Source organism: Paenibacillus sp. FSL R7-0179, from assembly GCF_038002265.1.
GTDB lineage: Bacteria > Bacillota > Bacilli > Paenibacillales > Paenibacillaceae > Paenibacillus_AQ.
The window spans coordinates 575,794-633,464 of the sequence record NZ_JBBOCC010000001.1 but is presented as its reverse complement, the minus strand read 5'-3'; the positions used below and the strand labels follow the sequence as shown (position 1 = coordinate 633,464).

Here is a 57,671-nt window from a genome sequence, read left to right as displayed (position 1 = left end):
GTATTACGCTTCTGTTCGAGGGCTTTACGGAGGAGGAGCTGGAGCAGCAGAGCCGGTTCTATGAGCGGATGATCGGGAATCTGGAAGGGTTCTCGGAGACGCTGCTGGAGCTGGCAGGGCAGAATGCTGCCATTCCAGTTCCTGTACAGCCTGAACAGAAGCCGAGCACAGGCACGAAGAGTAATTATCTCAGCTACTGAGAAAAGAAGAGAATACGAACCCAACCTAATGATGAGGAGAGATGAGCATGGGACATTCCACAATATATCCAACAGGGGCAACTGTATATAACCCGGCCAAGGCATGGAGCGGCTACACGGTATTTCAGGCAGGCGATGAGGGCGTAGTGCTGATCGACATGAGCGGCAAGGAGGTACATCTATGGCAAGGGCTGATCGGTTTCCCGGCCAAAATCCTTCCCGGCGGCTATGTCCTGGGCAGTACCGGCCGAAGAGATCCCAAATTCGGCATTCAGGATAATGTCGATCTGGTGCAGGTGGATTGGGAAGGCAATGTGGTCTGGAGATATAACAGCTATGAGTTGATCAAGGACCCTGGGGCCGAGCCGCTCTGGTATGCCCGCCAGCACCATGATTACCAGCGAGAAGGCAATCCTGCCGGATACTATGCTCCCGGGCTTGATCCTTCGGTTAACAGCGGGACAACACTAATTCTGGCGCATAAAAATCTGTATAACCCCGGGATTTCCGACAAGGAGCTGCTGGATGACACGATTATTGAAGTGGACTGGGAAGGCAACGTCCTCTGGGAGTGGGCCGCCAGCGATCATTTCGCGGAGCTGGGCTTCGACCAGGCGGCGCGCAATGTCCTGTTCCGCGACCCCAACACCCGCTCCTTCGGCGATCTGGGCGGCGGCGTAGGCGACTGGCTGCATATTAACTCTGCGTCCTATGTGGGGCCGAACCGGTTCTATGATCAGGGTGACGAGCGCTTCCACCCGGACAACATTATATGGGATGCCCGTGAGGCAAATATAATCGCCATCACCGATAAGCGCAGCGGGGCCATCGTCTGGCGTCTGGGCCCGGACTATTCCCTGCCCGAAGTGATGCATATCGGCTGGATTATCGGCCAGCATCATGCCCACATCATTCCGAAGGGGCTGCCGGGGGAAGGCAATCTGCTTGTATTCGATAACGGCGGCTGGGGCGGCTACGGTCTGCCGAATCCGGCATCGCCGTTCGGGCAGAAGAACGCGCTGCGTGATCACTCACGCGTGCTGGAGATTAACCCGGTGACGCTTGAGATCGAGTGGCAGTATACTTCGGCGGAGGCCGGATTCTCCATTCCGACGGATTCCTATAAGTTCTACAGCCCGTATATCAGCTCGGCACAGCGGCTTGCGAACGGCAACACGCTGATTACCGAAGGCTCCAACGGACGGCTGTTCGAGGTCACAGCAGCGCATGAGCTGGTCTGGGAGTATATCTCCCCATACACCGACCGCCGCAATACGAATATGGTCTACCGTTCTTACCGGGTACCCTATGCCTGGGTGCCGCAGCTTACGAAGCCGCAGGAGAATGCGATTGCGCCGCTTGACGTGTCCAGCTTCCGGGTGCCGGGAGCCGCGCCGAAGGGATCGGATTCAGTCGTGCAGGTGGCGACGACGCTTCCTTTTACAGAGGGGGCAGCCTGTGTAGCCACTACGGATGAAGGCAGCGTCCGGCGGGCCAGGTAGAGACTCAGGCAGGCTTCATAAATTCATAGACGAAGAGGTGCGTTCTTGTGACAAAATCATGGTACAGCTCAAGCCTTCTGCTCTTATCCTTATCGCTGGCACTGGTGCTCTCGGGCTGCAGCTCCAAGGGAGATGCGGCAGCCTCTTCGGGAGAGGGCGGCGGTACACCGGAGACCCTGAAGATCAGGATTGCCGATATCAATACGAATCCGACCTTTCGGGTAGCCCTTAAGCAAGGCATTTTCAAAAGCCACGGCATCGATGCAGAGATCATCAACTTCGGGACACCGGCGGAGGGAGTGAATGCGCTGTTCATCAAGCAGGTGGATGTGGCCTTCGGGGCGGACTTTCCGGTGCTGAACGCCGTTGCCAAGGGCGACTATTCGATCATTGCTTCCGCCGGTCAGGCCACGGATCAGGCAGCGGCAGTCTGGAAGCTGTACGTCAAGGACGACATTCAGTCTGCCGCTGACTTGAAGGGCAAGAATCTGAGCTTCCTGCGCGGGACGTTCCTGCCGTATCTGTGGGATGAATACCTGAAGGAGCAGGGCATCGCGCTTAGCGATGTGAAGCTTACAGGACAGGGGGCCTTCGACGAAGCCTTCATCGCCCTGAAGCAGGGAGATGTCGATGCCGCCTGGTTCAGCGGTTCAGCACTGACCGATAAGCTGGCTGCGCTTGAGGGCGTGCATGAGCTGACCGATATGTCGAAGACTCCGGTGCGGCTGGGGATGGGAATCGTAGCCGCGGATGCTTTTGTAGAGGAGCATGGTGAAGGCATTGGTGCTTTCCTGGCAGCGGTGGATGAAGCCTCGGCATACGTGCAGGAGCATCCGGAGGACGTGGCGGAGCTGATGTACAAGGAAGTGAAGCAGCCGAAGGAAGCAACGCTGAAGGATCTGCCGGCGAATCCGTGGAAGGTGGGCTTCACCCAGGCTGCATATGACAGTCTCGCCGGACAGAAGAAGTATATGGTGGATACAGGGATTATCACGCAGGACTTTGATCTTGGCAGCAAGCTTAAGCTGGAGCCGCTGAAGCAGGCGCTGCCGGATAAAGTGACCTATCCGAAATAAATGAAATCACAGGAGGCGCCCCATGTCTTTATCTGCTAAACCAGCGGCAAGGCAGCATGCTATTCATATCGAGCAGCTGCGCAAGAGCTACAGTGAACCGGCAGCCGGAGATGTCCACTACATTATTAAGGATGTAGATCTGGTGATCAAGGGCGGAGAATTCTTCGTGTTGCTTGGCCCAAGCGGCTGCGGCAAATCCACGCTGCTCAATATGATTGCCGGGTTCGTCTCCAAGTCGGGCGGACATTTGCGGGTAGACAATATCGAGGTGGATAAGCCGGGCCGGGACCGGGCGGTGGTGTTCCAGCAAGCCGATTCGTCCCTGTTCCCCTGGCTGACGGTGCGGGAGAATGTAGAGTTCGGACTACGGATGAAGAAGGTGGCCAAGGCAGAGCGCCGAAGCTTATCGGACCGGTATATCAAGCTTGTCGGACTGAACGGTCATGAGGATAAATTCCCGAAGGCGCTGTCGGGCGGGATGAAACAGCGGGTACAGCTGGCCCGGGTGCTGGCGAATGATCCGGCGATCCTGCTGATGGATGAGCCGTTTGGTGCGCTGGATGCCATGACCCGGCGGACGATGCAGAAGGAACTGGTGCAGATCTGGCGGGAGACGCATAAGACGGTGATCTTCGTGACCCACGATATTCAGGAAGCACTGCTGCTGGGGGAGCGCATTGGCATTATGTCGGTAGGGCCCTCCTCCAATATCACAGACATCTATGACAATACGCTGCCCTTCCCGCGGGATGTGGCTTCACCTGAATTCTACGCGCTGTATGGCCGGATTCAGAGCCATTTTGAAGAATAGGACGGAGGTGAACCTGATGAGATGGCTGGAAAAGAAATGGGTATCCATATCCCTGCTGTGGCTTGCCGTACTGCTGCTCTGGCAGCTGGGCGCCTGGGTGTATGGTCCGGATGTTATTCCCGGGCCGTGGGCCACGGCCCGGGGCGGGCGGGAGCTGGTGGAGGACGGAACGCTGGTGCAATATATCGGGGTCAGCTTGTACCGCGTGCTGATCGGCTGGGTGCTTGGCAGTCTGCTGGCTATTCCGGCAGGACTGATCACCGGCAAGGTGAATGTTGTCCGCCTGTTCGCCGAGCCGTTCCTGAATTTCATCCGCTTCATTCCGCCGATTGCCTTCATTACCCTCTTCCTGGTCTGGTTCGGCATCGGTGAGCAGTCGAAGATCGCACTGATTATGTATGCCACCTTCTTCATTGTGGTGTTGAACACCCTGACCGGGGTCATGTCGGTGGAGGAGGACAAGATCCGCTCCGCACGCAGCATGGGGGCCAGTGAGTGGAAGATTCTGCTGCACGTCATTGTGCCTGCGACGATTCCGTATATTTTCACGGGTGTGCGGCTGGCGATGGGCACCTCCTATATGGCGATTATCGGCGCGGAGATGATTGCCTCGAACGAAGGGGTGGGGTACCTAATCTGGAATTCGCGGCTGTTCTTCCGTACCGACTGGATCTTCGTAGGGCTGATTAGCCTCGGCTTCATGGGCTTCTTCACAGACCGGGCCTTCGGCTGGTTCGGCCGGAAGGTGCTCTACCGCTATGGTGTGGTCAGCGCGGGTGCGCACAGACGATAAAGGAACGGATTAGATCGGATCGGATAGATGCAGCGGGATTCATGGTATAATGGGGGAATCTGCAAGCAAGCAGGATGAACAGGAAGGAGCAGTACCCCGAATGGAAGTAACCGCACAGGAAGTAGCGGAGTGGATGGTGAAGGAAATCAAGTTCACAGGGACGTTATACCAGACCGCTGCGATTGAATATGTGAAGGCAAACTTCGGTGAACAGTTTGTATTCGTGAATGAGAACGGCAACGCTTCGTTATCCAAGGAAGTGAAGAAGGCCTTCCGCAAGCTGCATGGCGGCCGGATTGCCTGGGACCGCGACGGATTCCTGTGGGCCTGGACTTAAGATAGGCCGGTACATTGTGCTGAACCGCTGTACGCATATAGCGGGGTATGGCGGATTGGCCGGAGCCCGGTGATTGGGCGGGATTAACAGAATACTGGCATGTCCCGCTGGCGGGCATCCGCCAAAGAGCACTAAAGGGAGCGCTGCAGTAATTGCAGCGCTCCCTTTATACTTGTCCAAGTGCGGACGGGTTTCAATGTAGTCGAAAAACCGACTACAATTAGCCAGATAGCGGCACGTAGGCCCAATGTGATCGAAAAACCGACTACAATTGGCCAGATGGCAGCGCGCAGGCCCAATGTGATCGAAAAACCGACTACAATTGGCCAGGTGGCAGCATGTAGGTCTAATGTGATCGAAAAACCGATTACAATTAGCCAGGTGGCGGCGCGCAGGCCCAATGTGATCGAAAAACCGACTACAATTGGCCAGGTGGCGGCACGTAGGCCCAATGTGATCGAAAAACCGACTACAATTGGCCAGATAGCGGCACGTAGGCCCAATGTGATCGAAAAACCGACTACAATTGGCCAGGTGGCAGCATGTAGGTCTAATGTGATCGAAAAACCGATTACAATTAGCCAGGTGGCAGCGCGCAGGCCGAATGTGGTCGAAAAACCGATTACATTCCGTCTACACCGGGACCTCCCGGGTGCTTGGTTCCATCGGGGAGCTGCATAGCGGGCACGGCTTCGAGGCCAGGTGCTCCTCTGCTCCGCCCGCCTTCTTACGGGTCCAGCCCGGGCAGGCTCTACCGGTGCATTTCCAGACCGCGACAGTATGTGTTCTCACGGGGGCTGAACCCGGGGCGCTGCTTCGGGTTATAGGCGTTCTGCCCGGGCGGCTGCCTCCGGCAGCCGGAGCCGGTGCCTGCGGGCGCACCGCAGAACGGAAGGCCGCAAGCATGAAGCGCGAGACCTCCGCCTTCTTGCCCCGATGCCGGGCGGGCGAGCTGATGAACAGCTCTTCCTTGGCCCGGGTAACGGCCACATAGGCGAGTCGGCGCTCCTCTTCCAATGCGGCATTGCCCGCTTCGGCTGCGGCTCTTGCGGCGGCCGGGCTGATTACCTTGACCGAGGCCTTCGCTGGCTTGCGGTCCTTCACGCGGTTCTCCTCCAGAGCGGAGCTATGCGGCAGAATGCCTTCGGAGGCTCCAATCAGGAAGACTACGGGGAACTCCAACCCCTTGGATTTGTGGATGGTCATCAGCGCCACCCGGTTGCCTTGCTCCTTCAGCCCCGGCTGCCGGTTCTGCTCATTGCGCTCTGTTACGTTGCCGATGAATTCAAGGAATAGCGGAATCGTAGCGAAGCGCTCCGCTGAGGACTCCAGCTCATCGAGCATTTCCTTCAGCGTCTCCCGGTGCAGCGTAGCCTGATGGCGCTCGCTGCCTTCGATGAAATAATCGTAGAATACCGTGCGGATCTGGCGGATCGCTTGGAGCGGTGTCAGCTCCCGCAGGCCGCGGATCAGGTCCAGCCGCTCGCGCAGCTTGCCGCCCTTGAAATCCTCCATGCCCGGCATGGACAGCAGATGTATCAGCGGGCCCTGCTTCGCCTGCACCGCCTCCATGCGCCGGATATGCTCCATCCCCTTGTCCCGGTTCATGTAGAGTGTTGGCAGAATATTCTCCATGGCGGCGAAGTCACGGCGGTTCAACGACAGGCGAAGGTGATCCAGCACCGGAGAGATCAGCCAATGCTCATACAGCAGCTGACCTTCCCCATAATCTATATAAGGAATATCGTGCAGCAGCAGCAGCTCCAGGACCGCCCGGTTGCTGCTGGTCGCGCGGTATAACAGGGCGAAATCACGGAATTCCCTGGTCCCGCTCTGGGTCTCACGCTCTATATGCTCCACAATCTGCGCGGCCTCGTCATCTGCCGTCAGCGGACGCAGATAACGGGGCGGCAGGCCGCTACTGCGGGCGGCCTGTAGCGTCTTGGCACGGCGCCGTGAATTATGGCGGATGATGCCGTTGCCCAGCCCGATGATCGCCGGGCCGGACCGGTAGTTGATATCCAGCGTAATCACCTTGGCCTGCGGATACAGCTTCTCGAACTCCAGGATGAACTCGCTGCGGGCTCCGTTGAAGGAATAGATCGTCTGGTCATCGTCACCGACCACCATCAGATTATCCTGCGGAGCAGCAACCATCTTCACCAGCTCATATTGCAGCGCATTCGTATCCTGGAACTCATCGACCATCACATATTGATACTGCTGCTGCAGCTCCCGCAATAGCGCAGGCTGTTCGCGGAGTATCTGGTAGGCGAGCAGCAGCACATCATCGAAGTCGATTTTGAAATGATCGGTCTTCCACTGCTCGTACAGAGCCAGAATAGCCTTCATCTCCTTCTCTGCTTCTGTAGTCTCCGGCAGCTGTGCGGGCAAGCCCATGTTCATCTTCCAGGCAGAAAGCAGACTGAGCAGATTCTCAGGAGGATAGGTATCCTTCGGCAGTCCTAACTCGCGCATAATCTGCTTCAGCAGAATATGCTGGCGGCGGGTCTCGCTGAAAATATCCTGCCGCAGCCCCTGCCGCCGCAGGAAATAAAGAAAGAACGAGTGGAACGTACGCGCCGTAAGGCGCGCAGCATCCCCCTCGTTCACCCCCGGCAGCAGGGCGATCCGCTCGCGCATCTCTGCTGCTGCCTTGCTGGAGAAGGTCAACAGCAGCAGGCGTCCGGGGGCGATGCCGCGCACAGACAGCAAATACCCGGTTCTGCAGATCAGCACCGAGGTTTTGCCGGAGCCGGCTCCAGCCAGTGTCAGCAGCGGCCCGAGATGATGGCGGACCGCCAAGATCTGCGGCGGATTGAGCAGAATGCCTCCAGCCTCCAGCCGCCTGAAATAAGACGCATCGCTGTCCCCCGGCTGAACCGTCTCCCGGCTCGTCCGGGCCGAGGCGACCTTCGCCTGGGGTATATTCTCACCGCTGGCTCCCAGCGGGATATTATGGAATAAGAGCTTGTTCATTATGTTCACCTTCGTTTGCTTCTGAATGCATAATCAGTCATGCGGTTTTGGCCAGTATACACTATACCATTCTGCACTCTTTTCTGCACGAGGCTATCTCGCGGATGTATTTAGCTTGGCCAGAAAAGAATTCACCTTGCGCTCATACAGCCGCGGCTGATCCTCCTTGATCTCCTCCAGCAGGAAGGACAGGCACTGACGGATTCTTGGAGGCATGCGCACAGCGATCTCAGCGTAGTCTCTGCGGAAAGTGTCGTCCTGGAGAATTCTTTGGTTTAGCACAATCGCCCAGTTACGGGCATGCTCCAGCATCTCCGGCAGCGATTCCAGCAGCTGGGTCAGATACATCTCCATCTGGACACTCTCTACAAAATGAACAAGGCTGAACATGACCTCTTCCTGCTCCGTATCATCGTCGAATACTTTGAAAATCTGGTGAATGACGGCATCTTCCGTATCACCGGCCAGACCCTCCAGCGCCTGATCAAACTGCTCGCATTCCAGCTCGGTGCGCAGCAGCCGGTTCTCATATAACCGGGCAATCCCGGGGTATAGGTGGTTCATAGAGTAATTCCTCCCAGCAGAAAATAACGCCATTTATCATAAAGTCCACTTTTTGGCAGATAATACTAATATATTGGACAAAGGACTAGCTGATTATAACAGATGGACAAATAGAAGTGAGGTAATGGAGGGATATCATGTTTATTCCGGTGCTTATGGAATTAAGCAATGCCGAACGGTTGATGCTCATTCTATATTTGGCCCTCAATCTGGGAGCCATCTCATTATGCTTCATCCGGCGCTCGGGAACCGACCGCAGGTAGCAGAGAGCAGCCTTCATTTGAAGGCTGCTTTTCTGTCCAAATATAAGAACTTATATGTTTCACACGATAACTTATCCTTCTATTTCTCGCTGAAACGGTACCGTCCTTTAAAAGGACGGCGAAGCCGTTTCTACTTGAGAAGATGCCGCAGCCCAGCCGCTACACCATTCTCCGTATGGCTTAACGTAATGAAGTCGGCGGTCTGCTTCAGCACGGGGGCGGCATTTTCCATGGCAATCTTATACCCCGCCATCTCGAACATAGGCAGATCATTGTAGCTGTCGCCCATCACCGCCACTTGCTCCGCGGGAATCCCGTAATGGGCAGCGAGCATGCTTACACCGGCGCCTTTATTCGCTTCCTCATGGTTGATCTCGATATTGTTGACATGCGATGCGGTAATAATCAGTCCGGGAATGGCGGCGAACCGCGCAGAGGCTTCCTTCAGCAGCTCACGGTTCAGCGAGAAGACCAGGGTTTTATAGATCAGATTTTCTTCCTTGCTCCAGACGTCCTCCATCTTCTCCACGTAGGTCACCGCTGCCTGCTGGAACTGCTGGTCTACCATCGCCTGAAGCAGCCAGGCCAATTCCTCGGGAACCTCAGTATCCTTATGAGCAGCCAGCTTTTCCAGCTGTACCCGCTTGTCGAGCTCTACATATACATTATCCTCAGTGTACACCTCGTAATACAATTCAGGAATTTCATTCATCCAGCGCAGTGCAGGGATAATATCCTCTTTATTCAGCGGGGTGCTTGCCGCCACGCTCCGGTCAGCCAGCGTGATTACAGCACCATTAAGACTCACCACAGGACATTCCAGATCAGCCAGCCGCAGCTGCCGCTCAGCGTCCATATAGGACCTGCCTGTAGCAATAATCACGATATGCCCCAGGCGCTGTGCTTGAAGAATAGCCTCTTTGTTCTCGTTGCTGATTTCACCCTCCGCATTGAGCAGCGTTCCGTCCATATCCAGTGCAATAAGCATGTAATTGTTCTCCTGTTCTATCTATGGCTTTGTCTGTATTTTATCATGACTGACCGGAAAATTTGAAATGAAAGTGATCATCTAGAGGATTTTCAGAAAAGAGTACTCACGTGGTACAATGTAAGGCAGACCTGTAACCTGACAGCCTGGTTTATCTTCTGCATGTGCAAGGGACGATGGCCGGGATGCTAGCGGCATGGGGTCGCTATGTAAGGGGGAAAAGATACTGATGAAATCCAGAAATTTAGCTACGATCTCACTGGCTATTATGGCCTGCGGCTTTCTGTTCACCTTGTTTCTGCCGGAGAATCTGGCAGTTATTCTGCTGAGAGGCGGCTTCGAGGCAGGTCTGGTCGGAGGCATCGCCGACTGGTTTGCCGTAACGGCGTTGTTCCGCCATCCGCTGGGCCTGAGAATTCCGCATACCTCGCTGCTATTGAAGAACCGGGATAAGCTGATCCAGTCCCTGATCTCTGCGATGGAGAATGAGCTGCTGAACAAGGAGAGCATTGAGAATAAGCTGCGCACATTCAATATAGTTTCGCTCGGAGCTACCGTGCTGACCCGGTTCTTCTCCCGAAAGAAAGCGCGGCAGGAAGTGCTGGAGCAGCTGAAGGGCTTCGTGCTGCGGCTTCCGGTAGAGCAGGCCGTTCCATATATTCAATCGGCAGCGGCAAGCTACCTGCGTGAAGCTAAGCTTGGAGCCGCAGCAGATACGATTGCCACTAGCCTGATGAATGAGGGCAAGGATATTGCAGCTCTTGATTTTGCGCTGGAGGGGATCTCCGCCTGGAGTGGACGCCCGGAGACGCGGGCTATGCTGGGTAAGATCGCCAGCGAGAAGCTGGCCGAGGTCAAGCTTGGCGGACTGAAGGGGATGGCCTTCCAGGCCTTCGTCGGGTTCGTGGATGCCGATATGCTGGGGGAAATGCTCCAGGGCATGGTGCAGTCTACGATCCGTGACTTTAAGGAAGAAGATAGCCCCTACCGGGAGGAGGTTATCCGGGAGATCCGGGTGGCTCTGTTCCAGCTGCTGAGCGATGAAGAACGGATTGCCTCGCTGAAGAATTGGGCGCTGAATGAGCTTGAAGGGGAAGCGGCCGCCGCATTTATGCTGCAGCAGCTCCAAGGGCTGCGCGGCAAGGCGGTTACACTGCTGGAAGAGGACCGGGGGCGGGGCGGGTGCAGGCTGTTCTCGCTGTATGCCGCGCTGGTCCGGCGGGTTAGCCGGGAGAAGGAATGGATTCAGACATCAGAAGAACGGATTCGCGGTACGCTGATCTCCTTCGTGGAAGCTAATCATTACCGGATCGGGCAACTGGTCAAGGAGAACCTCGATCAGATGGACGATGCCGCTCTGGTGAATATGCTGGAGGAGAAGGTCGGCAAGGATCTGCAGTGGATTCGTGTCAACGGGGCCGTCTGCGGCTTTGTGGTCGGGCTGGTGCTTACCGTCATCCAGCTGATCTGAGATTGATATATCAAAAATTCATAAAGGCAGCAAGGCAGTCCCCGGTCGTCCGTGATGGCGGAGAGCGGGGGAATGCTTTGCTGCCTCTTTCAAAATATAAGAAGGCGCGAATATAACAGGGCGAAGACGCTCTACAGCTGGTTCTTGCCGTTGCTGATGGTGAAGACCTCTTGTACCGGCAGGACAAAGATTTTGCCGTCGCCGAAGGAGCCGTGCTCACCGGTTCTGGCTGTACGCATAATAATGCTGATTACGTCATCCTTGTCATCATCCTGAATGACGATCATCAGCAGCTTCTTGGAGATTTGATTGTAATGGTTGGTTCCGACCTGAATGCCCTTTTGCTTGCCGCGTCCGAGCAGATCCATCTTGCTGATGGAGGGGAAGCCGGCCAGCAGCAATTCGGCCATCACTTCATCCGCTTTCTCAGGTCTTACTATAGCTTTGATCATTAACATAACGATGCACCCTTTCTACAGCGAATAATAGGTTGTAGGGGGTTGCCAATATCTCGGTGGATTACTGTACAATGCATTTGTTTAATGGCAACGCTTACATGTGTAGTATATGATTAACTCCCGGCTGCATCCTGCGAGAAGGATCACAAAATCCGTATGACACATTGTCGCAACCTGACTGGACTTTCATGCTGGCAACGTCTGCCCTCCAGAGGAGCATTGCAAGGTAAAGGGGGGGGCTCCTTCGTTAACCAGAAGAGCCATGAAGGAGAAAGCCTCCTCTGGTTAACGTAATCCCGTCAGCTTCAAATAAATATTCTCCAGCAGCTCTGCGGTATGCTGCCACTCATACATCTGCAGCGCGTCGCTTCTGCCCTGTAGTCCGATCCTTGCGGCAAGATCCGGATTGCGGCCGATCTGCAGCATACGGCTGGCAAAAGCAGCAGGGTTCCTGTACTGCTTCACCAGATAGCCGTTACGGCCCGAATCGATAATCTCCCGTATTCCGCCGTTGCTGGAGGCAATCACCGGCAGCCCCGAGGCCATCGCCTCCACATTCACCAGCCCGAAGGCTTCATGCTGCTGGGAGGGGCAAATGAAGCAGTCGGCAGCCTGATACATACTGTGGATGTCCTCATGGGGAATGTTGCCGAGAAAAGACACGTGTACGCCCAGCCGCCGCGCAAGGACTCTCAGCTGCCGGAGATACGGCGGCTTCCCCTTGCCCGCGATCAGCAGCCGTGCAGGCATATGCCGGTTCAGGCGGTGCATGGCCCGGAGCAGCACAGGCACTCCCTTGCGCGGGATGACCCGGCCTACGAACAGGACCGTGAAGCCGGTGCCAAGACCATGCAGTGTGCGCAGACGCGCCTTCTCCTGCGCAGACGCAGGAGTGAAGCGCGACAGGTCTGCTCCCAGAGGAACCACACGAAGCTTGCTGCGGATGCCGGGGAACCTCCGGATAAGCCGCTGCTCCAGGGAGCTGCTGTTGGCCGTGACGGCATCGGCCAGGGCCAGGCTGCGGGCGATGCCGGGCTCCTGGGGCACGAAGGTGAGAGAGTGAAGGAATATCATCACCGGAGTGCCGGGGGACTGCCGCTTCACAGCCGCTGCCAGCCGTGGCCGGTTATCAATCTGAATAAGGTCGAACGGTTCGGCAGCTTCCAGGAACATGAGAACGGAGCTGCGGTACCGGGAAGGGCTGCCTGAAGGCAGCCGGATGAACTTGACCTGCTCAAGCTCATCCGTGTCAGGAAGACCGGCGGCTCTGCGGCTTAGGATGGTTACCTTATGTCTCTTGGCCAGCCTCCGCGCGATATTCCAGATGCAAATCTCCACAGAGCCGTCCCCGGGAACCGTGAACTGCTCCGGTGCAATCATGCAGATGTGCATTGTAGCTGCTCCTCCCGCTGCATAGTAGATAGGGTTCTTAACCTAACATATGCGTTCTGGCGTGCAGAAGACACAGGAGCAAGCAGGGAACGGCGGTCTGCGGCTTAGCTGCCCGTCTGTTTAAGAGTAGCGGCAATGATTCCGGCAATTGTCTGCTCATACTCCAGGATCTTCAGCTTGCCCGCTGCGATCTGCTTGTATCCGGCGACCATAGAAGATAAGGATTGTCCGGCCAGAGCAGGATTCTGCTTGCGGATAGCCGCCTTGAAGTCGCTCCAGTCTGCCGTTAGCCGCTTGTTCAGGGCAGAGACTGCGCTTTTTTGTGATTTGATTAAGCTTTGCGGTCTGTCAATGCCGGCCAGGGTCTTGCGGGCAGCGGCCATCCGGCGCGAACGGGTATCCTTGGCGGCCTTGAGCAGCGCTTCCTTGTCGCGGATCTCCTGGCGGGCTATCTGGACCAACAGCTTCATGGCTTCTGATTGGGCCTTCAGAACGGAATTCAGCGTCTTGTCCTTCAGTCCCTTGAGCAGGGAGATCCGCTTGTTCAGCGCGCTGTATTGATCGAACAGCGGCTGATAACGCTGCTTGGCACTGCTGACGGAGGTGCTCAGCTTGGTGATGGAAGCCTGGTCCATATTCTTGATGGACTCCCGGACTGCATTCAGCGCCTCTGTATTCTGATCATGAAGCGCCCGGATCTGCACCTCCCGGCTGTCATACCCGGCAGACAGAAGGGTTAATTCGGTGAATTGGCTCTTCATCCGGGCGCGGGCAGTGCTATCCGCCTTAGCAGCAGTCAGGTCAAAGGAAGCTTGAACCGTTGAGGTAATCACTGCCGCCTCTGCCGAAGCCGGACCGGCCAGGAAGCTTAGGGCAAGGGCAATCAAGAGAGACAGCAGCAGACAACTTGGCTTATACAGATTGTTCATTAACATTCCTCCGCTTGTCTTCATGTCCCGGAACACAAACAAAGCACCCGCAGTAAAGGCCAACAGGCCTCTATTACGGGTGCTTCCGGCGTAATGAGTCACGAAGATAGTTTTATTTTTAAATATAGGGAAAACCGTATATTTTGTCAATGATTTCAATTTGAACTTTTAAAAATCAAGGACTGGGCTTCCATTTCGTTCTGTGACAGTCATAGCGTATACTGTGAAGGTAGAAATGGCAGACGAAGAACAGCAGAGGGTCTGCAGAAGCGAGCGCCAGCCCGGAATGAAGGAGGTCTTATGTAATGGATAACTTGGCCAGTAATAACAGCATTTTCGATCAAGCCTTCCGTTTATCCCCCGTGGGTATGGCGGTATTGTCTCCTGAAGGAGGCCGATGGATGAAAATTAATCCTGCCTTTTGCAATATGCTGGGCTGCACTGAAGCTGAGTTTCTCTCAGGGACTCAATCGGGGGCCGGCCGGGAACTGCAGGAGCGGTTCACCATTCAGCGAATCGTGACAGAGCTTGCACAGCAGCAAGGACAGGCTCTCCAGACGGATCAGCGGTTCTCCGGCCGTGACGGGCAGCCGTTCTGGCTCGCCCTGACCTTCATTCCGGCTCAAGAGGAGCCTTCCGGCCAGACTGTTATTGTATATGCACAGGACGTAACAGACCGCAAAATTGCAGATCAGCTGACCGTAGACAGCCGCGATCTGTACAATTTATTCATAAAAGACGATCAGAGTATGATCTCCTTCTCGCTGCCGGACGGAACGATAACATTCATATCGCCGTCCTCTTACTCCCAGATTGGATACTATCCAGAGGAGATTATCGGCAGGAACCGCGCAGAATTCTATCATCTTGACGATGTTGGGGCTATCAACAGCTCCGGCGGTCTGCTGGAGAACAATATCTCCAGCCGCCGCCTGCGTCATAAGGAGGGTCACTATCTGTGGTTTGAGACCTCCTTCCATGTGATCCGTGGCGAGAAGGGTGAAATCACACGGATAATGGGGATTGGCCGTAACGTCACCCGGCGCAAGCACAGCGAGGAGGCTCTTGCATCCGCCCAGCGGGTGGCCAGAATAGGCTCCTGGGGCTGGGATCTGCTGAAGGGCAGAGTCACGTTCTCCGATGAACTGCAGCGTATTCTGCAATACAGTGTGGAGACAGGGCATGTGAATCAGAATGCCTTTCTGGCACTGGTCCATCCGGAGGATGTTCCGATTCTGAGGGAGGCCGTCGAACGGGCCAGGGGACTGGGGGAGCCGGGGAACACGGCTTTCCGGATGATTTTGCCGGATGGGGAGGTCCTGATGGTGCATGTCCAGTGGGATGTTATTGCGGGACCGGAGGGCCGGCCGGCCCAGCTGTTCGGCATGATGCAGGATATTACCGAGCGTATGCATATGGAGGAGCAGCTGCGGGAGAGTGAACGGAACTTCCGGCTGATGTCCGAGAATTCCCTTGACCTGATCTCCCGCCATGCGATAGAGGACAGCATCTTCCTGTATTGCTCGCCGGCCAGCCGGTCGCTGCTCGGCTATGAGCCTGAGGAGATGATCGGCACCAGTGCCTACGATTACTTGCATCCTGATGATCTGGAGATGATTCTGAATCAGATGGCGGAGAGTGAGGATTCGGGATTAATTCCCCCGGCCTCCTACCGCTACCGCCACAAGAACGGTACCTATGTGTGGTTTGAGACGAACAGCCGTTATATTTTTGATGCGCAGGGCCGGAAGACAGAGATTATTGCGGTAGGACGTGACATTACTGAACGCAAGCAATTCGAATCGAAGCTGCAGGAGAGTGAGCAGCGCTACAAATCCCTGTTCGAGTATAATCCTGCGGCGGTATATTCCATGAATCTGCAGGGGGATTATCTGACGGCGAATGCCAATCTGGAGCAGCTGAGCGGCTACTCGCTGGAGGAGCTGCTGGGGAATTATTTTGGGCCGCTGGTCGCTGACAAAGATATTCAGAAGACGCTGCATCACTTCACTCTTGCCAGCCAGGGGGAGCCGCAGAGCTATGATCTGACGCTGATTCACAAAGACGGGCATCCGGTGGAGATCAATACGATTAATATTCCAATTGTTGTGGATCACCAGGTAGTAGGGGTATATGGAATCTCCCGCGATATCACAGATCATATCAGATACACGGAGCAGATTGAGAAGCTGAGCAATGATTACACCCTGATTCTCAATGCCGTATCCGAAGGAATATTCGGTCTGGACAACGAGGGGCGGGTGACCTTTATTAATCCTGCGGGAGCGAATATGCTGGGCTTCGAATGTGATGAGATTACCGGACATCCGTACCTGGACCCTATCCAGCAGACTGCGCTCGACGGCAACCATTACCGGCCGGAGGAGTCTCCGCTGATGCGGGCAGTCCGGGCAGGAGAAGCCCATCAGAGCCTGGATGCGGTGCTGTGGCGCAAGGACGGCTCCAGCTTCCTGGCCGAGTACCAGGTTACCCCTCTGTTCGACAAGGGGGAGCGTAAGGGAGCGGTTGTTGTCTTCCGTGACACTACCGGGGAGAAGGAGATCATCCGGGCCAAGGAGCTGGCGGAGAAGGCCGACCAGGCCAAATCGGAATTCCTTGCCATCATGAGTCATGAGCTGCGTACACCGATGAACGGAATTATGGGAATGACCGATCTGCTGGCTGAGACGGAATTGACGGAAGAACAGCGGGGGTATGCCCAGATTATCAGCGAGAGCAGTGCATCCCTGTTATATATTCTTAATGAAATTCTGGATTTCAGCAAAATCGAGGCCGGTAAAATGACGCTTACCCGTGAACCGGTAAGTCTGGCGGAATTGCTCGACAATATCACGGAGCTGTTCATGCCGAAGGCCCGTGAAAAGAATATTGAGCTGTCCTGCCGCATGGCTGCGGATGTGCCGGAGCTGATTATGGGAGATGCGGCCCGGCTGCGTCAGGTGCTGGTGAATCTCGTCAGCAATGCCGTGAAATTCACCGAGACGGGACAAGTCTCCATTCTGCTGAGCAGAGAATATAGCAGGGACCGCAGGAGGCTGACGCTTAAGTTCAGCGTGGCCGATACAGGCATTGGCATCCCTCCCGAGAAGCAGCCGCTGCTGTTCCAGTCCTTTTCACAGCTGCATCCGTCTATTAACCGCAAGTACGGGGGAACCGGACTGGGCCTGGCAATCTGCAAAAAGCTGGTGGAGCTGATGGGCGGGGCCATCACGGTGGAGAGTGTGGTCGGGGAAGGATCTAATTTCTATTTCATCCTGCCTGTAGATGTTGAGCTGGAACCGGAAGGAGGCAAGGAGGACATGTTGCCCGTCTCTGATCCGGCGTTAGCCTCTGAACAGACCAGTATTCCGGAAGAAGGCCAATCCGCTGCTGAATTCGGGCCTCTGCGTATACTGGTGGCGGAGGATCATCCGGTGAATCAGAAGCTGCTGGTTACGATGCTGGACAAAAGAGGCTATGCCGCCGATCTGGTCGATCATGGCGAAGCTGCGGTGCAGGCAGTGCTCCGTGAGCGGTATGATCTGGTATTCATGGATGTTCAAATGCCGGGGATGAGCGGGCTTACGGCAACGGCCAGAATCCGCGAACAGGCGCCTGCTCCGCACCAGCCGTATATTGCAGCCGTGACAGCGTATGCCAGAAAAGAGGACCGGGAGCGCTGCTACGCGGCGGGTATGGATGATTTTGTAAGCAAGCCGTTCCTGGCTGCCGATATTGACCGGGTGCTGGAGCATTGCAGCCATAGGGTATCCCTATGAGCAGGAAGACTTCCGGGGAGCGCCTGAAGGCGAAGGCTTATACACAGTGGGAGACAGGCGTAGCCTCGCCTTCCTCAGCTTGCGGACCGGCAACCATGGCCGCCCTTCTGGAATATTGGCATTCGCACAGGAGCCGGACGTTTATTCCGGGTATCCGCCATTTTGATTCCATGGCCGCACATATCAATTATATCTATACCCACCATGGCGGGACGCCCTGGGGCATGAGCACACGCAGCTTTGTCAGAGGCCTCCGGGCGTACATCGGCTCAGCCCTGCCGCTTTTACACAACCACTCCGGCCTTATTGAGGTATCCGTCTTCAATGATATCGGGCGCTACCGGGCCGAGATTAATGCCGGGCGTCCGGTCGCGCTCAAATTCGACAAGTGGTTCAGCCTCCGCTGGCGCGGAAGATATGCGTATGACTATCATTGGGTGCTGGGAATCGGCTATGAGGATGAGGAGGACGGCTCCTGCAAGCTGGTTGTCCATGACAACGGGGTGCAGCATCCGGGCGGCGGTTATACTCCGGGCAGAGAACGGCTGATCTCCTATTCAGCGAATATAAAAATACTTACGATGGTGTCGCTCAACCTGCCGGAATCTCCAGATGTGCAGTAACAGACAAGCGGGCGTTGTTCTTCAGGGGCGTTTGGTTTGGCGTAACGGACTGAGGTGCTCCTATTTTGGAAAGAAAGTCGCCAATCGGGCGAGTAACGGACTCCACAGGCCTTATCCTTTGCCCTTCAGCTCCGAAACGTCTCATAGAGAGACTGTAAGGTCGCCTGAGTCCGTTACGCTGCAAAAAGTGGCGTTTTCGCGGGGATAAGATCCCTCCGGTCCGTTAGAATTTGGGTGGATAGATAGTGGCCGGGCCGGGGCAGGATATCTGCTGTGTCCCGGCCTTTTTGAATGATAAGAATGTATATGCTTCGCCCTATCCTTACAAAGGACGGTAATGCCGTTTTCACTTGCAGAGTGTGATTCAAACGTTTGCACAAACGTGGCGGTTAGGATAAAATTTCATATAGAGAAAAACAGAGTTGAATAAATACTTGAAATTGTGCCGTATATTTAGTTAAGGGTAAAGGAGGCGGTATGCCTTGTCAGTACAGAAGGAAATGAAGGAACCGATTGATTACGGGGACCCGGCGGCTACCGGCGGAATCTCTGTCTTCGACCGGAGTTTCGATGAGCTGTTCAGCTATGAAGGAGAGGATCTTGGCCTAACCTATTCGGCGTCCGGCTCAGCGTTCTGTCTGTGGGCCCCGACGGCCCAGGAAGCGGAGCTGGTGCTCTATCCATCCTGGAAGGATGCTGCGCAGCGGCAGATTCCCATGGTGCGTGACGTCCGGGGAACCTGGAGACTCAGCGTTCCGGGTGATCTGGACGGAATGTTCTACACCTATAAGGTGCGCATCGGTGATCTATGGAATGAAGCGGTGGACCCGTACGCCCGCGCGGTCGGCGTGAACGGGGACAGAGGGGCTATCCTGGATCTGCGCAAGACCGATCCCGCGCGCTGGACGCAGGATAAGCCGCCGCTTGCGGACCCGGTGGATGCGGTGATCTATGAGCTTCACTTGCGCGATTTATCCGTCCATCCTGCCAGCGGGATTGCGCATACAGGGCAATACCTGGGTCTTGCTGAAGCCGGAACCCGGGGTCCTGAGGGCATTGCCACCGGTCTTGATCATATAGCCAGTCTGGGTGTTACCCATGTGCAGCTGCTGCCTATTTATGATTATGCGACAGAGAGCGTGGATGAGACCCTTCTTACGGAGCCTCACTATAATTGGGGATATGATCCCAAGAACTATAATGCTCCTGAAGGCTCTTATGCGTCAGATCCGTATGTTCCGGGCCTGCGCATCCGGGAGCTGAAGACGATGATTCAGGCACTTCATGACCGCGGCCTGCGTGTCATTATGGATGTGGTCTACAATCATGTCTATGACGGCTTCCGGGTGAACTTCACCAAGCTGGTTCCCGGTTATTATTTGCGCTACACCGCAGATGGCCGGTTATCCAACGGCTCCGGCTGCGGGAACGACACTGCTTCTGAGCGCAAGATGATGTCCCGTTTCATCGTGGAGTCCGTGCTGTACTGGGCTAAGGAGTACCATATTGACGGCTTCCGCTTCGATCTGATGGGACTGCATGATACAGGGACCATGAATGAGATCCGCCGCCGTCTGGATGAGCTGGACCCCTCGATTATGACCATTGGCGAAGGCTGGGTGATGGATACGGAGCTGGCAGAAGAGCAGCGGGCCAACCAGTGTCAAGCCAATGAGATGCCGGGCATCGGACACTTTAATGACGGCTTCCGCGATGCGGTGAAAGGAAATATATTTCTCCATGACCAAAAGGGCTTCATCAGCGGCGGGTTCGGCTTCGAGCGCAATGTGAAGGCGGGCATTGCCGGAGCGATTTACTATGGGCCCGGTCTCGGGCAATACGCCCAGGAGCCGCAGCAGAGTGTGAACTTCGTGGAGTGCCATGACAATCATACACTGTGGGATAAGCTGGTCTTGTCTACGGCAGGAGCGGAAGACGGGCAGCGCCTCACCATGCATCATCTTGCCTCAGCCATCGTGCTGACCAGTCAGGGGATTCCATTCATCCATGCCGGGCAGGAGTTCCTGCGGACCAAGGATGGTGTGGAGAACAGCTATAAATCACCAGTGGAAGTGAACTGGCTGGACTGGGAACGCTGCGCGGAGCATGCTGAATCCGTAGCGTACATGAAGCAGCTAATCGCGCTGCGCGCGGCTCATCCCGCCTTCCGGCTGCGTACCGCAGAGGAGATCCGTGACCATCTGGTGTTCGAAGACGCACCGGCGCAGGCGGTGGCCTTCACGCTCCGCGATCATGCCGGAGGAGATTCTGCGGAGCATCTGTACGTTCTGTACAATGCCAACCCGGAGGGTGCAGCCCTGAAGCTGCCCGAACTGGGCACATGGGACATCGTATTCGGCGAGGAGCAGATCAGCGGGCTGGAGGGCGGTATTTTAACCGCTGCAGGAATTGGAATGATTGTACTTGCTGTGAATTGACTGATAGCTATCGCGATTATAGGTATCGCAGAAGCAGTCTGCCTGGGCAGTCTGCTTTTTGCTGTTTGTCTGTGCAATGCTATATTAAGGTAAATACAGTCGAACTTATAAGGACGTGAAGCACATGACCAATTATATTAAACAAATCCGCACCTTAATCGGAACTCATCCCCTCATTATGGCAGGAGCTTGTGTGATTTTGTTGGACCCCCATGGGCGATTATTATTGCAACAGAGAACAGATAACGGCATGTGGGGATTGCCAGGAGGTTCCATGGAGCCGGGGGAAGAGATGATAGAGGTTGCGAAGCGGGAGCTTTTCGAGGAGGTAGGATTAGAGGCGTTGGGCTTAGAGCTACTGGATTTATTTTCTGGGCCGGAATTGTATTACCGGTATCCCAATGGAGACGAAGTACATAACGTTGTTGCAGCATATCTGTGCAAGGGTTACAGGGGAACCCTTAGAGGAGACGGGGATGAGGTGCAGGATATTCAGTTTTTTGAGCTGGATCAACTGCCAAGTCACATAAGCCCTCCAGACCGGCCCATCATATCAAGGTTTCTAAGAGATCAGGTGTAGTATCCTGAAGCAAGCAAGGTGATTCCGAAAAACGGGACAGTAAACTCCAGGAATAAGATTCAGTTTAAGCGTCCTTTGGAGGAAACTCTCCAAGGGGCGCTTTTATGTCAAGGGTTTATCCGAGCCTGCTTTAGCACGGAATCCGCCCATAACCCCGCTTTTAAAAATAAAAAGTATTTCCGTGTAAAACACTACTTCATCTGTCGTAGTAATTGTGCTACAATGAACCTAATTACTACGACAGATGAAGTAAAGGAGGCAGGCAATTGATCAGCAGTGATGTGATCAGGGGATATAACGATACGATGATCCTCTACATGCTTCTGGACGGGGAGTCTTATGGCTATGAGATTTCCAAGAACATACGGAAGTTGTCGGAAGAGAAATACATTATGAAGGAAACCACTCTCTATTCGGCATTCACCCGGCTGGAGAAGAACGGTTATATTGATTCTTTTTATCTGGATGAGACGTTTGGCAAAAGACGCACCTACTACCGCATCACTCCGCAGGGTCTTGCCTACTACCGGGCCAAATGCGAGGAATGGCAGATCACGCAGGAAGTTATCAACAAATTCATAAAGGAGCTGTGAGGAACTTGGATACCATCATTGTATACTTGAACAATATGTTCGCATCTCTGCCCAGAACGGAACAGATGGCGATGCTGAAGCAGGAGCTGCTTGGCAACATGGAGGAGAAATACTATGAACTGAAGCATGAAGGGAAGTCGGAGAACGAAGCGGTGGGCATTGTCATTTCTGAATTCGGCAACATTGATGAGCTGGTCAGCGAGCTGGGGCTTGGAGAGGTTCGTAAGGAGGAAGAACTGGGGCTGCCCATGCTGGATGAGCTTGCTGTAGAGGGATTTATCGCTGCCAAAAAAAGATCAGGCCTGCTCGTAGGCTGGGGTGTAGGGCTGATTATGCTGGGCGCTGCTCTGCTAATCCTGATCTCAGGTCTGGGGGAGAACGGGTTCATGGACTCTGTATTCTCTGAGGATGCGATGAGCATGATCGGGCTGGTCTCCCTGTTACTGCTCCTCGTTCCTGCTATCGCCTTATTTATCTACAGTGGCACGAAAATGGAGAAATACAAATATTTGGAGTCCGGGTTCAATCTGCCGTATCCTCTGGAGGCATATATTGAGCAGAGACAGTCGGCTTTTGCCGCCACCTATACGTTGTCGCTCATCATGGGGGTCTGTTTATGCGTATTGTCGCCGATTGCCATCTTTGTATCTTCTGTGTTTGGAGATGAATACAGCTCGTTCGGGGTAGCCGTTCTGTTGATCATGGTGGCTGTAGCGGTGTTCCTCTTCGTGTATTACGGAAATATCCGGGGGGCTTATCAGAAACTGCTGAAGACCGGTGATTTCAGTGAAGCGAAGAAGGAGGAGGACCGGTTTGTCGGTGCGGTTGCCGCTGTGATCTGGCCGTTGGTTACTTGTGTTTTTCTGGTGAGCGGTATTGTGTTTGACCAGTGGGAGATCAACTGGATCGTCTTCCCGTTAACGGGCATTCTGTTTGGGGTGTTCAGCTCGGTCTACAATATGTTCAAGAAAAAAGATGCTGCCTGACCCTGCTGTCCACGATTTGCCACATAACGTTAACACAAAAGGTGACATTGCTCATGTTCTCTCCCTGCGGATAGGTGGTAATATGAAGGCATTTATTCCCCTTATGATAACCGTGCAAGAGCCTGTACCGGGGTGATTTGAAGCCCCGTTACAGCCTCTTGCTTCGCTGCTTTACAGTGACAGAATAACGGACGGTGACAGAAGAGTGTGTTTCTTTTTGGAGCCGGGTGTGGGCATGAATGCCGTCTATTACCTTTCGGCGGCCAATCAGAGAGACTCGGAGGATGACAGGGATGGGTAAAACAACCGGATTTATAGAATATCAGCGGCGCACGCCTGCTGAATGCGAGCCGCTGGAGCGGATTAAGAACTGGAATGAATTCTCGGTTCCGATGGAGGAAGAACAGCTGCGTGAGCAGGGTGCCCGCTGTATGGATTGCGGAACACCGTTCTGCCATGTCGGGCGTATGTTGTCAGGGATGGCCAGCGGCTGTCCGCTGCATAATCTGATTCCAGAGTGGAATGACATGGTCTACCGCGGCAACTGGCAGGTTGCGCTGAAGCGCCTGCATAAGACGAATAACTTCCCGGAATTTACAGGACGCGTCTGCCCAGCGCCTTGTGAAGGCTCTTGCACAGTAGGGAAGAACGGTGATTCGGTAACGATTAAATCGATCGAAAAAGCGATTCTAGATAGAGGATTCGCGGAAGGCTGGATTGTTCCTGAGCCGCCGCTTACCCGGACAGGCAAGAAGGTTGCCGTCGTCGGCTCCGGCCCTGCCGGGCTGGCCTGCGCTGCCCAACTGAATAAGGCGGGACACAGTGTAACGGTGTATGAGCGGGCTGACCGGATCGGCGGACTGCTGACCTACGGTATTCCGAACATGAAGCTGGATAAGAAGAAGGTGCAGCGCCGGGTGGATCTGCTGGCAGCGGAAGGCGTTACCTTCGTCACCCGGACTGAGATCGGCCGGGATATTACAGCCGCACAGCTCCAGGAGGAGAATGATGCGGTGGTTCTCTGCGGCGGTTCTACGAAGGCGCGCGACCTGCCGCTGGAGGGCCGGGAGCTGCGCGGCATCCATCAGGCAATGGAATTCCTGACGCTGAATACGAAGAGTCTGCTGGATTCCGGGCTGGAGGATGGAGAATACCTGTCGGCGGCAGGCAAGGATGTGGTCGTCATCGGCGGCGGAGACACGGGAACAGACTGTGTAGCGACCTCCATCCGCCACGGCTGCCGCAGCGTGATTCAGCTGGAGATTATGCCGCAGTCGCCATTGACCCGCCAGCCGGGCAATCCTTGGCCGGAATGGCCGAAGGTGCTGAAGGTGGACTACGGACAGCAGGAGGCAGCTTCTCTATATGAAGAAGATCCGCGCCGCTATCTGGTGAATACTAAGCGTTTTGTGGGCGATGTGGATGGCCATGTACAGGAGCTGCACACGGTGCGCATTGAATGGAAGCGCACGGAAGACGGGCGGATGGCGCCGGTCGAAGTACCAGGCAGCGAAGAGGTGATCCCGGCGCAGCTCGTGCTGTTGGCGCTGGGCTTCACCGGGCCGGAAGAAACGGTGCTGGGACAGCTTGGCATAGAATGCGATGAGCGTTCCAACGTTAAGGCAGAGTTCGGCGCGCAGGCAACGAATGTGGAGGGAGTCTTCACCGCCGGTGATATGCGGCGCGGCCAGAGTCTTGTGGTGTGGGCGATTAACGAGGGCCGCCAGGCTGCCCGCGAGGTAGACCGCTTCCTGATGGGCTCGTCCAATCTGCCTTGAGGCTGCTGATAAGTGAGTTTGAGTGTGGTGCTCCATTGTGAGACGCTCAGTCAAGCGATGTCCGTCAAGGAACGCCTGATAAGGTGTGTTCTGCCAAGTATGTCCCCCAAGAGACGCCCTTCCCGGGCGTCTTGCTTTGCGTTCCCCGCCTCAGCTGCTCGTTTATAGTTAGGATGCAGGTGGGGGGGAGCGTTCGCGGCTAATGTTGCACATAATGCAATTTCGAACCGGCAATAGGCGGGGTTCAGGCGGAATTGTTGCACAGAATGCAGGATTCAGCCTGTAATTTCGCCCGGAGGAGAAGGAATGCTGCTTTTCATGCAACATTTTTGTATTGGGCCTGTGGCTGTAAATAGGATGTTGCATTTTTGGCAGGATTTTGGCTGAGAGTTTCAACTAGTTTGGCAAAAAAGCGTTATAGTAGAAGTTAGTGACAGGTATATTCACAGAAAGGAAGCATCCACATGAAACTAATGTTCATTTCCGATATTCACGGATCACTGTACTGGCTGGAGGAGGTGCTGGCTAAAGCGGAGGAGGAGCAGCCGCACACGCTGGTTATACTGGGCGACTTTCTGTATCACGGGCCGAGGAATCCGCTGCCGGAGGGGTATAATCCGCAGGGGGTCGCCGACAGGCTGAATGCATACTGCCAATCTGGTAAATCGCTGGCGGCGGTAAGAGGTAATTGTGATGCTGAGGTGGATCAGATGCTGCTGCACTTCCCGATGATGGGCGACTATGTACTGATTCTGCATGAAGGCCGCAAAATCTACGCCACCCACGGGCATGGCTTCAGCATCGACCGCTTACCGGCGCTCTCCCCGCAGGATGTGTTTATTCAGGGGCATACGCATCTGCCGGTGGCAGAGGTGAGGGGCGGCATTAATGTGCTCAATCCCGGATCGATTGCGCTGCCGAAGGAGAACAACCCGAACTCTTACGGTGTCCTGGAGAATGGGGAATTTCTCATTAAAGACTTCAGCGGCAATATCCTCAAGCAAATCAGGCTGTAACAGATCTAACAGATTGAAAAAGCCAGTTCGGCTCTGCGATCCCTCTGGATATTTCCAGAGGGATTATTGCTGCGCAGCAATTGAGCCCACCGGCATATTCATGTATGATGGGTGAGGAGCTTTGCGGGCAGACAGTACAGCCCGGCTTCAAATATGAACAGCAGAGGTAACTAAATGATGCATCCACGTGATTTACACTATACAATGCCGGCCGAATGGGCCAAGCATGAACGGACCTTCATTTCCTGGCCGGTGAAGGACTCGATGGTACACCCTGATAATTATGAAGCGGTTAGCGGGGGCTATGCCGAGATTATCCGCGCGATTGCCGAATTCGAGCCGGTGACGGTGGTTGTTAACCCGGACGAGCTGGAGGCCGTTGAGCAATTGGCGCTTGGTGCTAATGTAACGCTGCTTCCGATCAAGCATAATGATGCCTGGCTGCGCGACAACGGTCCGACCTTCGTCGCTGGTCCGGACGGCAAGCTGGCCGGGGTCAACTGGAAGTTCAATGCCTGGGGCGGCAAATATTCGCCGTGGGATCTCGATGATGCGGTGGCACCGCAGATTCTTGAGCATCAGGGAATCACCAGATTCAATGCCCCGCTGGTGATGGAGGGCGGCTCCATTCATACGGATGGCGAGGGCACCCTGCTGACCACAGAGGAATGCCTGCTGAATACGAACCGTAATCCTGAGCTTAGCCGCGAAGAGATTGCTGATTATGTCAAGCAGTATACCGGGACCGAGTCCATCATCTGGCTGAAGCGCGGCCTCAGCGGGGATGAGACGGACGGGCATGTCGATAACATCGCTTGCTTCGCGGCACCGGGCAAGGTGATTATCCAGGTCTGCGAGGACCCGCAGGATGAGAACTATGCGATTACGCAGGAGAATCTGCGCATTCTGGAGCAGACGGTTGATGCCAAAGGCCGTAAGCTGGAGATTGTCCGCATTCAGCAGCCGCCCCGTGTAGATTTCGAGGGCAGCCGCCTGACGCTGAGCTATCTGAATTTCTATTTCGTGAACGGCGGAATCATCCTGCCGGTCTTCGGCGGTACAGCGGCTGAGACGGACAAGCTGGCTGAAGAGACGCTGGCCGGGCTGTTCCCAGACCGCCGCATCCGTACCGTTAACGGAATGGCCGTGATCGGCGAAGGCGGCAACGTGCACTGCACCACCCAGCAGATGCCTGCGGTGAATGGAGCTTAACGAAAAGCGAAAAGAAGCGGAGGGGAAATTTGGAACTGTAGGAGCGTTAGCGACCGCCTTTGTCACCGGATTTCAACCGCGGAGAGCGGATTAAATCAAGAAATCTGGGGACAACAGCGGCCGGAAGTCCAAATGTTCACCGCAGCGACGACCAAGCTTTGAGTTTTAAGTGTTATAAGTTCATATAAGGAGGAACAACCATGAGACAAGTAAAAGTAGCCGCGACGCAAATGAGCTGTTCCGGCGACATTGATGAGAATATCCGCAAGGCGGAGGCCCTGGTTAGAGAGGCTGCCGCACAAGGAGCGCAGATTATTCTGCTGCAGGAGCTGTTCGAGACGCCGTATTTCTGCCAGAAGGAGAAGTCGGATTACTATGCCTATGCTACAGAGCTTGAGCAGAACAAGGCGGTGAACCACTTCAAGGCGATCGCCAAGGAGCTTGCGGTGGTGCTGCCGATCAGCTTTTATGAGAAGAAGAACTATGCGCGTTACAACTCGCTGGCGGTAATTGATGCGGACGGAACCGTGATGGGCAAATACCGCAAGAGCCATATTCCTGACGGTCCAGGCTATGAAGAGAAATTCTACTTCAACCCGGGCGATACCGGCTTCAAGGTGTGGAATACCCGCTATGCCAAAATCGGAGTCGGCGTATGCTGGGACCAATGGTACCCGGAAGCTGCCCGGGTGATGAGCCTGATGGGTGCGGAGATTCTGTTCTACCCTACAGCCATCGGCTCGGAGCCGCAGGATGGGTCGATTGATTCCAAGGATCACTGGCAGACCTGCATGCTGGGTCATGCTGCCGCTAACCTGATTCCTGTCGTGGCCTCCAACCGGATCGGGAAGGAGACTGACGAGGATTCCAGCATTGATTTCTACGGCTCGTCATTCATCGCCGGTCCGCAGGGCAACAAGATTGTCGAAGCCGGACGGAATGAGCAGACCGTGCTGGTCAGCGAATTCGATCTGGATGCCCTTGAGGTAGGCCGGATTGAATGGGGGATCTTCCGTGACCGCCGTCCGGAGCTGTACCGGATGATTGCTTCCTATGACGGCGATTTAACCTTCTAAATTATGCGCTAATATATAGATTGACCATTCAGTAAGCAGCCAGAATGCTGCCGGAGCTCTCTCCGGGACATTTTGGCTGCTTTTTTGCATGAGATGTTACAGTATATCGATAATAGTGTCATATTATATTACACTAGTGGATAAAGTTAATTGTCATCATTGCTTTAATCTGATAAAATCTCCTTAAGTTATTTTACAAATAAGTAGGGGGATTGGAGAATGGGAATCCGGAAAACATGGGCGATGTCAGGTATGGTGGCACTCCTGGTCTTGGCAATAGCGGGTTGTGGCTCTGGTAATAATGCAGAAGGCGGCAGTTCGGACGGGAAGAGCCTCAAAATCGCTACCGATGCCAGCTATGCACCAATGGAGTATATGGATACCGATACAATCAAGGGCTTTGACATTGATTTCATCAAGGCGGTAATGGAGGAGGCCGGCGTCGATTACACGGTCACCAACACAGGCTGGGATACCATGCTGACCAGTGTGAAGCAGGGCACTGAATATCAGGCGGGTGTATCCTCGGTATCGATAACAGATGAACGCAAGGAAACCTATGACTACTCCATCCCTTATTTCGAATCTACGAACATGATCATGGTGAAGGAAGGCAGCGAGATCAAATCCGCCCTGGATCTGAAGGGGAAAAAGGTAGCGGTTCAGGCAGCTACGACAGCGGATGAGCTGATGAGCGGCATTATGGGCGTCGACAACGGCAACCTGAAGCGGTTCGACAGCAATGCGGTAGCGCTGATGGAGCTGAACGGCGGCGGCGCGGATGCGGTGGTCGCGGATATCGCCATCGTGAACGAATACATCAAGAACAATCCGAAGGAGAAGCTGACCGGCATTATCGACAAGGAGAATTTCGGCTCCGAGTACTACGGCATTCTGTATCCTAAGGGCAGTGAATGGAAGGAGAAGCTGGACCCGGCGATCAAGAAGGTCATCGAGAACGGCAAATATGCGGAGATCTACAAGGAATGGTTCGGCGAAGAGCCGGATACGGCGGCGCTTATGAACGCGAAGTAGCCTGAGAACCGGCAACAACCAAGCATGCGTAATGATTGCTATTGCGCGTGCTTCTTTTTTTGAGTAAGGCACATGCAGAAGAGAAGGGAAGAATTCTATGGATTTCAGATTCGACATCATCGTTCATTATTTACCGGTTTTGCTAAAAGGGACCTTGTTCACCATCGGCGTATCGCTGGTCTCCATCCTGTGCGGCTCCCTGCTGGGGCTGGTTATCGGCTTCGGTAAAATGGCGCCCAAGTGGTATTTCTGCTGGCCGTTCCATGCCTATATCAACATCTTCCGCGGTACGCCGCTCTATGTGCAGATTCTGATCGTCCACTTCGGGCTGATCCCGTTGTTCTATGGCAAAACCTACGCGCTGATGAGCGCATTCGTGGCGCTGTCACTCAATTCTGCTGCCTATTCTGCGGAGATCTTCCGCGCGGGTATACAGTCCATCGACCCCGGGCAGCGGGAAGCGGCCTTATCCCTCGGGATGACCCGGCGGCAGGCGATGCGCTTCATTATTCTGCCCCAGGCCATCAAACGGATGGTTCCCGCCTTCGGGAATGAATTCATCGTGCTGGTGAAGGACTCCTCGCTGCTGGCGCTGATTGCCGCCCCTGAGATTATGTACTGGAGCAATACCATGAAAGGCCAATATCTGCGGATCTGGGAGCCTTATCTGACCGCTGCACTGATCTATTTCATCCTTACTTATTCGCTCAGCAAGCTGCTTAATTATATCGAACGGAAGGTGTAACCCTATGGAACCGGTTATTTCAGTCAAGCATCTGCATAAATCATTCGGTGCCCATCAGGTACTGACGGATATCAGCGTCGACATTCACAGCCGTGAGGTTGTGGTGGTCATCGGGCCTTCTGGCTCGGGCAAATCGACCTTTCTGCGCTGCCTTAATCTGCTGGAGCAGCCGCAAGCGGGCGATATTATCACTCTAGGCACTTCCTTGATGGCCAAAAGCACAAGGATTAACGATATCCGTACCGAGGTGGGGATGGTCTTTCAGCAGTTCAATCTGTTTCCGCACCGTAAAGTGATTGAGAACATTATGCTGGCCCCGATGAAGGTGCGGAAATGGACGGCGGAGCAAGCGAGGCAGAAGGCGGTAGAGCTGCTGCAGAAGGTGGGCCTCAGCGAGAAGGCGGAGATGTATCCGGCCTCGCTCTCCGGCGGTCAGGCCCAGCGGGTGGCGATTGCCCGGGCGCTGGCAATGGAGCCGAAGATCATGCTGTTCGACGAGCCGACGTCGGCTCTGGACCCCGAGATGGTGGGCGAGGTGCTGGCGGTCATGAAGGAGCTGGCCCGTGAGGGGATGACCATGGTTGTGGTGACTCATGAGATGGGCTTCGCCCGCGAAGTGGGAGATCGGGTGCTTTTTATGGAGCAAGGGTCCATAGTCGAGCAGGGTACGCCCGAGCAGCTGTTCGGCAGCCCGTCGCATGAGCGCACACGGGAGTTTCTGTCCAAGGTACTGTGAGAACCGCCCAAAGTAGAATATTGTTATTTAATCGGTTATATTAGAAGAGTAAGAAATAGGCAATAAGTCCATGAATGAATAGCTGCCCAGGGTGGCGGGGAGGAGGCTCGGGGATATCTTTTTTTATAATTCCATAATGATAGAAGGAGAATACGATGAGCACATTCAAAAATTGGCTGAATACCACCAAAAACGGACTGACGGATCAAGTGAAGAAATTTAAAAATAAAGACTTTATGAACGCGGTAGTAGCAGGCTGCGCGCTGGTGGCTGCGGCTGACGGCAAGATTGAGGAATCCGAGAAGAATAAGATGGCAGGATATATGAATCTCAGCAATGAACTCAAGGTATTTGACATGAGAGATGTCATCACCCAGTTCAATTACTATGTAAGCAACTTCGAGTTCTCGCCGGAGATCGGCAAGCAGGAAGCGCTTAAGGCCATCGGGAAGTTTAACGGCAAACCGGAGGTTGGACGCTTAATCGTAGGCGTATGCTCGGCGATTGGTGCAGCGGACGGCGACTTCGATGAGCATGAGAAAGCGGTTGTGCGGAATATCTGCAATGTACTGGGACTCAGCCCAAGTGAATTCAGCCTGTAAGTACAGGCTGGATTTTATTTGCTAATGACTGAAACTTTAGGCGATTCACCGCCGTATCACTGATGTAACACCCGCAAGGCATACTTCTATCTGGAAACGGAGGTACTTCAAGTTGGCTGGAATTAATCTGGTAAAAGGTCAGAAGATCGATTTAACCAAAGGCAATGCCGGGCTGTCTAACGTAATTGTAGGGCTGGGCTGGGACCCTGCCGAACCTTCGAGAGGCTTCTTCGGAATCAAGAAACAGGCGAATATCGACTGCGATGCTTCAGCGCTGCTGCTGAATGAGAACGGCAAGCTAACGAACAAGCTGAACCTCGTCTGCTTTCACAACAAACAGAATGCGAATAACTCTGTAGTCCACTCGGGAGATAATCTGACGGGTGAGGGAGACGGGGACGACGAACAGATCATGGTGAATCTGAAGCAGATTCCTGCGGATGTCCATAAGGTCCTTGTAGTGGTTAATATCTATGATGCGGTGAACCGCAAGCAGGATTTCGGCATGATCAAATCTGCGTATATCCGCATTATTAATGCGGCAGGCAATGCAGAATTGGTTAAGTTTAATCTGACAGACAATTATACAGGCTTCACGGCACTGATCTGCGGCGAGCTGTACCGTCATGGCGATGAGTGGAAATTTGCAGCCATCGGTGAAGCAGCCCACGCCGCGCATATCAATCAGCTGGCAGAACGCTACATCTAAATCTAAATCCAATTTAAGAAAAGAGGGCTCTATTCATGGCTATTAACTTATCCAAGGGACAAAAAATCGATTTAACCAAAACGAATCCAGGCTTGTCCAAAATCACAGTCGGCCTCGGATGGGATACGAATAAATATGATGGCGGCAAAGACTTCGACCTTGATGTGTCTGTGTTCCTGACCGATGCCAGCGGTAAAGTGGGCAAGGAGTCCAACTTCATCTTCTTCAACAACAAGCAGAACGAGAACGCCTCCGTTGTTCACACCGGCGACAACCGTACAGGTGAAGGTGACGGGGATGATGAGCAGGTTCAGGTAGACCTGCAGAATATCCCGGCTGATGTGGACAAAATTGCGTTCACGATAACCATCTATGATGCAGAAGGCAGAAGCCAGAACTTCGGACAAGTCTCCCGTTCTTATGTGCGTATCGTCAACGATGCGAACAGTGAAGAGCTGATCCGCTTTGACCTGGGTGAAGATTTCTCCGTTGAAACAGGCGTAGTTGTCGGTGAATTGTACCGTAACGGTGCAGAATGGAAATTCAATGCGATTGGCAGCGGCTACAAGGACGGTCTGGCTGGCCTGACACGTGATTACGGCCTGCAATAAGCCCGGCGGCTCCGGGAAATAAATCTGTAATGAAAGAGGGTTTTCGAAAGTGACGATCAGTCTTTCCAAAGGACAGCGGATTGATCTTACCAAGACCAATCCGGGTCTGACGAAGGTAATTGTAGGTCTGGGCTGGGATACAAACAAGTACAGCGGCGGACAGGATTTCGACCTCGATGCTTCAGCATTCCTGCTGCATGAGGACGGCAAAGCCAAAAGCGAAAATGACTTTGTATTCTATAACAATCCAAGCGGCGGTACAGGCTCTGTAACCCACACAGGCGATAATCGTACTGGTGAAGGCGATGGCGACGATGAGCAGATTATCGTAGACTTCAGCTTGGTGCCTGCGAATATTCAGCGGATCGGGATCACGGTTACGATCTATGATTATGAGGCCCGGGCGCAGAACTTCGGACAAGTCTCCAACGCTTTTGTCCGCGTTGTAGATGCATCCAGCGACCGTGAGGTTCTGCGGTTCGATCTGGGCGAGGATTTCTCCACCGAGACGGCTGTAGTCTTCTGTGAATTCTACCGCCAGGGGGCGGATTGGAAATTCCAGGCGATCGGCAGCGGCTTCGCCGGCGGACTAAGCGCATTATGCAAGAACTACGGGCTGGACGCGCAATAAGAGCTTCAAAGGCGGGATCATCATCGATCCTGCCCTTTTTATACACAAAATCTGATAAGTTGCACTCTTATCCATGTATAAAGGTGGCGTAAGAATGAGTACAGAAGTAGTCAAAGGACAGAAAGCAGATCTGACCAAAGGGAACCCGGGACTCCGCAGCATTACGGTTGAGATCGGGTGGAAAGCTCCGTCTTCCATGGATATTGATGCTTCCGCATTCCTGCTTGGAGCTGGCGGTAAAGTGGGCAGTGACGACGATCTGATCTTTTACAATAACCCGTCTACTCCCTTTATCACCTATAAAGATGTACCGGGTACAGCTTCGGGCGGACTGAAGCGGTTCGAGGTCTCGCTGGAGCGGATTCCGGCAAACATAGTGAAGATTGCCTTCACGCTTACTCTGTATGACGGAGAAAAACGCAAGCAGATGTTCGGACAAATGAGTGAAGCGGAGTGCCGGATCGTGAATCAGGCGACAGGTGCGCAGCTTCTGCGGTGTAACCTCGGAAATCAGTTCTCTGTGGAAACGGCTGTTGTAGTTGGAGAATTATATAGACATGGCGAAGGATGGAAATACAGTGCGATTGTTGCGGGCTTCTCGGGCGGGCTTAAGGCACTATGCGGGAACTATGGCATAGAAGTAGAGGACGAGCCTGCTCCGGCAGCGAAGCCGCCGGAACAGACGCCGCCGGCACGCCCGCCGCTTCAGGTGCCGCCGCCCCGTGCGGAGTCATCCAGACCGAATATTGTGATTCCGCCACCGCCTGTACCTGCACCGGCACCGCCTAAGCAGGAGGCAGCTCCCGCACCGGCGCTGAATCTCAATCTGAAGAAGATTGAGCTGAAGAAGAAGGGCGATTCGATTAACCTGAAGAAATCGGCCTCCGGACTGGGTGAGCTGCTGATTAATTTGAACTGGAACCAGAAGCAGGGCGGAGGACTGTTCAGCCGTAACAAGGGCGGGGTGGACCTGGATCTTGCATGTCTGTATGAGCTGAAGAACGGCAGCAAAGGCGTGGTACAGGCACTGGGCAATGCGTTCGGCAACCTCCAGCAGCCGCCTTACATCATGCTTGATGGAGATGACCGGACCGGCTCCGTAACATCCGGCGAGAATCTGCGTATAAACGGAAGTAAGGTAGCCCAGATCGAACGGATTCTGGTGTTTGCCTTTATTTACAAAGGAGTTACCAATTGGTCTGAGGCGGATGGAGTGGTTACCCTGAAGCAGGATGGAGGACCGGATATTATCGTGAATCTGGACGAGCATAACAACCGTAAAGGCATGTGCGCCATCGCGCTGATCCGGAATGTGGAGGGCGAGACCTTCAGTATTGAACGGCTCGTGCAATATTTCAGCGGTCACAGAGAGATGGATGAGGCTTATGGCTGGGGGCTTCGCTGGGTAGCGGGAAGCAAATAATTTGATATTACCGGAGGCGCAAGTGGAATGGACTGGTTCAGTGATTTTTTTAGGAGTATCGGTGAGAATTACGGGCATTTCTTCTCATGGAGTGATATTGCAGGGACGCTATCCGACCCTGTCAGCTGGGGGATTATCGGAAGTCTGATTCTGCTGGAGGGTCTGTTGTCCGCTGATAACGCGCTTGTACTGGCGGTCATGGTTAAGCACCTGCCGAAGGAGCAGCAGCGTAAGGCTTTGTTCTACGGGATACTAGGTGCTTATTTATTCAGATTCCTGGCGATTGGTCTGGGGACCTATCTCGTCAAATTTACGCTGGTTAAGGTGCTTGGGGCTTTGTATCTCTTCTATATTGCCTACAAAGGGTTGTTCAAGGGCAGCGGTGAAGATGGCGAGGTTAAGAATAAAGGCGCCTCTTTCTGGAAGACGGTCCTCCTGGTTGAATTAATGGATATTGCCTTCAGTATTGACAGCGTGGTAGCAGCATTCGGTCTTAGTTCTGAAGTCTGGGTACTCTTCCTTGGCGGTATTCTCGGCGTACTGATGATGCGCGGTGTAGCTCAGGTGTTCCTCAAGCTGATCGCAAGATATCCTGAACTGGAACAAACGGCATTCCTGCTTATTGCACTGATTGCCGGTAAAATGCTTGCCGGAGCCTTCGGCTATGAATTGCCGCATGTCATTTTCTTCGGTATTCTAATTGCGGTGTTTGCAGGTACTATCGTGTATAGCGCAAGCAAACGCAAGAAGGCTGAGAACCACAAGGCCTGATTGATCTGCATGCTTCATCTCTTTATCCTTTATAGCAGTGCAGGAAGGCGCGGGGTTCACGGGAAGGGTGGACTCCGGCACGCCTTTCGGGTAATCGTAATAGGTTTATAGCATGGCCTTTGCTTGGGTTCAAATAAAGCCGGATACCGTCCCCGAGAGGACGGCATAGCTGGTTCTGCTCGCAGCCAAAGGCCATTTGTATTGTGCTGGCACAACATTAAGGGGGAAGGGCCTTGAGATATTTCGATTACCTCACACAAGAACAGGAAGCCTCATTATTCCATGTTCCGCCGGTTTCATTTGATCATACTACCCGCAAGGATTTACTGGCTTATGCCGTCGGAGCAGCCCTTTATATGCCGGCCACCCGTGCCAGTGTTGCCGAAGATATTATTAAGCTGAGAGCCTCGGGGCTTATTACGGTAATCATAGATTTGGAGGATGCCATCGGGGACGGTGAAGTGGATTATGCCGAAGAGTCCATCGTCAGGCATCTGGCGTTTCTATCCGCTTATGCGGAGAATGAGCCAGACCAGCGCGGCAGTCTTCCGCTGCTGTTCATCCGCGTACGTAACCCTGCACAGCTGAGAGACCTGATTTTCCGGCTGGGATCATTAATTACCATGCTGACCGGCTTCGTCTTCCCCAAATTCTCCGTAGAGAACGGTACGGATTATTTCGAGGCTATTGCCGATTACAATGACACACGCAGCTATTCCGCACCGGTGCTGTACGGGATGCCGATTCTGGAGAATGCGCCGATTATCTACAGGGAGAGCCGGATGGATACTCTGCTTGGGGTCCGGGATCTGCTCGGGCAATACCGCGGGTATGTGCTGAATGTCCGGATCGGAGCAACGGATTTCTCCAGCCTGTTCGGACTGCGGCGCAGCCCGGATATCAGCATCTATGATCTGACACCGATCCGCGACTGCATGTCGGATATTATTAACGTATTTGGCCGTGTGGAGGAAGGATACGTGATCTCGGGTCCTGTTTGGGAGTATTTTGCCAGCAAGGGGCACCGGGTCCTCCGCCCGCAGCTGCGGGAGACGCCCTTCGAGGATACCTACGGCAAGCATGGACGCGAGATGCGCAACAGCTTCATCTCAAGCTCCATGGACGGGCTGATCCGGGAAGTGATTCTGGACAAGGAGAACGGCATTGTGGGCAAAACCATTATCCACCCCTCCCACCTCAGACCCGTGCAGGCCATGTATACCGTAATGCATGAAGAGTATGTGGACGCCTTAAGTATTGTAGACAGCAACGATGGCAGCCGCGGCGTGTTCAAGAGTGAATACTATAACAAAATGAATGAAATCAAGCCTCATTTGAACTGGGCCAGACGAATTTTATTACGATCTCAAATATACGGGGTGTTACATGAACAACAGCATTTTGTCGGATTACTACCCGAGAACGAATACACACACGTTTAATATCGTCGAGAATCTGCAGGTTACGGTAACAGAAACCTCGAATCCTTTTCATATGCCTGTGGAGTCTTTGTTCTCCATGGCTGCACGAATCAATAAGAAGCGCTCCTTCCTGTTCGTCAGCAAAGTCCTTGGCAAGCATATTCCCGTAGGACCGTATACCCCGCTGCTCAGCGGAGCGGCACTCGCCTTGCTTCTGTATCTGGAGATGGGCGCGGATACTGCTGACCGGGAGGTTATTGACCCGCTGATGAACCAGGCCGTTCATGGTCTGATCCATCCTGAGGTTGCGGAAGAAGCTTGCCATGCGCTGCTTGCTGCGCGTCTGGTTCTGCCGCAGCCGGTCCTGTTCATCGGATTCGCCGAAACCGCTACCGCCTTGGGCCATAGCATGTATAATGCGTTCGCCGGCGGGGCGTCTTATATTCATACCACACGAGAGCTGATTCCTGAGCTGGAATCGGTGGTCACCTTTGAAGAGGAGCATTCCCACGCCGTAGATCATCTCTGCTATGCCCTGAATGCTGAGCTGTTATCGGGAACAGAGCCGATTGTGCTGGTGGATGACGAGATTACGACAGGTAATACGGCGATTAATACAATCCGGGACATCCAGTCCAAATTCCCGCGCAGGGACTATGTAGTGGCCTCTCTCTTGGACTGGCGGAGTGAAGCTAATATTCAGGCTTACCGCGATCTGGAGCAGGAGCTGGGGATACGGATAACCGCTCTATCCCTGCTTCAGGGAAGCATCAAGGTTGAGGGAATCCCGCTGTTGCAGCCTGCAGCCGATAATGGAACCGCTGCTTCCACGGACGCAGAGCTTGTAACCACTTATGTATTCGACGGTTTAGAGCGGCTTCCGGTAACCTCAGCGGATGGGCAGGGCGTGATCAATCCAGCGCCATATCTGAAGCACAGCGGCCGCTTCGGCCTGGAGTCTGCGGATAATGCGCAGATAGATGCAGGGGTAAGCCGCGTGGCCGGGCAGCTCCGGGGACTGCGTGAAGGTGCCCGTACGCTGGTGATGGGCGTAGGCGAGTTCATGTATCTGCCGATGCGGATCGCCGCAGAGATGGGAGAGGGCGTGTTGTATCAGTCCTCGACCCGCAGTCCGATCCATCCCGAGCGGCGTGCGGATTACGGCGTGCACAGCGCCGCTGCCTATCCGTCCGCAGGCGATACGGAGATCACGAATTTCATCTATAATGTGGACCCCGGCCAGTATGACGATATCTTCGTCCTGCTGGAGCGCGGGGTGCCCCGGCAGCGGATTGCGCCGATGACGGATATTTTACAGAGGCTGGCGGGCAATAAGGTACATCTTGTTGTGCTAAGCCCAGAACCAGATACGGGAGGCTCAGGGCTATGAAGGGAATAGATATCGAAGCCATTCACAATAGAATAATATCTCCTCCGGTGCCACTGGGCAGCTATCCTGCTTCCGACGTTACCTTCCTGCTCAAGGATCTGAGCAATGTATCCCTGGAGCGGGGAACGGCCGAGCGGGAGGAAGCGATCCAGTCCGGCGTGCATTATTCGGAGATGCTTCCGGTGGAATACCAGCCGACGGAGCAGTATATCGAATTGTTTCATGAGACGCTGCAGCAGACTGCGGGGAAGGTGGCGCTGGCTGTAGCTGTGGTGTCCGAGATGATTGTTGCCCGGCGGGGAACGGCGAATACCGTACTGGTCTCGCTGGCGAGAGCGGGCACTCCGATCGGGGTACTGATCAAACGTTATATTCTTGAGAAATATGGAGCGGACCTTCCGCATTACAGCATCTCCATTATCCGTGGTAAGGGGATTGATGAGAATGCGGTGCTCTATATGCTGCAGCAGCATGGAGGGGATGCCGGGCTGCAATTCATCGATGGCTGGACCGGCAAGGGGGCCATCCGGCAGGTGCTGATAGAGGCCTGCGAGAGTATGCATAAGAAGTATGGCATTACGCTAAATGATGATCTGGCGGTACTTGCAGATCCCGGTCACTGCTCGGGAACCTACGGCACCCGGGAGGATTATCTGATTCCAAGCGCCTGCCTGAACTCTACGGTATCCGGGTTGATGAGCCGTACGGTACTCCGGGATGATCTGATCGGGCCTGAGGAATTCCACGGGGCCAAATTCTACAAGGAATGGCTGGACAGTGATCTGTCCAACGTATTCGTTGAAGCAATTACTCCGTATTTCGCGGAAGTAGCGGCAGAGGCACTGGCACAGGCTGCGGAGATGCTGGAGCATCCGCCGGAGATTACCTGGCAGGGGCTGGCCGATATCCGCAGTATCCAGGATACCTTCGGCATAGATAATATCAATCTGGTGAAGCCCGGAGTGGGGGAGACGACGCGTGTGCTGCTGCGCAGAGTGCCCTGGAGAATCCTTGTCGACAGGCTGGACAATCCCAACCTGCGGCATATTCTGCTGCTGGCTGAGGACCGGGGCGTGCCGGTAGAGGTCTATCCCGGACTGACCTACTCCTGCTGCGGAATCATCAAGCCGCTGAAAGGGGAGAGTGAATGATCTACGCCAGCGATCTGGACCGCACACTGATCTACTCTCTTAGCGCGATAGGCGTTCCTGAGGATACCCCCGGTCTGGTTCCTGCAGAGGTTGTTGACGGCAGGACGGTATCGTATATCTCACAGCAGGCTCTGGCTACACTGAAAGAGCTGGCAGCGAAGATTGTCTTCATGCCGGTGACTACACGTACGATTGCCCAGTACCGGCGGATTAACCTGTTCCAGGAGACGGTCATTCCGGATTATGCCATTACCAGCAATGGCGGCAATATTCTTGTGAACGGGGTAGTGGACAACGATTGGCGGACGGCTGTCGGCAGAGCGGTGGAACGCGGCTCCGCTGCGGCGGAAGAAGCTGAACGCATCGTACGCGCTGTTGTGCGGGAAGAATGGATCATTAGCCGGAGGTATTGCGATGAGCTGTTCTATACGTTCGTGGTTCACCGGGATTCGCTGCCGCTGGAGGAGATTGCCCGGATGGCGCAGCGGCTGGGTGAGCTTGGCTGGAGAGTATCCCTGCAGGGGCGCAAGCTCTATATCGTGCCGGAGGCGGTGAACAAAAGCGATGCCATTCTCCATGTCCGCCGTACCGTGCATTCAGAGCCGATGGTCGCCTCCGGCGACTCTCTTCTGGACAAGAGCCTGCTAGCCGCCGCCGACTATGCCATAGCTCCTTGCCACGGAGAAATATTTGCCGAGCAGCAGGCGGGTTTAGTACACTTAGAGTATCCGTTTACTGAGCGGCAGGGGGTATTCGCCGCGGATGAGATTATGCAGTATGTTCACAGGATTTATACACATTTGACAGCATTGGGAGTTGGACCGCCACCATGAAAAAGGTAAATATATATTTCAACCGCTGGTTCTCTGTTGCCTATCACTACATGAATCTCATCCGGGGCAATGAAGACGGCGTTCCGGTGCAGATCTTCGCCACCCACCCGGATATCCACCACATGTCGCTGCAAGGCGCGGATGTGGCCGGAACCGAGCCGGCGCTCGAAGGCATTGAATATGTGCAGTTCTGTGTGGACTTCTGCCGCCGGAACGAGATAGATATCTTCATCCCCCGGCTGCATATGCTTGATATCGCGCTGCACGCTTCGCTGTTCGATGAGATCGGGACGAAGGTGCTGGTCTGCCGTGATCTGGATCTGCTGGAGATGATCATGGACAAAGGCAAGTTCTATGAGAGTGTGAAGACCACCGGGATTATGACGATTCCTGATTATCATGTGGTTAGTAATGCGCAGCAGTTCAGGGAAGCTTATGAAGACCTCGCAGCCAAAGGACACAAGGTCTGCTTCAAGCCTACCGAGACGGAAGGCGGACTCGGATTCCGGATCATAGATAATGACCGCAGTCCCGTGGAGGAGCTGTTCGGCCATGTGACTCCGCTGATCTCCTTCGAGGAGGCTTACCGCATCCTTGATGAAGCCGGGAGCTTCCCTAACCTGATGGTGATGGAGCTGCTGGAGGGCTATGAATATAGTATTGATTGCCTGTCGGATGAGAAGGGCAGGCTGCTGGCTGCAGTGCCCCGCCGGAAGGCAGGCGGCCGCCTGCGGTTGATGGAGTATATCCCGGAGCTTGCGGAGGTGGCCCGCAGGGTGGCTGAGACGTACCGGATTCCGTTCAATTTCAATATCCAGATGAAATACAGCGGCGGCGTCCCCAAGCTCCTGGAGATTAATCCGCGGATGTCCGGCGGCCTGCATATCTCCTGTCTGTCCGGAATCAATTTCCCTTATCTGGCTGTCAAAAGCGCGCTCGGCGGCGAGGTTCTGCCTGCATCGTTCGAGCATAACGTCCTGGCCAGCCATGTCGAGCAGCCGCTGATTATGAGAATAAACGGAGAATCCGTCATTACGGATTCCGTGAATTGAGCGTGTAGCATTCACGCTCATAAGAGGTGAGAAGGAATGCAAGCTAAATTCAAAGTACTGGCGTATGCCGGTGCCGGTTATGTTGTAGCCGTGCTGACCAGCGGCTTCCTGCCTGAGCTGGTCTCGCTGCTGCTTCCGGTGATCGGGGCAGCACTTGCAGTGCCGGAGCTCAGGCGCACCAGAGTGAATCTTCCGGTGGAGGTGATCCCTGCCGGACAGGAGCCGAAGGCCATTCCTGCGGTATCTTCCTCAGCGCCGCAGGCTTCGTCTGCTGCCGCTGCTGCTCCTGCAGCTGCGGCGGGACAGGCCTCCCCGGCCCATCCGGGAGCCGGGCACAGGGAGGAAATACAGATCGGGGCAGAGTTCGCCCCGGTGGTGGAGTATCTCGGAATCCTGGAGGATATGATTATCTCCGAAGGGCAGAAGGATACGCTGGACAATGAGATAGTCGAGAAGTCGCTGGCGCTGTTCGCCAGACTGCAGCGCGTTATTCCGCTGCTGCAGGAGCTGGGCAACGGCGAGATCAACCATACCGTCCGCAGGCTGGTGCTGAAGGACCTTAATGGAGTAATCAACCCGTTCCTGCGCCTGGGCGGCGAAGCCAAGACAAAAAACCGGAGAATGCTGCTGAACGGTCTGCGTGATGTCGATGCCAAAATTTCCGATATTGCGTCCACGATCGAGCACAAAGACCTGATGGAACTTCAGACCAAGGCGGAACTGATACATCAGCGATATAGCAGTTCCGAATTATAGGAGGAGGAGAACCATGTCTACGCAGTTAATTGAGCTTAGAAAAGAAGATGAGCAGAAGGTAGTTCAGGAGGCTTCCCAGTTAATTGAACAGGTAGCCAAGACAGACACGGTGGCGCTGGATTCCCTGATGGATGACATCGGGAAGCTTGGGGTGAAGACACAGGAGAAGGCAGGCCAGACGCTGAAGCTGCTGGACCGCCCCGTCAATGACCTGATGAGCGGCAAGCGGGTGGAAGTGCCCAATATGATTATGAAGCTGCGGGGTGAGTGCGAGACCCTTCAGCAGAGCAAGAATGTCAGCTTCTTCGGCAAAATGCTGCGCAAAAGCCCGCTTAAGAATTATGTCTACAAATATCAGTCGGTCCGCACCAACATTGATGCCATTATCACCGGTCTGCGTGACGGCCGGGATACGCTGGAGGAGAGCATCGTCAACATGCGCCAGCTGAAGCGCACCTCCATGGAGGAGATCTATAACCTCCAGACCAAGATCGCCTTCGGCAACAAGCTGAAGGAGCTGTTCGAGGTTGAGATCGCCAAGCCTGAGAATGAATTCCGCAAAGCGTATCTGGAGCGCGGGCTGCGCAAGGTTATGGTGCGGATTCAGTCCATGACCGAGATGATTCTGCTCTACAATCAGGCGATTGCGGCAACGGATATCATCAATGACAATAATGACAAGCTGATTGATTCCGTAAACAACGCGATTGATAAGACCTCTAACCTGATCACCGTCTCGGCGATGATTGCCATGTCCCTGGCAGATCAGGAGAATGTTATCAATGCGGTGGAAGCCACGAATAAGACCATCGAGGACCAGTTCAAGGAGAATGCGCGGCTGCTGCGCACGACGACCGAGAAGACCACGGAGCTGCTCTCCAAGCCGTCCATGTCCCTGGAAGCAGTCAATCAGGCCATTGGCGACCTGCTCAGCGCCCTGGATACCTCGGAGCAGTCCAACCGGCGGATCATCGAGAGCTGTCAGGACTATACGTCCAAAATGACCACCATCAACACCCAGCTGAACAACCGGCTCGGGCTTAACGAAGGCTCACAGCCGCAGGCTTTGAAGCAGGCGGAGAACGGGCTGAGCAGCTTTTTGAATTAAGGGTTTAAATCTGCACCCATACAATAGCCTGAATAATGCACCAAGCCTGCTGAGATGGATTCGGCGGGCTGTTTTTGTTGTTAAATTTCTAATTTACTAATATATTCCGGTGAGATATTATGAGGTGGGTTCAGTCGTACATTCAGGGGGAGAATATTGATGGTCAGGAAGTTAACAGGAATATTGGCAGGTATGGTTGGAGCGGGGATGCTATTCGGTTCTATGGGGACAGCGGCAGCCGAGTCTACAGTGATAAAGGATTATGAGGGACATTGGGCCCAGCAAACGATTCAGAGCTGGCTGGATAACGGCTGGCTTAAAGGCTTCGGGGATGGATCGGTTAAACCGAACCAGACCATAACCAGAGCGGAGTTCATGACGCTCATCAACCGTTCTTATCATTTTACGGAACAGAGTAAGGTGAAATTCACCGATGTGCCGTCTACCAGTTGGGCGTATAGCGAGGTTGTGAAGGCCGTAGCGGCTGGATATATCCAGGGCTTCAACAATGAGATGCGCCCGAATGCTCCGGTTAACCGACAGGAAGCGGCAGTTATAGTCACTAAGCTGCTGAAGCTCAGCGCCGGTGATACAGAGGTCTTGAAGGGTTTCAGTGATGCGGGCCAGATGGCATCCTGGAGCAAGGGGAGTATTGCAGCAGCAGTCACAGCTAAGGTGCTTAAAGGGTATCCGGATGGAACCTTTGGGCCCGTCAAAGCCCTGACCCGTGCAGAATCCTTAGCGCTGATTGATGCGGCAGTCTCTCGAACGGGTCAATCTGCACAGGGAGTGGCGACGCCTGCTCCAGCCGTAACACCATCGGCTACTCCAGTAGCTACAGCTACACCAACTGCAACTCCTGCTGTAGCTGCGGGAGGAAGTGGTGGTGGTAGTGGCGGCGGTGGTGGTGGTCCTCAGGTGACGCCAACCCCGGCTCCGGCGGCAACACCAGCGCCGGTTCCAACACCGACACCGAGCCCGGAACCTGTTAATGAATTACCGGTCAAAGAGCTTCCGGCTCTGGATATCAGCATCACCTCCCGCCCTGACGATTCAGTTACGAATGCGGTTTATCTGGAAGTTGATTATAGCAGGGTGATTGGCAGCACTATCCATCTAAATGACCAGATAACTTATTATGTAACCGCGAAGCCGATTGGCTCTAGAGATCTCTACTGGGAGCTTACCAATCTCCAGTACGCTTCAATTAGTACGGGGTACTCATTGAAGGCGCTCACATATACCGGTGTTTCGATTCCGGCGAGCAGGGTTGGAACAGCAGGCGATAAATATGTCTCGGTTGTGGTACGGAATTCATCTAATGAAGTGACCGGATTCTATACTCAAAAGGTGAATTTGCAGCCCTCAGTTACTGAGGCCTCTAACAGTATGATGTTACTGCACAGTGGTGTGACTATTACCCAGGAGAAATTCAACACCGTGTCTTCCCAAGTATATTATCGCGACACTATTGATGTGGAAGAGGCTGCTCTGCAATTTGGCGGAAGAGCAGTGGGATATACAATTACCCCGAAGTACTATAGGGACAGTAAACTGAATTTGGAATTGAATGATATCATTCATGCTTCGCGTAAAGTGTACAGAGATGGCTGGGTCAGTGCGGTTGATGCCACAGTATCCTCTAATGCAGCAGTAGGTGCTTCATCACCGGGCTATATCCCGTTTTCCTATGAAACGTTATTTAATTTCAAAACCTATAACGAAGACGCATACACCATTGTTTTCCTCGATTCTGAGATGAAGGCGTTGGGTTATTACACCGGCAAGGTGATGCTTGACACAGACCTGAAATTAGAAGCTGCCATGAAAAGAATCGACGAGCTTCCTTCGAATGTTACTTTAACGGATGAAGATGCAGTTAACAGGGCTTATAGAGCCTACTTGCCTTTTGATGATTCTTTCAATTGGGGAGAACGAAAGACTAAGCTTAATTATGCTGTATCAGCTCTTATGGACGCAAAGAAATCGGGACCGCTACAGAATATGGATCTGGTTCAATCTGTAATTGTTGATGGATATAATCAATTCAACGGCAAAACAATAAGAATGAATTTGATGGGGTTCCCGGAAGAGATGAAGGAAAGCGTAGGCAGCTTCTCGTATTACATTACAGCCAATCCTGTTCGTGCAGAAGATTTAGCACAACCAAGCCCTTATGGGGAATTTGATTTTGCTGACATTCATTCAGTAGTTCTTCCGGTGACAGATAAGAGCGGACCGAACTACGTTACTGTGGTCTATTATAATAAGGCGGGGCAAGCAATACGTTATACCACCAAGCTGGTAGATTTCTCGTCGAAGCGGCCCGTGTGGGACGGAACGGCGGCACAGATTGGGGATGGAGTTAAGCTGGTCCGGGATTATAATAACGGTACCCGTATAGACTATGTATCTGTAAAAGATTATCAGAAAACGCATCCCGAGGCGGTCTATTTCACAGTGACCTCTAAATCAGCGTTGGCAGCAGCTAAGCAAGAATTCACTGCAGAATCCGCAGTGAAGTATTTAAATGATTACTGGAATACTAACAGTATCTATCCTTATGAGCGAATTCAGTTATCTGATGATGCGGCGCGGAACGGACAACCGGAAGACTACATTATCCTGTTCTATGATGCTAATGATAAGGTGCTTAATTATTATATTGGCGGTTTGACTGACTGATTCTCCGCGAATCCTACTCATATTATCCCGCTCCTCCACATACGTTGTCACTAAGGCGACCTGTGGAGAAAGAGGGGATAAGCGGGATGATTCTGGGATGCTTGATCGTAGTGCTTATCGTCGTAGCCAGCAGTGAGAAGGCGGAGGCGATTGCCAGCCTGAATGATCGGGAGGATAACAGCCTGTGAAAAGGGTGCGGGCAGTGAACGGAATCCATAAATTATTCATGCTCTGTGATTCAAGCAATTTCCAGTGGTTTATTGGGTATAATAGCCTGGAGGCTGTACATCAGTCTTCCGGCACCACTGAAAATCTAAAGTGAATACGGAGGTCAAATGGAGAACGAGGCACTGCTGCAGGTAGAGAAGCTTGCACTTAAGAAACAGAAGATCTTCCGGCAAAGCGTATGGCGTTACATTGCCAGGGCCATGCTCGCCAGCATGTTTATCGGATTCGGCGTGATCGTAGCCTTTAAGACCGGCAACTTCTTCTATATGGAACAATCGCCGATGACCTATCCGATGGCTGCGATCACGTTTGGCGCAGCCATTATCCTGATTTCCTACGGCGGGGGCGATTTGTTCACCGGGGATACTTTTTATTACACCTATGCGGCACTGAGGCGCAAGCTGGCTTGGACCGAGGTTGTGCGGATGTGGGTCGTCAGCTATCTGGGCAACATTCTTGGAGCTACGGCGTTTGCCCTGCTGATTTTTCTGACCGGACTGTTCTATGATTCGTCTGTCAACGGGTTCCTGCTGAATGTGGTGGCCCATAAGATGGAAGCTCCGGCGATGCAGCTGTTCTTCCGGGCAATTCTCTGTAACTGGCTTGTCTGTCTGGCCTTCTTCGTGCCGATGTCCATGAAGAACGACGGAGCCAAAATGTTCGCCATGGTGCTGTTCGTGTTCTGCTTCTTCATCTCGGGGTACGAGCATAGTATTGCCAACATGTGTACCTTTGCGATTGCCCTCGTCCTGGATCACCCCGGTACGATCTCCTGGGGAGGCGTAGTGCATAATCTCGTCCCGGTCACATTAGGCAATCTCATCGGCGGGGGTGTGCTGATGGGCGTAATGTATTACTATGTGAACAAGCCGTTTCTGGAGGACGAGTCTCACTGAACGGCAATATAATCGACAGCACAACAGCGATTCTCCGGTGATAAGGGGATCGCTGTTGTGCGTTTGCAGAATACATTGTGCTGGCGAGGGTGCGAAGGCAAATGAAGTTTAAAGAAAAAAGGGGCTGTCCCAAAAGCCATGAAGTGGCTGCTTGGGACAGCTCTTTATTTTGTAGTAGGATCAACGTGAGCACTTGGGTGAACGCTGCGCGAACGGACCGTTGTTCCAATCGCTGTGGTCTCCAGATTTTTTTCATTCCCCTTAGCGGTGAAAATCCGGAGACCAAGGCGACCGCTGCCGCTTTTCCACAATCGTTCCGTCCTCTCTGCTGTTTAAGCGGGAAAAGTTTCTTCAAATCTTTCTAAAATCACAAAAAGAAACCTCTCTTTTGTTAAAATGGAGTTACCACACAACCATTTCAAAGGAGAGGTTTCTTTGTACATTCAATATACCATGGACCAACTTTGCTTGCCAATGGATCTGGAAGAAGATATCCCGAAAAATCACCTCGTTCGCGTCGTGAATGCCGCCGTCAACCGGCTGGACAACGCCATTTTTGACGCGGCCTATCCTGGCGGCGGCCGTGACAGCTACCATCCTAAAATGCTTACCAAAGTCATCATCTACGCGTACACTCAGCGAATCTATTCGTCTCGCCAAATCGCCAAAGCGGTCCGGGAGAACATTCCCTTCATGTGGCTGGCCGGACGGCAGCGACCCGACTTCCGCACGCTGAATCGCTTCCGTTCCCAGCGGATGAGAAATGTCCTCGAAACGGTATTTACCGCCGTGCTTCAGTTTCTGGCTAACGAAAAATACGTGTCTCTGGAGCATTATTTTGTGGACGGCACTAAGATTGAGGCGAATGCCAATCGCTACACCTTTGTCTGGAGCAAAGCGGTCAGCAAACACAAAGCGAAACTGCAAGATAAGGTACAGGCCCTATTCGCTGACATTGACGCAGCGGAAGAGCAGGAAGAACAAAAGAACCAGGGCAAAGATCTGGCTGAACTCCGCACGGGTTCAGAAATGGACAGTGAGAAACTCGAACAAGCCATGCAAAAGCTTGAAGCTCAGCTTGCCGAAAAACCGAAAGACAAGCCCCTAAAAAAGACGGTTCGGAAGTTGCGTAAGGATTTGCTCCCTCGACTGCAGAAGTACGAACAATATCAAAAGCTGCTTGGGGACCGTAACAGTTTCAGCAAGACCGATCCAGAGGCAACGTTTATGCGGATGAAAGAAGATCACATGCGAAATGGCCAACTGAAGCCAGGTTATAATCTACAGATCGGGACCGAAAACCAGTTTATTGTGGCCTACAGTCTCCATCAAAGACCGGGTGACACCCGCTGTTTAGAACCACATCTGGAAAAAACAAAGCAGTTCCTCGGGAAACTTCCAAAGACGGTCATTGCAGATGCCGGCTATGGAAGTGAAGAAAACTACGCCTATCTGGAAAAGAGCGAGATACAGGCCGTCGTGAAATACAGCACCTACCACAAAGAAAAGAGCAAAGCCTGGAAAGCCGACGTCGGAAAAATCGAGAACTGGACCTACGACGGATCCGAGGATCGTTGGACGTGTTTAGCTGGACACCCGCTGTATTTCCAACGAGAAAGCAAGGAAACCACAGAGAGTGGATACGAAATTAAGAAGCGTCACTACCAAAGTCAAAGCTGCGGAGGTTGTCCGCTAAAAGAAAACTGCACGAAGGGAAGCGGAAACCGGGAAATCGCAGTCAGTTTGGAGCGGCTTAGATACCAGAAACAGGCGAAAGAAATCCTCCGAAGCGAGGAAGGCTATCTATTGGCTGTACGTCGAATGACGGAGCCGGAAAGTGTATTTGGACAATTAAAGAATAACCGGGGCTTCCGGCGCTTTCTGCTTCGCGGCTTGGAAAAAGTGACGCTGGAGGTCGGTTGGCTTTCGCTCGCCCACAACCTGCTGAAGCAAGCAGCGAACGACCAGAAACGCAAAGGAGCGGTCCTCCAATAACGGAGAATCGCTCCTTTTTTTACTTGGTAAGCTTTGAAAAAGTTGCAGGTTTTGTTTCCACCTATAGAATATTTACTTTTGGGACAGCCCCTTCGCTTAATGCCGCAGAACAAGTGGTGATATCCCCCACCTGTTGCGGTGATGTGCGGTAGCGGCAATCGGCCGCTTACCACTTGGAGCCGCCGGAGCTTCGGCCGGATTTGCCGCCGCCAAAAGAAGAGCCGCCGGAGGAACGCCCGCCGCCCCCGCCGCCCCAAGAAGAGCCGCCGGAGGATCGTCCCCCGCCCCCGCCAAACCCGCCGCCCGGCGGGCCGGAATTGCGTCTGCGGGCCTGCTCCCGGCGCTGCTGTTCCCGCAGCATGGCCATTCGGGCTGCGCGTTCGGCCTCTTCCTTCTGGCGGACCAGCCGGTTCGCTTCTTCTACGAAGGAAGCGATCTGGGCAGCATAGGAGCGTCCCGTCTCCTCCAGTTGATCCAGATCGTAGGGACCTGAGGCCAGACGCTGCTCCAGCTCGGTATACTCCGGCAGCAGGGACAGCTGGAAGCGGTTCTGCGAGGCAATTCCTCTGCTGTGCAGCAGATTGTAGGCGGCATCCACCCGGCTCTGCCCTTCCGTGAACAGTCTGTTCAAGCTGTCCAGGCGCTCCTCCAGAGAGTCTAGACTGCTGCTAATGCTATTCATGCTGTTTGCCGTCTCATCCTGCAAGGCAAGCAGCCGGTCCAGCCCGCTGCGGGCATTGTCATACTCTCCGCGTGCATCGCTGGTCCAGGTCTCGAGCTGCGGCACTTCCGCCGCGCCTTGCCGCAGTGCGCCGCCTGCCTCCTCCAGCAGCTTCTCCAGAGCGTCCAGATGCTGCCGGGCGAACCGATTCTTCGCCCCGGCAAGCCGGCTCTGTAATTCGTTCCTCCGCTGGCTAAGCGTTGCCCATGTGCTGCGTACAGTCTCCAGATCCCTGAGGTTATTCTGCCGGATCATAGCCTGGCGTTCCGTCATAGCCACGGCTTCAGTCAGAAGGGCATCCATATCAGCACCAATCCGGCGCACTTCATCCATATCGCCGCTGTGCAGCGGCGCTTCCATGGAACCCGCGGCAGCGGAAGCCTGCTCCAGGCTGTCGTAAGGCTTAACCTTCATATTGTGCAGGGAGTTCTGGTCGATCAGCCCGGCAATCCGGCTGCGGGCAGCCGACAGGACACCGGGGAAGGCCTTCAGCTTATCGTCAAAGGCCCTCGCATCCTGCACATCCTGCTCAATCTGCTGTTGCCGCTTCTTTGCCTGTGCAGTAATCTCCTGGGCAGCGATTGGGTCGAACAGCTCGAGCTGATCTGCCTTGGCCGTCTCTTCGGCCAGTTCCTGAAGATCTTGGGCAATCTCCTCCAGCGTATAGCCGGTCTCCCGGACTGCTTGCTGCCGCTGTTCCTCAAGCTCAGGGGCAGCCTGCTTCAGCTCGGTGATCTGCTGCTTGACGTTCCGGTCGGCAGCGCTGATGACCGCGACCTTCTTCTCCTCTTCCTCCAGGGAGGCACGGAATTCCCCCTCTGTCTGCTGAAGCTGCTCTGTTGCCGTCTTAAGTGCGGACAGGCGGTAGAACGGCGGCAATGGTGCTTGCCCGGCGGTCTGCAATGCAGAGATTTCAACCAGCCGGGAGGTCAGACGCTTCGAGATCCCTTCGACCATCTCACCGGTCTTGCCCTGCACAATCCCCTGGAAAGGCTGAAGGGATTCCAGGGCGTGGTTCGCCCGTACCAGCAGGTCGGCGAGCTGCTCACGCTGTGCGGATAGTCCCTTGCGGCGGCGCAATCCGGTAATTAGCACATACAGGAGTAATATCAGCAGTGCGGCCAAGGCAAGGCCGCCAGCGACCGGCAGGAGAGGGAAGCCGCTGCCGCTGCCGTTAGCTCCTGAGGCAGCTCCTGCGGTCCCTGCGGCAGCGCCGTCTGATGCACCGCTGCCGGTACTGCCGCTCTGTACGCTGCTGCCTATGGCTTGCATCTGCTGGATCACAGAACGTATGCCTCCAGAGATATCTCCGTTTCCGGCATAAGGATTGAAGTATTTCTCCAGCACCTTGTTAATTGCTGCGCTACCCGCAGCTCCGCCCTGTTGTCTGGACCAGGCATCGAGCGCATCCTGCAGTCCGGGGTTAATGAAGCTGATCTCGGTCAGCCGGTCTTCGTAAGCGATCAGGAGCAGGATGTCCCGGGACTTCAGCCCCCAGGTATCATATACATCCGCAGCATAACTGGACATGTCGCTCCCGGGCAGCGAATCAACGGTTAAGACATGGAAGGTGTACCGGTCTGTAGCGGCAATCCGGGCAAGGCTCTCTGCTTCTTGGGCAGTCAGCAGCCGGGCTTCATCCGTTATCAATCCCTGCTGTGCGGGAACATTCGCAGCATAGACCCCCGGAATCCACAGCAGCGATAATATTAAGACCAAGGCGAGGGTGAGGTTTTTTCTCAAGCTGACACACTCCGATCTATAGGCTATTGTTCGTTATAGTATGCTGATCATTATACTATATCATTAAACATTCTGAGCTCTGCAGATGCAGGTGCCGCCGAATTGCGGGAGTTTGCGTACACCCGAGTGCCCACATTGATCTTTATTCCAAATCAAAAGCTCCAAATCAAAAGGCGGTCCCGGCAGCCATTTCATGGCTTTTGGAACCGCCTCTTGTGTAAGAAGCAAGCGATATTCATCTATTTCTGTATGAAATGATCTATCGGGTCTGCAGGCACAGGATATACTGCAACCGGGACTTGATTTCTTTCTGCCATTTCATATCTCCAACTTTCACAGCAAGATTGAGCAGGTCCAGGTAATCGTCAACCTGCAGGGCGGTCCGGGTAGTGGCTGCGTTCATGGGTGTTCAGTCTCCTTTTAGCTCAAATATAGAAAATAATGAATGTTATACATCCAATAATGATAATCATTATCAACCATTACTGATATTATCCACATTTTAACCGCAAAAAGCAATACAAATCTAAAGTTTTTGATTAAATCTAAGATGACGCACTAAAGAGTCAGGGATATAAACCCGCAGGATATGCACAATTTATCGGAAATGAGAAAAAAGGAGCAGGAACCCTACCATATTTTGTCGAATAAGCTTGTATACATAGTTAAGCCGATCTTACTTGGGATAAAGGAGAATTGCGATGAAGCGGTGTAAATTGTTGCTTCTGATTAGCATTGTGCTCATGCTTGCACAGCCCGCTGCCGCTTATGCCGAAAGACAGGAAATTAAGTATCAGGCAGAACTGGAGTATCCACCTTATAAGTACATACAGAATGGTTATCTGACGGGCTTCGATATTGATCTGACAAGCATGGTCTTTGAGAAGAATGAGTATCTCGTCCACTACAGCACCGGAAATTGGGAGCAGACGTACCGGAGGCTGACTGAGGGCGGGATTGATACCACCGGGCTGATGGCTGTCAGCGAGGAGAGGAAGCAGGACATTCTTTTCTCGAAACCCGTGCTGAAAAGCTATATTTCCGTCTATGCGCGTCAAGGACTCCAGGGGGAGGTGACGCTGGGCACACTCCATAAATACAAGATCGGTGTTGGTAAAGGACAATATGCAGAGACAGTCCTGCAGACTAAGGCGGGTATCCCGTCATCAGAATACATAGAATATGCAACCGTACCGGATGCGCTGGAGGCTCTGCGTCAGGGCGAGATCGACCTGCTGTTCGAGAATCAGGGGGTGGTCGATTATCTGATTGTAGAACAGGGCTTAACCGGTAATATTATCCGCAAAATGAGCAATTTGTATCCGCAGGATGTGGCCTACGGCATCAGCAAGTCCAAGCCGGAGCTTGTGTCCTACGTCAATGCAAGGTTGGAGCGGCTGGTAAGCTCCGGTGCCTTCGAAGAGCTGTACCAGCAGTATTTCTTCGTGCATTCCGACTATTATAATGAAAAAATGCGTAACCGGATTTTTACCGTGTTCTCCATCGGGACCATTCTGCTGGTATTCGGTGCCGTCCTGCTCCGGATGTATATCCGGCGGCTGCGCCGTACGATTCACTCTGAACAGGAATTCTTCAAGGATGTGATCGAGAATACCGGGGTGATTGTGTGGGCTGTTCACGGGGATAAACGGAGCGTGCGCTTCAATAAATATGCCGAGCTGATGACCGGGCTTAAGGAGAAGGAGGTGCTTGGCGTTAGCATAGTTGAGCTGCCTCTGGAAGCCGGAGCCGCTGTGCTTAGGGATCTCCTTGCCAGAGCGGCAGCCCGGGATTATGTGACCAATGTTGAGCTGAGACTTCCCGACCATTCTCCGGGTGCACATTACTTCTCTGTCCGCACCGCCCTGATTAAGGGAATGGACGAGCAGGCGGAGGATATCTTCGTGCTGGTCGGCATTGATATCGATGAACGCAAGCAGAATGAACTGAAGCTCCAGCTTAGCTACGAGGAGCTGGAGTCCACTTATGAGGAGCTGGCGGCCACAGAGGTAGAGCTGCAGGATCAGTTCAATAAGCTGGGGGTCAGCGAACGGCGGTTCCGCCTGGCCTCGGAAGGCTCGGGCGCTTACATGTGGGAGCTGGACTGGGACAGCGGCTTCTACAAGCTCTCGGACCGGTGGTATGAGGTGATGGGATATACCGAGACGGAGATCAACTCCTTCGAGGGAGGCGTGCTCAGCATTATTCACCCGGACGATCAGGAATCCGCGCGTAAGGCCAGACAGGAGCATCTTACCGGACTGACACCGATCTATGAAACCGAATACCGGATGAGAACGGGGCAGGGTGAGTACATCTGGTTCGAGGTGCGGGGGAAGGCGATCGTTGATCCGAAGGATCAGATTGTCCTGTTCCTCGGCTCCCTGATCGATATCAGTAAGCGCAAGCAGGCTGAATTCAAGCTGAATAACAGTTATCAGGAGCTGGAGGCGACCTATGAGCAGCTTACAGCGACCCAGCAGGAGATTGTGGGGCAATATGATATGCTGCTGGAGAATCAGAAGAATATGCACCGCCTGGCGTATATGGATTCGCTCAGCAATCTTCCGAACCGGCTCAGTCTGCTGGAGACGATGGAGAGTTATTTCCGCCGGACGGGCGGAAGTGCGGCGCTGCTTTTTGTAGATATGGATAATTTCAAATACATCAATGACACGCTTGGACACAAGTCCGGCGATATTCTGATCCGCAAGGCCAGTGAGCGTCTCCAGTCTGTAGTGCGTAAGGAGGACATGCTGTCGCGGCTGGGCGGAGATGAATTTGTGATTTTCCTCAAGGATATTGAGAGCCGGGTGGATGTGCTTAATCTGGCTGAGGATATCATGCGTGCGTTCCGCAAGTCTTTTCTTATCGGTGAGAGCAATCTGTATGTGTCCTCCAGTATCGGGATCTCCTTCTACCCGGAAGACGGCGAGACAACGGAAGAGATTCTGAAGAACGCCGATGTAGCGATGTACCGGGCCAAGGAAGAGGGGAAAAGCACCTACGTCGTATATGATAAATCGATGCATACCGCCTTCAATGACCGGATGAATATTGAGAAGCATCTGCGCAGTGCGATGAATAATAACGAATTCGAGCTGCACTATCAGCCGCAGGTACAGATGGAGACCGGGCTGATCTCAGGCTTCGAGGCTCTGATCCGCTGGAACAGTCCGGTCCTTGGCTTCGTCTCCCCGCTCACCTTCATCAAGATCGCCGAGGATTCCCGGCTGATTATCTATATCGGCGAATGGGTGCTGCGGGAGGCCTGCAAGTTCATGAACAGCATCCATCAGCGGACCGGCATTCCTTACAAAATATCGGTAAATATCTCCATTATTCAGCTTCTGCAGGATGATTTCGTAGAGGTTGTGCTGGACAGTCTGGAGGAGAGCGGCCTTGCGCCATCCAGTCTGGAGCTGGAGATTACAGAGTCCATCTTCATGGAGTCGTTCGGGAGTACGGTCAGCAAGCTGGAGTTCCTGCAGTCCCGGGGGATACGGATTGCCCTGGATGATTTCGGAACGGGGTATTCCTCCCTTAGCTATCTGCAGCAGCTGCCGATCTCTACCCTTAAGATGGATAAAATCTTCATCGATTCCCTGGCCGATAAGGCCTTCAGCGAATCTTTTGTGCAGACGATTATTATTCTGGGCCATAAGATGGGTCTCGATGTAGTAGCCGAGGGAGTTGAGGATGCCAGCCAATGGGCTTTCCTCCAGGAGGCACGCTGCGATAAGGTGCAGGGATATCTGATCAGCCGGCCGGTGCCGCAGCGCCAGGTGATGGAGTTACTCGTTCCGCAGCGAAGGTATGGAGCGGAGGAGCTGGAATAGAGGGCAGAACCGGTTCAGACGATAAGCGGGTCCACGGCATAGGTTGCTATGTACGGTGGACCCGTTTTTTTGCGCACAGGAGGGGGAGATGGCTAGCCTTACAGGATAACAATTCTGTTCTTGCCGGTCTTCTTGGCCTCGTACAGGGCGTCGTCTGCCTGCTGAAAGATAGAGCTCTTGGTGTCCCCGCCGTTATATTCATGCATTCCGATGCTCACGGTAACCGATGCATTGTCCATTTCGCTGATTGGAAGGCTCTCAATTCCTGCGAGGATATTCTCCATAATGCGGCTCGAATCCTCTAATGTCTTGGATGTCAGAATAATCACGAATTCCTCCCCGCCGTACCGGGCTGCGAAATCATCCGAGTCGATATGCTGGAGCATGACAGCGGCGACCTGCCGGAGAACGATATCTCCGACCCAGTGTCCATACTGGTCATTCACTTTTTTGAAATTGTCGATATCAATAACAGCCAGCTGCATCGGAAAGGGATTGCTCTGTTGATGGTCGATCAGCCAGCCCAGATATTCATGAAAGGTCTTATGGTTGTACAGGTCGGTCAGCGGGTCAATCTTGGACAGCCGGTCCATAATAATATTCTGTATCCGCAGCTCCTGCTCGGACTTCACCGAATTCTCCAGCGAGCGCATCAGCTCCTTGCCCCGCGCAATCACGGCGAAGCCGGTCAGGGAGACGGCCGCGAAGATCAGGGTGATGATGATGTTCTGGATGCGCAGAGTGAAATCGTAAATAGAGGTGTTCAGGAACAGGATGATAATGTAGAACAGACAGATCAATGAAGAGGTCTTCAGGTAGTTCTCTCTCAGATAGATCATCGATACCAGCAGCGGAAACAGCATAATCAGCGGCTTCACAGGGTAGTCCGAGCTCAGATTCAGGATGATCAGGATACCATACAAATGGCTGGTAAGCAGAATTGATAATTCGGATAACACCGGTTTATGTTTAAGAATATTCTCCAGAATGAGCAGCAGGACGAACAGAATAGAATCCGGTATCAGGATATGCATGATGAGATGCTGCTTGCCGGAGAATTCGGGCCGGTGGCTCCACATCGCTAAGGTTACATAGAACTGGCTGGCGAGATATACAAACAGCACCAACCAAAAGGTGTTGAGGAGGGCGCGGTTCCAGTACATTTGGCGAGGAGTTGGCGGTGGGATCTGCATAAGATGTTCCTCTTTTCCAGTGGCAATGTACTTATATATTCGACAATGTTCACGTTTCTCCTTCTAGGTCTTATGTCTGGGAATAGGTCTGGAATAACGTTCGTGTTTGTAAGGTGTTTGTTAGGTTATTCGGACGATAAATTCCGCACAATGCTATAAACACGAACTATTCATGCTATTCATCATTGACACATTCGGGTTTATTCGGTAAAATTCCAATTGGCCCGTAATAACGGGTAAAGCTGTTCGTATATCCTCAATGATAAGGTTTGGGGGTTTCTACAGGGGACCGTAAATTCCTGGCTACGAATAGGATGCATTTTGCATACCTATGAAGAGGCCGGGATTTTTTTGTGTGCTGTTGTGTGCTGCTTGGATAAGTGGACGAATATACCGCAGAGACGCTTCGCGGCCCCTGTCAAAAGCAGGCCGAAGCCGTTTCACCTTGGGAGGAACAGAGAAGATATGAGTAAATATGATGTAATTGTTGTTGGAGCCGGTCCGGCTGGAATATTCGCCTGTTATGAATTAACGCTGAAGGCCCCTGAGCTGAAGGTGCTGCTGGTGGACAAGGGACATGATATTTACCGCCGCAACTGCCCGATCCTGGAGGAGAAAATCAAGCTCTGTCCGCCCGCCTCCGGCCGCAAGGAATTCGCCGGGTGTCTGCCGGCCTGCTCCATTACTGCGGGCTTCGGCGGTGCTGGCGCGTACAGCGACGGCAAATTCAACATTACCACCGAATTCGGCGGCTGGATGACCGATTATCTGCCTCCTTCCAAGGTGATGGAGCTGATTGAATATGTGGATGGAATCAACCTGGAGCACGGGGCAACCCCGGTCATTACCGATCCGACCACGGAGAGCATTCGCGGTATCGAGCAGCGGGGATATGCCGCCGGGCTGAAGCTGCTGCGGGCACAGGTCCGCCACCTCGGAACCGAGCAGAACCTGGAGATTCTGAAATCGATCTATGAATATCTGCGGACACGCATTGATATGTTATACAAGACAGAAGTGGAAGATATCGTTACCGTCAAAGAGAACGGAACACACCGCATCACAGGCATTACGCTGAAGAACGGGGAAAGTCATGAGGCTGGCCTGGTGATGATTGCTCCGGGACGGGACGGCTCGGCCTGGCTGACCGAGGTGCTGAAGAAGCGCAGGCTCAAAATGTATAATAACCAGGTCGATGTCGGTGTACGCGTAGAAACCTCGGATGTGGTAATGCGGGAAATCAATGAGCATTTGTACGAGGGCAAATTCATTTTCAATACCTCAGTGGGTACACGCGTCCGTACCTTCTGCAGCAATCCCTCGGGGCATGTGGTGGTGGAGAATCACAGCGGAGCGATGGCCGCGAACGGGCACTCCTATAAGGACCCTGCGCTGGGCTCGAAGAATACCAACTTTGCGCTGCTGGTCTCCCATACTTTCACCGAGCCGTTCGACAAGCCGAACGAATATGCCCGGGAGATCTGCAAGCGGGCGAACGATCTGTCCGGCGGCGGGGTCATCGTGCAGAAATATGGTGATATCCTGCGGGGCCG

48 protein-coding genes, 1 pseudogene and 1 riboswitch (2 of these 50 only partly in view) are annotated in these 57,671 nt (G+C 53.7%); of the genes and pseudogenes, 40 read left to right on the top strand and 9 right to left on the bottom strand.

What is annotated here, in order from left to right:
• From MKX63_RS02650 to MKX63_RS02625, 6 genes are all read left to right on the top strand, one after another.
• Positions 1–200, top strand: partial view of a MarR family winged helix-turn-helix transcriptional regulator gene (locus tag MKX63_RS02650; RefSeq protein ID WP_341015081.1) — the end only. The gene continues 343 nt to the left of window position 1, outside the view; the window shows 200 of its 543 coding nt (coding positions 344–543); the start codon falls outside the window, past its left edge; the stop codon is at positions 198–200.
• Positions 201–247: 47 nt separating this feature from the next.
• Complete coding sequence (locus MKX63_RS02645) at positions 248–1,702, top strand: aryl-sulfate sulfotransferase (RefSeq protein ID WP_341015080.1); 1,455 nt, start codon at positions 248–250, stop codon at positions 1,700–1,702.
• Between the two features lie 47 nt (positions 1,703–1,749).
• The gene (locus tag MKX63_RS02640) at positions 1,750–2,778 is read left to right on the top strand and encodes an ABC transporter substrate-binding protein (protein ID WP_341015079.1); all 1,029 of its coding nucleotides are present in this window, start codon (positions 1,750–1,752) and stop codon (positions 2,776–2,778) included.
• A 22-nt stretch (positions 2,779–2,800) separates the two neighbouring features.
• Positions 2,801–3,589, top strand: a complete 789-nt coding sequence (locus MKX63_RS02635) for an ABC transporter ATP-binding protein (protein WP_341015078.1) — start codon at positions 2,801–2,803, stop codon at positions 3,587–3,589.
• Between the two features lie 16 nt (positions 3,590–3,605).
• Positions 3,606–4,382 (top strand): ABC transporter permease, encoded by a 777-nt coding sequence (locus tag MKX63_RS02630; protein ID WP_341015077.1) that lies wholly within the window; start codon positions 3,606–3,608, stop codon positions 4,380–4,382.
• A 100-nt stretch (positions 4,383–4,482) separates the two neighbouring features.
• Positions 4,483–4,719, top strand: a complete 237-nt coding sequence (locus MKX63_RS02625) for a DUF6953 family protein (RefSeq protein WP_209876251.1) — start codon at positions 4,483–4,485, stop codon at positions 4,717–4,719.
• 633 nt (positions 4,720–5,352) lie between these two features.
• On the opposite strand, the gene MKX63_RS02620 is transcribed toward MKX63_RS02625, so the two are convergent.
• Together MKX63_RS02620 and MKX63_RS02615 are read right to left on the bottom strand one after the other, a co-directional pair.
• Complete coding sequence (locus MKX63_RS02620; protein ID WP_341015076.1) at positions 5,353–7,698, bottom strand: ATP-dependent helicase; 2,346 nt, start codon at positions 7,696–7,698, stop codon at positions 5,353–5,355.
• 93 nt (positions 7,699–7,791) lie between these two features.
• Positions 7,792–8,262 (bottom strand): Imm30 family immunity protein, encoded by a 471-nt coding sequence (locus tag MKX63_RS02615; protein ID WP_341015075.1) that lies wholly within the window; start codon positions 8,260–8,262, stop codon positions 7,792–7,794.
• A gap of 137 nt (positions 8,263–8,399) precedes the next feature.
• Here MKX63_RS02615 and MKX63_RS02610 point away from each other — a divergent pair, with 137 nt between their 5' ends.
• A complete protein-coding gene (locus MKX63_RS02610) occupies positions 8,400–8,525 on the top strand; it encodes a hypothetical protein (protein WP_341015073.1) in 126 nt (41 codons plus the stop codon).
• Positions 8,526–8,655: 130 nt separating this feature from the next.
• Here the strand turns inward: MKX63_RS02610 and MKX63_RS02605 are convergent, their stop codons facing one another.
• Entirely contained in the window at positions 8,656–9,513 is an 858-nt protein-coding gene (locus tag MKX63_RS02605) for a Cof-type HAD-IIB family hydrolase (RefSeq protein ID WP_341015071.1), read from the bottom strand.
• A gap of 229 nt (positions 9,514–9,742) precedes the next feature.
• Here MKX63_RS02605 and MKX63_RS02600 point away from each other — a divergent pair, with 229 nt between their 5' ends.
• Positions 9,743–10,984 carry a DUF445 domain-containing protein gene (locus MKX63_RS02600; protein ID WP_341015070.1) on the top strand — a complete coding sequence of 414 codons (1,242 nt, stop codon included), beginning with the start codon at positions 9,743–9,745 and terminating at the stop codon, positions 10,982–10,984.
• Positions 10,985–11,115: 131 nt separating this feature from the next.
• On the opposite strand, the gene MKX63_RS02595 is transcribed toward MKX63_RS02600, so the two are convergent.
• The 3 genes from MKX63_RS02595 to MKX63_RS02585 form a co-directional block, all read right to left on the bottom strand.
• Positions 11,116–11,442, bottom strand: a complete 327-nt coding sequence (locus tag MKX63_RS02595; RefSeq protein ID WP_341015069.1) for a P-II family nitrogen regulator — start codon at positions 11,440–11,442, stop codon at positions 11,116–11,118.
• Between the two features lie 285 nt (positions 11,443–11,727).
• On the bottom strand, positions 11,728–12,834 hold the full coding sequence (locus tag MKX63_RS02590; RefSeq protein WP_341015068.1) for a glycosyltransferase family 4 protein: 1,107 nt from the start codon (positions 12,832–12,834) through the stop codon (positions 11,728–11,730).
• A 104-nt stretch (positions 12,835–12,938) separates the two neighbouring features.
• Complete coding sequence (locus tag MKX63_RS02585) at positions 12,939–13,763, bottom strand: hypothetical protein (RefSeq protein ID WP_341015067.1); 825 nt, start codon at positions 13,761–13,763, stop codon at positions 12,939–12,941.
• 305 nt (positions 13,764–14,068) lie between these two features.
• On the opposite strand from MKX63_RS02585, the gene MKX63_RS02580 reads away from it, so the two are divergent.
• The 30 genes and pseudogenes from MKX63_RS02580 (at position 14,069) to MKX63_RS02440 (ending at position 48,622) form a co-directional block, all read left to right on the top strand.
• Entirely contained in the window at positions 14,069–17,542 is a 3,474-nt protein-coding gene (locus MKX63_RS02580) for a PAS domain S-box protein (RefSeq protein ID WP_341015066.1), read from the top strand.
• The gene (locus tag MKX63_RS02575; protein ID WP_341015064.1) at positions 17,539–18,165 is read left to right on the top strand and encodes a C39 family peptidase; all 627 of its coding nucleotides are present in this window, start codon (positions 17,539–17,541) and stop codon (positions 18,163–18,165) included. Before MKX63_RS02580 ends, MKX63_RS02575 begins: the two co-directional genes overlap by 4 nt.
• Positions 18,166–18,647: 482 nt before the next feature.
• Positions 18,648–20,603 (top strand): type I pullulanase, encoded by a 1,956-nt coding sequence (gene pulA / locus MKX63_RS02570; protein WP_341015063.1) that lies wholly within the window; start codon positions 18,648–18,650, stop codon positions 20,601–20,603.
• Positions 20,604–20,727: 124 nt separating this feature from the next.
• Complete coding sequence (locus tag MKX63_RS02565) at positions 20,728–21,183, top strand: NUDIX hydrolase (protein WP_341015062.1); 456 nt, start codon at positions 20,728–20,730, stop codon at positions 21,181–21,183.
• A 266-nt stretch (positions 21,184–21,449) separates the two neighbouring features.
• Positions 21,450–21,776, top strand: coding sequence for a PadR family transcriptional regulator (locus tag MKX63_RS02560; protein ID WP_036723569.1), 327 nt, complete (start codon positions 21,450–21,452; stop codon positions 21,774–21,776).
• A 5-nt stretch (positions 21,777–21,781) separates the two neighbouring features.
• Entirely contained in the window at positions 21,782–22,762 is a 981-nt protein-coding gene (locus MKX63_RS02555) for a permease prefix domain 1-containing protein (RefSeq protein ID WP_341015061.1), read from the top strand.
• A 293-nt stretch (positions 22,763–23,055) separates the two neighbouring features.
• Positions 23,056–24,540: a glutamate synthase subunit beta gene (locus MKX63_RS02550; RefSeq protein ID WP_341015059.1), complete on the top strand. Its 1,485-nt coding sequence runs from the start codon at positions 23,056–23,058 to the stop codon at positions 24,538–24,540.
• Between the two features lie 464 nt (positions 24,541–25,004).
• Entirely contained in the window at positions 25,005–25,556 is a 552-nt protein-coding gene (gene yfcE / locus MKX63_RS02545; RefSeq protein WP_341015058.1) for a phosphodiesterase, read from the top strand.
• 177 nt (positions 25,557–25,733) lie between these two features.
• The gene (locus tag MKX63_RS02540; protein WP_341018497.1) at positions 25,734–26,768 is read left to right on the top strand and encodes an agmatine deiminase family protein; all 1,035 of its coding nucleotides are present in this window, start codon (positions 25,734–25,736) and stop codon (positions 26,766–26,768) included.
• Positions 26,769–26,968: 200 nt separating this feature from the next.
• A complete protein-coding gene (aguB, locus tag MKX63_RS02535; protein WP_341015056.1) occupies positions 26,969–27,844 on the top strand; it encodes an N-carbamoylputrescine amidase in 876 nt (291 codons plus the stop codon).
• A gap of 219 nt (positions 27,845–28,063) precedes the next feature.
• Positions 28,064–28,879, top strand: a complete 816-nt coding sequence (locus tag MKX63_RS02530) for a basic amino acid ABC transporter substrate-binding protein (RefSeq protein ID WP_341015055.1) — start codon at positions 28,064–28,066, stop codon at positions 28,877–28,879.
• A 97-nt stretch (positions 28,880–28,976) separates the two neighbouring features.
• A complete protein-coding gene (locus MKX63_RS02525; protein WP_341015054.1) occupies positions 28,977–29,624 on the top strand; it encodes an amino acid ABC transporter permease in 648 nt (215 codons plus the stop codon).
• A gap of 4 nt (positions 29,625–29,628) precedes the next feature.
• The gene (locus tag MKX63_RS02520) at positions 29,629–30,360 is read left to right on the top strand and encodes an amino acid ABC transporter ATP-binding protein (protein ID WP_341015053.1); all 732 of its coding nucleotides are present in this window, start codon (positions 29,629–29,631) and stop codon (positions 30,358–30,360) included.
• A 155-nt stretch (positions 30,361–30,515) separates the two neighbouring features.
• On the top strand, positions 30,516–30,962 hold the full coding sequence (locus MKX63_RS02515; RefSeq protein ID WP_341015052.1) for a tellurite resistance TerB family protein: 447 nt from the start codon (positions 30,516–30,518) through the stop codon (positions 30,960–30,962).
• Between the two features lie 112 nt (positions 30,963–31,074).
• On the top strand, positions 31,075–31,671 hold the full coding sequence (locus MKX63_RS02510) for a TerD family protein (protein ID WP_341015050.1): 597 nt from the start codon (positions 31,075–31,077) through the stop codon (positions 31,669–31,671).
• 35 nt (positions 31,672–31,706) lie between these two features.
• Positions 31,707–32,282: a TerD family protein gene (locus tag MKX63_RS02505; protein WP_341015048.1), complete on the top strand. Its 576-nt coding sequence runs from the start codon at positions 31,707–31,709 to the stop codon at positions 32,280–32,282.
• A 49-nt stretch (positions 32,283–32,331) separates the two neighbouring features.
• On the top strand, positions 32,332–32,913 hold the full coding sequence (locus tag MKX63_RS02500) for a TerD family protein (RefSeq protein ID WP_341015046.1): 582 nt from the start codon (positions 32,332–32,334) through the stop codon (positions 32,911–32,913).
• A gap of 94 nt (positions 32,914–33,007) precedes the next feature.
• Entirely contained in the window at positions 33,008–34,336 is a 1,329-nt protein-coding gene (locus MKX63_RS02495) for a TerD family protein (protein ID WP_341015044.1), read from the top strand.
• A 27-nt stretch (positions 34,337–34,363) separates the two neighbouring features.
• Positions 34,364–35,107 carry a TerC family protein gene (locus tag MKX63_RS02490; protein WP_341015042.1) on the top strand — a complete coding sequence of 248 codons (744 nt, stop codon included), beginning with the start codon at positions 34,364–34,366 and terminating at the stop codon, positions 35,105–35,107.
• 233 nt (positions 35,108–35,340) lie between these two features.
• A complete protein-coding gene (locus MKX63_RS02485) occupies positions 35,341–36,549 on the top strand; it encodes an HpcH/HpaI aldolase/citrate lyase family protein (protein ID WP_341015041.1) in 1,209 nt (402 codons plus the stop codon).
• A 76-nt stretch (positions 36,550–36,625) separates the two neighbouring features.
• Positions 36,626–37,918, top strand: coding sequence for a phosphoribosyltransferase family protein (locus tag MKX63_RS02480; protein WP_341018496.1), 1,293 nt, complete (start codon positions 36,626–36,628; stop codon positions 37,916–37,918).
• Positions 37,915–39,069, top strand: coding sequence for a cysteine protease StiP family protein (locus tag MKX63_RS02475; RefSeq protein ID WP_341015039.1), 1,155 nt, complete (start codon positions 37,915–37,917; stop codon positions 39,067–39,069). Before MKX63_RS02480 ends, MKX63_RS02475 begins: the two co-directional genes overlap by 4 nt.
• Positions 39,066–39,902, top strand: a complete 837-nt coding sequence (locus MKX63_RS02470; protein ID WP_341015038.1) for an HAD family hydrolase — start codon at positions 39,066–39,068, stop codon at positions 39,900–39,902. Before MKX63_RS02475 ends, MKX63_RS02470 begins: the two co-directional genes overlap by 4 nt.
• Complete coding sequence (locus MKX63_RS02465; protein WP_341015037.1) at positions 39,899–40,954, top strand: ATP-grasp domain-containing protein; 1,056 nt, start codon at positions 39,899–39,901, stop codon at positions 40,952–40,954. The genes MKX63_RS02470 and MKX63_RS02465 overlap by 4 nt, the downstream gene beginning before the upstream one ends.
• A 36-nt stretch (positions 40,955–40,990) precedes the next feature.
• On the top strand, positions 40,991–41,710 hold the full coding sequence (locus tag MKX63_RS02460) for a hypothetical protein (protein WP_341015036.1): 720 nt from the start codon (positions 40,991–40,993) through the stop codon (positions 41,708–41,710).
• A gap of 13 nt (positions 41,711–41,723) precedes the next feature.
• Positions 41,724–42,818 (top strand): toxic anion resistance protein, encoded by a 1,095-nt coding sequence (locus MKX63_RS02455; RefSeq protein WP_076085967.1) that lies wholly within the window; start codon positions 41,724–41,726, stop codon positions 42,816–42,818.
• A 159-nt stretch (positions 42,819–42,977) separates the two neighbouring features.
• A pseudogene (locus tag MKX63_RS32525) lies at positions 42,978–43,181 on the top strand (S-layer homology domain-containing protein); the annotation flags it as partial.
• A 12-nt stretch (positions 43,182–43,193) separates the two neighbouring features.
• Complete coding sequence (locus MKX63_RS02450) at positions 43,194–45,503, top strand: S-layer homology domain-containing protein (protein WP_341015033.1); 2,310 nt, start codon at positions 43,194–43,196, stop codon at positions 45,501–45,503.
• A gap of 335 nt (positions 45,504–45,838) precedes the next feature.
• Positions 45,839–46,627, top strand: a complete 789-nt coding sequence (locus tag MKX63_RS02445) for a formate/nitrite transporter family protein (protein WP_036723535.1) — start codon at positions 45,839–45,841, stop codon at positions 46,625–46,627.
• Between the two features lie 435 nt (positions 46,628–47,062).
• Positions 47,063–48,622, top strand: a complete 1,560-nt coding sequence (locus tag MKX63_RS02440) for an IS1182 family transposase (protein WP_341015032.1) — start codon at positions 47,063–47,065, stop codon at positions 48,620–48,622.
• Positions 48,623–48,788: 166 nt separating this feature from the next.
• On the opposite strand, the gene MKX63_RS02435 is transcribed toward MKX63_RS02440, so the two are convergent.
• Together MKX63_RS02435 and MKX63_RS02430 are read right to left on the bottom strand one after the other, a co-directional pair.
• Positions 48,789–51,086 carry a TPM domain-containing protein gene (locus MKX63_RS02435; RefSeq protein ID WP_341015030.1) on the bottom strand — a complete coding sequence of 766 codons (2,298 nt, stop codon included), beginning with the start codon at positions 51,084–51,086 and terminating at the stop codon, positions 48,789–48,791.
• A gap of 259 nt (positions 51,087–51,345) precedes the next feature.
• Positions 51,346–51,489: a hypothetical protein gene (locus MKX63_RS02430; RefSeq protein WP_171720322.1), complete on the bottom strand. Its 144-nt coding sequence runs from the start codon at positions 51,487–51,489 to the stop codon at positions 51,346–51,348.
• Positions 51,490–51,787: 298 nt separating this feature from the next.
• On the opposite strand from MKX63_RS02430, the gene MKX63_RS02425 reads away from it, so the two are divergent.
• Complete coding sequence (locus tag MKX63_RS02425; protein WP_341015028.1) at positions 51,788–54,925, top strand: EAL domain-containing protein; 3,138 nt, start codon at positions 51,788–51,790, stop codon at positions 54,923–54,925.
• A 98-nt stretch (positions 54,926–55,023) separates the two neighbouring features.
• Here the strand turns inward: MKX63_RS02425 and MKX63_RS02420 are convergent, their stop codons facing one another.
• Positions 55,024–56,088, bottom strand: a complete 1,065-nt coding sequence (locus tag MKX63_RS02420; RefSeq protein WP_341015027.1) for a GGDEF domain-containing protein — start codon at positions 56,086–56,088, stop codon at positions 55,024–55,026.
• A gap of 256 nt (positions 56,089–56,344) precedes the next feature.
• Positions 56,345–56,444, top strand: a riboswitch (purine riboswitch).
• A gap of 139 nt (positions 56,445–56,583) precedes the next feature.
• Between MKX63_RS02420 and MKX63_RS02415 the strand changes: the two genes are divergently transcribed.
• Positions 56,584–57,671 carry the 5' portion of an NAD(P)/FAD-dependent oxidoreductase gene (locus MKX63_RS02415; protein ID WP_341015026.1) on the top strand. 376 nt of this gene lie beyond the right edge of the window, so the window shows 1,088 of its 1,464 coding nt (coding positions 1–1,088); it begins with the start codon at positions 56,584–56,586; its stop codon lies beyond the right edge, outside the window.

Excerpts from the sequence above, each read along its gene's own strand:
- MKX63_RS02450 (WP_341015033.1), top strand. The coding sequence starts at position 43,194 with ATGACGCTCATCAACCGTTCTTATCATTTTACGGAACAGAGTAAGGTG.
- MKX63_RS02520 (WP_341015053.1), top strand. The coding sequence starts at position 29,629 with ATGGAACCGGTTATTTCAGTCAAGCATCTGCATAAATCATTCGGTGCC.
- MKX63_RS02515 (WP_341015052.1), top strand. The coding sequence starts at position 30,516 with ATGAGCACATTCAAAAATTGGCTGAATACCACCAAAAACGGACTGACG.
- MKX63_RS02565 (WP_341015062.1), top strand. The coding sequence starts at position 20,728 with ATGACCAATTATATTAAACAAATCCGCACCTTAATCGGAACTCATCCC.
- MKX63_RS02465 (WP_341015037.1), top strand. The coding sequence starts at position 39,899 with ATGAAAAAGGTAAATATATATTTCAACCGCTGGTTCTCTGTTGCCTAT.
- MKX63_RS02530 (WP_341015055.1), top strand. The coding sequence starts at position 28,064 with ATGGGAATCCGGAAAACATGGGCGATGTCAGGTATGGTGGCACTCCTG.
- MKX63_RS02430 (WP_171720322.1), bottom strand. The coding sequence starts at position 51,489 with ATGAACGCAGCCACTACCCGGACCGCCCTGCAGGTTGACGATTACCTG.
- MKX63_RS02645 (WP_341015080.1), top strand. The coding sequence starts at position 248 with ATGGGACATTCCACAATATATCCAACAGGGGCAACTGTATATAACCCG.
- MKX63_RS02615 (WP_341015075.1), bottom strand. The coding sequence starts at position 8,262 with ATGAACCACCTATACCCCGGGATTGCCCGGTTATATGAGAACCGGCTG.
- MKX63_RS02495 (WP_341015044.1), top strand. The coding sequence starts at position 33,008 with ATGAGTACAGAAGTAGTCAAAGGACAGAAAGCAGATCTGACCAAAGGG.
- MKX63_RS02610 (WP_341015073.1), top strand. The coding sequence starts at position 8,400 with ATGTTTATTCCGGTGCTTATGGAATTAAGCAATGCCGAACGGTTGATG.
- MKX63_RS02425 (WP_341015028.1), top strand. The coding sequence starts at position 51,788 with ATGAAGCGGTGTAAATTGTTGCTTCTGATTAGCATTGTGCTCATGCTT.
- MKX63_RS02590 (WP_341015068.1), bottom strand. The coding sequence starts at position 12,834 with ATGCACATCTGCATGATTGCACCGGAGCAGTTCACGGTTCCCGGGGAC.
- MKX63_RS02455 (WP_076085967.1), top strand. The coding sequence starts at position 41,724 with ATGTCTACGCAGTTAATTGAGCTTAGAAAAGAAGATGAGCAGAAGGTA.
- MKX63_RS02620 (WP_341015076.1), bottom strand. The coding sequence starts at position 7,698 with ATGAACAAGCTCTTATTCCATAATATCCCGCTGGGAGCCAGCGGTGAG.
- yfcE (WP_341015058.1), top strand. The coding sequence starts at position 25,005 with ATGAAACTAATGTTCATTTCCGATATTCACGGATCACTGTACTGGCTG.
- MKX63_RS02635 (WP_341015078.1), top strand. The coding sequence starts at position 2,801 with ATGTCTTTATCTGCTAAACCAGCGGCAAGGCAGCATGCTATTCATATC.
- MKX63_RS02600 (WP_341015070.1), top strand. The coding sequence starts at position 9,743 with ATGAAATCCAGAAATTTAGCTACGATCTCACTGGCTATTATGGCCTGC.
- MKX63_RS02605 (WP_341015071.1), bottom strand. The coding sequence starts at position 9,513 with ATGCTTATTGCACTGGATATGGACGGAACGCTGCTCAATGCGGAGGGT.
- MKX63_RS02625 (WP_209876251.1), top strand. The coding sequence starts at position 4,483 with ATGGAAGTAACCGCACAGGAAGTAGCGGAGTGGATGGTGAAGGAAATC.
- aguB (WP_341015056.1), top strand. The coding sequence starts at position 26,969 with ATGAGACAAGTAAAAGTAGCCGCGACGCAAATGAGCTGTTCCGGCGAC.
- MKX63_RS02480 (WP_341018496.1), top strand. The coding sequence starts at position 36,626 with ATGGCTGCACGAATCAATAAGAAGCGCTCCTTCCTGTTCGTCAGCAAA.
- MKX63_RS02630 (WP_341015077.1), top strand. The coding sequence starts at position 3,606 with ATGAGATGGCTGGAAAAGAAATGGGTATCCATATCCCTGCTGTGGCTT.
- MKX63_RS02505 (WP_341015048.1), top strand. The coding sequence starts at position 31,707 with ATGGCTATTAACTTATCCAAGGGACAAAAAATCGATTTAACCAAAACG.
- MKX63_RS02575 (WP_341015064.1), top strand. The coding sequence starts at position 17,539 with ATGAGCAGGAAGACTTCCGGGGAGCGCCTGAAGGCGAAGGCTTATACA.
- MKX63_RS02445 (WP_036723535.1), top strand. The coding sequence starts at position 45,839 with ATGGAGAACGAGGCACTGCTGCAGGTAGAGAAGCTTGCACTTAAGAAA.
- MKX63_RS02460 (WP_341015036.1), top strand. The coding sequence starts at position 40,991 with ATGCAAGCTAAATTCAAAGTACTGGCGTATGCCGGTGCCGGTTATGTT.
- MKX63_RS02550 (WP_341015059.1), top strand. The coding sequence starts at position 23,056 with ATGGGTAAAACAACCGGATTTATAGAATATCAGCGGCGCACGCCTGCT.
- MKX63_RS02585 (WP_341015067.1), bottom strand. The coding sequence starts at position 13,763 with ATGAACAATCTGTATAAGCCAAGTTGTCTGCTGCTGTCTCTCTTGATT.
- MKX63_RS02525 (WP_341015054.1), top strand. The coding sequence starts at position 28,977 with ATGGATTTCAGATTCGACATCATCGTTCATTATTTACCGGTTTTGCTA.
- MKX63_RS02490 (WP_341015042.1), top strand. The coding sequence starts at position 34,364 with ATGGACTGGTTCAGTGATTTTTTTAGGAGTATCGGTGAGAATTACGGG.
- MKX63_RS02595 (WP_341015069.1), bottom strand. The coding sequence starts at position 11,442 with ATGTTAATGATCAAAGCTATAGTAAGACCTGAGAAAGCGGATGAAGTG.
- MKX63_RS02475 (WP_341015039.1), top strand. The coding sequence starts at position 37,915 with ATGAAGGGAATAGATATCGAAGCCATTCACAATAGAATAATATCTCCT.
- MKX63_RS02420 (WP_341015027.1), bottom strand. The coding sequence starts at position 56,088 with ATGTACTGGAACCGCGCCCTCCTCAACACCTTTTGGTTGGTGCTGTTT.
- MKX63_RS02470 (WP_341015038.1), top strand. The coding sequence starts at position 39,066 with ATGATCTACGCCAGCGATCTGGACCGCACACTGATCTACTCTCTTAGC.
- MKX63_RS02540 (WP_341018497.1), top strand. The coding sequence starts at position 25,734 with ATGCATCCACGTGATTTACACTATACAATGCCGGCCGAATGGGCCAAG.
- MKX63_RS02580 (WP_341015066.1), top strand. The coding sequence starts at position 14,069 with ATGGATAACTTGGCCAGTAATAACAGCATTTTCGATCAAGCCTTCCGT.